This window comes from Anaerovirgula multivorans, from assembly GCF_900188145.1.
GTDB lineage: Bacteria > Bacillota > Clostridia > Peptostreptococcales > Natronincolaceae > Anaerovirgula > Anaerovirgula multivorans.
Genome location: NZ_FZOJ01000035.1, coordinates 1 through 46,250, shown reverse-complemented (window position 1 = coordinate 46,250; position 46,250 = coordinate 1). Strand labels below are relative to the sequence as shown.

Here is a 46,250-nt window from a genome sequence, read left to right as displayed (position 1 = left end):
TATTAGGATTCATTCAACATTAGGATATTTAAGTCCTAAACAATATAAAGAACATAACCTTAAAAAAACTGTCTAATTCAATGTTGACAATCCAATGTCCTCATAGACAATGCTGCTATGTACCCTTCGTAATGTTTCAGAACGGTATTAATAGCATCCACATCGCCACCAGAGGCTAATACGATAATAGGGTAGGAAAGCAGATGATTATTTCTTGTCTTGTTGCTCATAGGTATCTCCTTCCATAAAATTTTTTAGCTGTTGCAGCGTGCTTGTTCTTTGGTACTGAACAGTAGAACGCAGCATATTCAGCTTGTCCCCAATTTCTCGGCAGACAACTCAAGGAAATAGGAAAGCAAGATAATATCACGCTTGCGTTCCGGCAAACTTTGTAATGCCTCTGCGACAACATCATCTGTAACAATGACATCAAGACCTAAAACATTGAAAATCTGTTCGGTAACAAAGTATTTATCCTCTGTATAAAGCTGATCCAATTCATTTGCATACAAATTGGAATAGGGGGTCTGCTGTAAATAAAAATAGACATGGCGATACCTCCTTGATACCGCCGTGTCCTTAAAAAAGGGTAACTTTAATACACCCTCCGTTACTCTATTTTTTGAAAAGAAAAACGGCGACTTTGATCAATTTCAAAACCGCCGTCAGCTACTCTATTTTGTTTTGGATAAAGCTATCCAGCCGCCGCAACAACGTTTTTTTTTATTTCCCTTTGGGGAGGTTATCATTACTTTTGCATTTGTTATATAAAAAAACTATTTGTTATAACTGCTTTTTATTGAATACGACTATAGACATAATCAATAATGCAGCCGACGTAAAGATCGAAACAATAAATGGTATGGTAAAATAGGAAACTGTCACCGCGCCGGAAAGCAAATCAATATTTTTTGATACTAAAATGACCGGGCTAAACCCTGCGGTCTGCTCTATCTGCTCTAACAATCCCATAATCACCGTTATTACCAACAAAAATAGGATACTTGTAAACGCTTGCCGGAACAGCACACAACCAAGCATAAGGATACACAAATATAGTATTCCTGCAATCCACAGGGCAAAGGCTGCAAAAAAAACATGCGGCAGTGAAGCGCCCGGCCAGAGATAGGCTGTATAACCATAGGTAACACCAAAAGACAGCCAATAACTAACGGTTAAAATGACCGCAGCAGCCGAAAACTTTGACAGAACTACAGCGGGACGTGACAATCCTTTTGTCAACATGATGGTGAGTGTACCTTTGGCATATTCGCCCGACAAACAACTGCTGAAAAGAATGATTGTCAAGCTAAGGCCAAGTGACGAAACATTTTTGTAGAACTGCATCCACGAATCTAATGCGGTGGGGTTTTCAAATGCTTCTGCAAGATTCGGCATAAGGGCTTCCATAAGCTGCGGTGTGAATTTTGCCAGCAATGGGCTCATCAAACCAAAGATTAAGAAAATGGCGAGCATAATAAGCAGTCTGTAATTCCGAGTATTTTCTATAAGTTCCTTTTTTGAAAATGCAATAAATCCTCTCACCTTACCACCTCCAAGAACAAGTTTTCAAGGGAGGACTCCATAATTTCCATTTTTGATGGACACAAACCGGTTTCTGCAAGTACAGAAATAACCACACGTTGAATATGGACGATATCCTTACCCTGCAAAATGATTTCTGTACCACTTTCTTCCACTTGAGAAAGTAGCGGCTTTATTTTCTCACAAGCCTTGAACTGACTAACTTCTGACTTTTGGGAAAACTCTAGCAAAAGGCGCTCTTTACCGTGCATAGTCTTAATCTCGGAAAGCGTCCCGCTGATAGCGATGTTGCCATTGTGCAGCACTGCCACGCGGTCACAAATGCGCTCTACATCCGATAAAATATGCGTTGAAAAAATTACGGTTGTTGTGCCTTTGATTTTTTGAAGAATATCAAGTATTTCTTTACGTCCGACAGGATCAAGAGCGCTTGTGGGTTCATCACAAATCAGCAGCTTGGGGCGTGACAACAAGGCTTGCGCGATTCCAAGCCGTTGTTTCATGCCACGGGAAAAGCCGCCGATGCGTTTTTTTACACCATTAAGCCCCACAAGAGATAAAAGTTCATCGCTTCGGCCTTTGGTTTCCGATTTGGAAAGCCCTGCAATTTCGCCACAAAGGGCAAGGTATTCAAGCGGTTTCATATAATTATAAAATTCGGGAACATCGGGTAAATATCCAATATGACGATTGGTTTTTGTCTGTCCATAACTCACGGTTTCACCACAGACGGTAATCTCACCACTATCAGCTTTCAGCAGACCCAACACCATTTTCATGGTTGTTGTTTTACCCGCGCCATTTTGACCAATAAATCCGAAAACAGTACCTTCTGGCACAGAAAGGTCAAGATTATCTATGACTTTTTGAGTACCAAAACTTTTTGATAATCCTTTTATGGAAAGTACATCTTTCATTGATCTTCCCCCCTTCCAAAGACAAAATAGATAATCGGACCAAAAATATTAACGAGCATTACGACGAACGCCCACATTATTTTGTTTCCGAAGCGGTAATACGGGTGCCTCAACACATGAATGAGAGCAATCAAGCCAAAAGCGACTTGAACAACAATAAACGGAATTAAGATTGGCAAATTATCCAATAGAATATCCATCAAACAAACCTCCTTACGGTTTTATAGTGTTTTTTTGTTTTGGGCTTTGCTATCAACGTAGCATTGATTCATAGCTTATCTTTTGAAACGAGCCATTCATCAAAATCCATGCAATCACTGCCAAGAAGGCGCCTAAGCCCAATAGAATCCAAATGTTTATAAGGATAATCCCTATAAATTGCCCAGCCACTAGAAAGATTACCGGCAAAACCAGAAGTGCGCTGCTCTGCTGGGATTCTTCCATGGTTTGCGCCTTGGCAGAGCCACGCACAATCAACGTAATTGAGATTAGGGACACAGCAGGCGAAAGAAGTAATAAGACCACAAGCCAACTGATATTCGGTAACAGCAGGCTGCCTGTTGTCAGAAATATTTCAATCTGTGTCACAAGTGTCATAATGATGAAAGACAGGATGGAAACCAGTTCGCTCATGATAAACGAAGATAGTATTTTAGCCCTGAATATTTGCTTTAGAGAAAGCGGACAATATAAGAGCGTTTCCAGTGTCCGCTTTTCCTTCTCGCCGACGAAAGAACTCGCGGCCATAATCGATGCGGCCATAATGGGGATTATAATAAAGAAAACTGGCATGATGTTGTTTATAATCAGAGATATTACTGCGTGCTTTATATTATCGGTGTTTGTCAAGCTAGTTGGCGCATACCGGTAGAATAGGTGGCCAGCTTTTTATCTTTAGCGTCAGTAAGGTTTAATCGCTCTAGTAACGCAAGTGCTCGCTTACAGCTTTCTTCCTTTGAAATTCCAAATAACGTACCATAAAACACAAGGTTTTCTTGCCCCGTTAGATTGTCGTACATTTGCGCATGCTCCGTAACCACGCCGGAGATAGCATGAACTTTCTCTGGACTGGCTGAGGGATCTATGCCAAAAACATGGCAGGTACCTTCTGATGGAGAAATCATGCCATTTAAAAGTTTAACAGCTGTAGTTTTGCCAGCACCATTAGGTCCCAAAAATCCGAACACTTCACCTTGGTCGAGTTCAAAGCTGGCACTGTCCAATGCTTTTTTCCCTTCAGAGTATATTTTTGTTAACTTTTCAACGATGATTGCCTTCATGCGTTTTCCTCCCTGCTCATTAATAGAATTAGTCACATCCCACAATGCTTTAAGAATTATCATAATGATTATATTATCATTTTGATAATATGATGTCAAGAAGAAAGCTCCTTTGCCACACGAATAATAAAAGGAGCTCTGAAAGACTTATTTGTTGTGATTTTCGGGCGGTGAAATAATCAAGCCTATAGTTCGTGATTTTCTATCCGCCGTGGGCCTATTCTTATAAAGCGGCTGAATGATTTTTGCGTATTCATCTATCGCGGATGCCAATTCTTCATCGGTTGCATATATCGGCGCAAGAGAAAAACCCGACTGATCTTTTGGAATATCTATATCCGGATTTTTACAATACTCTTGAAACCGCTTAATAAAGCCAAAAACATACTGTATAAACATTTGCATATAAGCATCGCCTGCGTTTGCACCAATTAACTCCTGCCCACTTGAGTCTAAATCAATGGCAACCGCATAGGTTTTCTCTATCGTCCCTCTTACTTGATTTTCTTCGACTACTTTCAAAATACCGTCATTTGTCATACGTTTCAAGTAGCGGTATAGGGTTGCCTGTGGAATATCATTATATATTTCTGCAAGTTGTTTAGCGGTTGCCTTTCCGGCAGAATATAGCTCTAATAACAGTTTGCATTTTATTGGGTGTGTAAAGCAATCCATAACTTTTTGTTCCATAACATTCCCTCCTAACAGCTTATGACAATATTATCACTTTGATAATCAAAAATCAAATCATTATGTGCTTTGGTTGGGATTTGAAATAGCACATCATGTATCTTGTGAAATCGTTTAGCTTTCCGCATATGATTTGCCACTGGGTACGAACAGGTTTATTCATGGTGTTCACCTCCTTTCGCAACCGCGAAATCGGGTGATGATTCTCCCTTTTGTAAACCCTCAACTAATAAACATAATGGAAAGCCGACTTGCCTTGTCTGACTTTGGTTATGCTCATAATCTAATCTAAAAATTAGAAGTTATAGCTTATCTTTATATCACTAAAGGAATTTCACTGTATAATAGAATGGCTATGAATATAAAATTCTTCCTGACTTGGCTGGAATTTCTTCTCCATTTTTTCCAGACTCTCATCAAAGCGCTCGGCTTCTTGTTCGTCTATCTTCATCACAGGGCTGTCATAATAAACCCATTTCCTCCCGTCCAAAGCTTCCGGCTTCAGTTCTTTTACCATCATTGCTGCTGGGAATGTTTCATTCTCAAGACAGATATTGTACTTTTTACAACTCTTAAAGCCAAGGCTTACATAATTGCTTGGGTTTCCAAATATTACAATCACATCATAACCAAGTGAAACCGCCTGTTCAAAAGAATGCTCTATAAGCATTTTCCCGTAACCCATTCTTTGATATTCCGGAATAATGCAAACCGGACCGAAGGTAAGGATTTCTTTTTCTTCCCCTGACTCATCAACCAGTTTTGCTTTTGTGTACATTATGTTCCCGATGATCTGATTATCAACTTCAATCACCAGATCTAACTCCGGCACAAAGTCCTTGTGGGATCGCATAACATGAACTAAATAATGTTCATTGCACCCCGGAATATATAAATTCCAAAAAGATTTCCTCGTGATTTCTTCTACTCTCTCATAATCTGTTTCTTTTTCATTCCTAATCTCAACTATTTTGTTCATTTATAAACCTCCTATAATTTACCTAAGACCAGTTTTTGTGCTTTTAATTATGCCTGTCTGCTCAATAAATTCCTATTTGTCTAAATGTTATGTGAATATTTTACATTTCATATTCTCTTAAAACAATTTTTTAATAAACTCACCAACAAAGTCATCTCATAAAAGCTGGTTGTTAGACTTCTTATTATTACTATAATTCACACTTAGTTTTTATCTCCTTCCCCTAGCAGTTTCATTTCCATATCTTCTAATGCTTTAATGTAATCTCTCTCTGCCTTTGAAACATCACTTATATTTAAAGCTTTATATTTCTTATATTCTTCTTTAGCCTTAAGTTCAGCAGTCTTAGCACTAATCTTTCCCCCATAAGTAAGAATTTCATGCTTGGACAATTTTAGAAATCCATCTAATGTTTCAATCCAATCTGACATATACATCGGGATTCTTCTTCTCGCCTGCATTTCAGCAAATTCAAGATAAGCAGAAACTATGCTGTTTAATGCAGATAACTCCTCTTCTGTACAATAGTTTTTTGCTACCAGTGCATCTGTTTGTGTAGGATGGTCTCCCTTGAAACTGAGCATACCCATATGAGGTTTATCTGCATTTGCTGCGTAATAAATCTTTTCTGCAGCAGTTTGACCATGTGCAGCCCAATGCATTTTGTTTTGCACTGTTTTAAAAAACAACATTGATGATTCCATTCTTGGATCATAATCAACACTTGTCGCATAGATATCAAAAACTTTCCTCCAGAATACTTTTTCTGATGAACGAATATCACGAATTCGCTCCAACAGTTCATCAAAATAAATTCCTCCGCCATTATTTTTTAGAAGGTCATCATTCATGGCGAATCCTTTTTTCATATATTCTTTTAAAACATTGCTAGCCCAAATTCTGAACTGTGTACCTCGTAAGGATTTTACACGATAGCCCACAGAAATAATTACATCTAAATTATAATAATCAACTTGATAATCTTTTCCGTCAGAAGCAGTGTAGGCAAATTTTGCCCACACTGAACTTTTTACAAGTTCACCTTCTCTAAAAATATTTCTTATATGTTTACCAATCACACTTCTATCTCGCTGAAATAATTCAGCCATTTGGTCAATGGAGAGCCAAACGGTATCATTGTCAAAAGTAGTTTCTATTTTTGTCAATCCATCTTCGGTCTGGTACATTATAATTTCAGAGTTCATATTCATACTCCTTGCACACTTTTCTTTTATTATACACGTTTCATCAAAATATTCCCAGTATTATACAAAAAAGAGGCTAAGTTTACGTGCCATTTTATTGACTCAGACTTAGCCTCTAATAATATGATATTTTATTAAAACCCATTATTTATGTGATTTGATCCAATCAATTATATTATACCAAAATGCTTCAACGCATCTTTGATTGCTTCCATCTTTTCAGGCGTTGGATGGTTTTTGGAATTTTTCAATTCCTCTACTGCATTTGGAGCATCAAACATTGGTAACCCCAAATCCCTTTTTACTTCTGCGATATAAGCTGTATGCACTTTGAAACCATACTTGTTTTCTATATATTCTTGTATCATATTATAGGTAACTCTTTCGTTTGGTCTCTGATCCTCTGCTTTTTCAAGAATCTTACCCACAGGGATTTTCCCTTCACCCTCGCCAAACTCCACATTTACGTTGATATGACTATCTGCTTTTTTGTGGGAAAGAAGTACAACCGTCTCAACGTGGCACGAGAGGACAGCTTTGATGTCAGAGGATGATTTTTGCACCCGACGTATGTGGAAACATATCAATCGGTTTTTTGCTGATTTTTGAGGAAGCGAGGTATGAGAGAACATGTCAACAAAATATATAGTAAAAGAACGCCATTCATGATAATTCATGAATAGCGCAAATGCGTACTATATAGTTTTAAATTGATTTTTCATTTACTATCAATTCACAAAATCTCCCTTTAGAACCATTTAGCTGCAACATGAGTTATTTTCTTGCTTTGTTTCTTCACTATCGTTTGCATTATCGCTTTTTTCTTCTGCATCCTCTTCCAGTTCGATATTACAGCAACCACCTTTTTCTTTCTTAGCTCCAAACAAGCCTCCGAATAAACCTTTCTTCTTTTCTTCATTTTTCATTTTAACATTCTCCTTTCAAATTTTGATAATTTATTTACTGCCATTACATTAAATTAAAAACAAATCCACCAATGACAGCAGTAAAAAAAATAACCGATACAACTGCACCAACTAGCTTTTTCTTGAAGATTCCTGCAAGCATGCTCATTTCAGGTATTGCCATACCTGCTCCCCCAATGATAAGTGCGATTACTGCACCAGTACTCATTCCCTTTTGCATCAATGCCAAGCCTATTGGTATTACTGACTCAGCTCGAATATAAAGTGGAACGCCAATAATGGCCGCAATTGGAATGGCCAGTGGATTATCAGGACCTGCAATTCTAAGCACCAAATCTTCCGGAAGATATCCATATATTGCTGCACCAACACCCACTCCAATAAGAAGATACATTAAAACTCCTCTGAAATCTTCCCATGCTTTCATAAATGAGACTTTTACTTTTTTTCTGAAAGCATCAGGAATTTCTTCCTTCTCTTCTGAACCACCAGATTTCAATCTTACATTCTTGACAAGATTGGCTCCACCTGTTTTTTCGAGAATGATTCCAAATATGACCGCTCCGACAAAAGTAACTAAAAAATAAACGATCGTTATTTTTATTCCCATCAGGGCAGCCATCATTGCTATGATGATTGGATTTAACAGTGGAGATGCAATAACAAATGACATCACCACACCAAATGGTATTCCTATCTTCAAAAAACCAAGCGTCATAGGAATTGTAGAGCATGCGCAAAATGGAGTCAACGAACCAAAGATCGCACCTACAATATTGCCTAAAACACCTTTCCCTGCCATCCATTTTTTTATTTTCTCATCAGGTAAGTATATAAGTACCAGTGCCACAACTGTACTTATACCTAAAAATAGGACGGTTAACTCAGATGTAATAAACAAAAAATACTTGATTGTTTCGATTAATGTATTCAATACACTACCCCCTTCTTAATTTGATTTTATAAAGCCTTTATCTTGTATTGCTTTAAATAGTAATTCCAGCGTATCCTTAATGTTTTGTAGTGATTCTTCATCTACCGCTCCAAGTATCTCTTGTAAATATTCACTGTAACGATTGGATATCTTGAGTATCGCATTATTTCCTTTTTCTGTCGGCAATACACAGCATACTCTACCATCAGATGAAGATTGATGCCTGGATACATAGAGTTTTTTCTCAAGACGATCTATGATTTTACTAATCCCGCTTTTGGTAATATTTAGCGAGATCCCCAGCTCCTGAATTGTAATATTTTGTATATCATATGCCTTCTTTAATGTCATATACTCTACCAAAGATAAGTCTTCACAGCATTCGCCATCGAACCCTTGGTTACCAAAGTACCACGATAAATCTTGTAATAAATCATGTATATCTGGAATTTCTTTATTCATTATATTCCTCCTAACCTGTTTAGTTTCCATTGTCAACTATAATTCTAATGCATTTAGTTTCCATCGTCAACTACATTTTATGATTCTTAATAAATTCTGTGCATTCTAAAATTTATACATCATAAACAAAAAAACCGCCAGAAAAGAAGTTTCCTTCTCCTCTGACGATCATTTATGCTTTTATGATTCTATACTAATTTCAACACCCGACTTAAATTCAACGGTAAGCTTCTCTTCGAAAATCGTCACTTTCTCAATGAGCCTTCTTGCCAGCTGTTCGTCATATTCTTCCAATTCTCCTAATGAGCCGATTGTGGTTGACCTGCACATATCGGTACTGAATTCCTAGCTTCACGTTTTGGCTTAAGGATTGACTCTCCTGTTGCATCTCCTTGAGCATTGTCCTTGTTAGAAAACACATACAATATATAGATATTCGAAAATATATTATCACCACATATTGTGTTTAGCACAGGTGAATAGCACACTCTATGTGGTTTTTGATAGAAAGATGATAATATTTCGCAGAATAAATATGAAGTCCCCCTTTCTCCCCCCTTTTTTTCTTGAATTTAGGAAATCAACATTTTATCCGGTATATTATTAAAAGTCCTAAGTGCGTTGACTAGACAATAATGATGTCATCAGGACCTAGTGGTTTCTTGGCGGCAGGGAATCTTTCTTAAAACAGACCTAAATTCTTATTTTTAAAGAATTACGCTCCATAAATGAACAAACATATCCTCACTTATATTCTTATAGTATTGAATTCATTAACTCATAAAAATAATCAGATTCGTGAGTCTCATAGAGCTTATACCAAACATCTAATGTTTTTGGCGAAAACACATCCAAAGCTTTCAAGACATGTGCAGCAAATTCCAATGGAGCTATCCCCGAAGCAGTGATTAATTTTCCATCCGTAACAGTTCGATTACTTGAATAGCTTTTCCGTAAGAAAGAAGAAAATAAGGTACATATGCATGAATTGCTTTTTCATCAACTAAAAAGACTGCTTGGTTTGAAGTCCTCTCTTTTAGATGATGACCTAAAAACCAATGAATGCATAAGTCATCCAAAGCCTCTGCTCTGCCCTTAATAATTAATGAAATCATGCCATTTTTACTGGTCAGATCAGGCAAAAGATTTTGTAAAAAAAATGCCTTGGCAGAAAATGCTTCAGGTCGTTCAAACATCATTTTGGTTTGTTTTATCTGTACAATTCGTTCAACCCGAAAGCTGCGAATTTCATCTCGCAAATGACAAAATCCAATAGTATACCATTTATTGTTCCAATAAATTATTCCATATGGGTTAATCACTCTTTGACGAGACTGCTCTTCATTTTTTGAGCGGTATTCAATTTCTACAGAGTATTCGTTTGCTACAGATTGCTCTAATTCCTCCAACACCACCTTCACAGCAGGGGCAATATCTCGATTTATCACTTCAAACCCAATCAAATGGCGATTAAGAATATTTTCCTGTTCTTGATTTGAATACAATTTCAGTTTTTCAGTTGCTCTGTTTAAAGCCTCACTAAAGGGATATCCTGCTTCTTTTGCAAATACAGCAGCATGAAGAAGTGCCTTTTGTTCTTCTATATCAAAACACAAAGGGGCTTGGATAAAATTGTTCAGCAAACTATATCCGCCATTTTGACCTGAGCCCGATATAATCGGCACTCCACTGGCGCATAGAGAATCAATATAACGGTAAACGGTTCGTATATTTATCTCCAATTTTTCCGCTATTTGCTTTGCAGTTATTTTTGTTCCTGAATTAAGCATCCATAAAATTGCCAGCATATTATCATTTTTTGCCATTAATAGCCCTCCTCTCCTACCTCCTTTATCATCTAATCAGAGGAAAATCATACTATCTTTCCCCTATTTCTTATTTTTGATTCAATCTCACAACATCTTGTGATCAAAGTCTACTTTTTGCTCTCCGAGCCACATTTCGTCATCAGAACCACACACTCCACGTGTTTATCAATTTTTATACTTTTTTCACTTTTTTATCATTTTTAAAAGTCTCCAAATACTCCAGCTTATCATTCTTGTCATAGCGAGTCCAAGTACCATTTTTCTTCCCATTCTTAAAATTACCTACTTGCCACAATTGCCCTGTTTCCCGATAGAATTTCCACTCACCCTCCATTAGACTATTTTCATAAATTCCCTCGGCTTTCACTTTACCATTCTTGAAAAAATAAGTTAGCTTGTTTCCAACTAATTTATAGGTCTTTTGTCCATTTGTATATTCCTTATTCTTTAACATAATTACCTCCATACATACTTACTGATATACTCTTCCTTAGATTCACTCATCCTCTACAAACCTGGCTATGTTACCACCACATTTTTTGCATGATCCTTTTAAAACCAAGCCAAGCCGATCATCTTGAATATTATAATCAACTATTGTCGTAATGCCGCATTTTGAACAATAAACATTATCTATAAGCATCTGTTGCACATTCGAAGGTATTTTTGACCACTTTCTCAAACTCTTTAAATCTGTAATCGTTGAAGAACGTTTTGAGTTATGATAGTCAACAATTTCTTTACATACATCCATTAATGCATCAATAGCAAATCCGTTATTGTATTTTATTCTGGCACAGCCTTTTCCCATTGATGCTGATGGTATTAGCTCTTTTAACAAAGGTAACACTCTTGAGTCATCAGTGTAAAAGGAAAAATAGTTTTTTTGAGCTGCAAAAGCTATGAAGTACCCATCACCTTTATATGTAGGCATTTTATTATAAAATGTTTCTTCAAGTTCCGGGAACACTTCTCTTATAAATTGCACAAGCTGTTCAATCCACTCTTTTTTTACTCCGTCTAAATTGGATATGTAATCATCAACTAATCGCATTTAGTCTTACCTCCCATTAAATATTACTACCTAACAATGACAAGATGATATCTTCAATTTTGTATAGTTGTAGCAAGGGCATATTCTTCTTAGATAAATTCAAGCCATACTCTGCCTTACTTTTTAGACCTTCATAATCCTTATCACAAATCAGTGGATTTGGATTTTTCCATGCTGAAGCAGGAATAAGATAGGCTTCTGGTAAATTTCCATCTTTAAATAGTAATAGTGCTAAGTAAACATCTGAATTGTTTATGTTCCATTTTTCCTTTTGCATAAAGACATAATTTGTTTGGCGTATTGATTTAACCTGAATCTCCAGGAATCTTCCGTTTTTATTTTTTACAATAAAATCAATTCCATGATCATCAACTTCTGATGTGTAAACTTCAAACCCATAAGATGCAAATTCCATCTTTGCATAATACTCACCATATCTACCAAGCTGCAGATTATTCAGTTTAGACCAGTTTGTGTTAGGCATCTATATTCCCCGCAATCACAATAGTATTATTCAAAATACGCAACCATCGCAAAAAACAATCTGAAATACATAATCAACATCAATCTTAATTTTTTTTCATAAGACACAAGGATTTCTAATCTTACTTCTATAATTTATCATATTGAAATAAATGTAACAACTTTCAAATAACTCGTCAATATATTTATACGAACAAAAGCACCTTATAGGCATCGACTTACTTCTTACTTTATTCGTTCGTCTTGGTCTTACTAGAAGATATCTAACACGAAAAAGAGGCCGAGCATATTTACCCAAGCCTCTTCACGTTACTTTCGCTTCTTATTTCCTACTGATTTCTGTTGTACTGTTTCTTCTTCAGGGGTAATTACTGATATAGTCAAATGCCTGTACCCTTCTTCCACTAAAACCTTTTGTCCTATCCTAAAACCCAACTTCCCCAACCACTTGCCATGCAGTCTTATGGTGGGGGCTTCCTCATAAAGATAAGTGGATTGCCCTGTTATTGATAAAATCCTAGAGTCTTTTTCTGCTTTACGATTCATAATACAAAACTTCCTTCAAAGATATTTTTGAAAGGAAATAAATAAGGCGCACTGCAGAATTGATTATAACCCTACACTGCGCCTTTTGTATCATTATCATTGTTTGTAATAACATAATAAAGTATAATAAATACATGGTCGCTGTAACAGCATTATGCTGTCTGTGTTAGGTAGTATGGTACCTGCATTGGCTTTTAGGTGTTCGCAGCACCTGAAAGCCATGGCGGCCTTATTCAATTTCCTACTACACATATTAACTCTGGAAACCTTATTTTGCAAGTTATACATTCTTTTTATCAAAGCTTTTTTGAGTTTTATCATAGGTTGGAGTTGCTTCCCTTTGAATCAGGATAGGAGCATATTCATCAGCAAATATTTTCCTTCTTACACTTTCATGAATGATTTATTCAATATCACATTCAATTTCTATTCCATCAAGCAGGGTCACAATAATTTTTTCTTTTTCAAATATCGTCATTTTTTCAGTAAGCCTAAAAAACAAATCCATATCAAATTCTTCTACTGGTTCTGCATCTACTAAAATTCTTATAAACTGATTAGCCTTATATCTTACTAAAACATTATCACTTTCGAGCCTTTGCTTCCATTTATCCATAAAATAATCTTTGTTTTCAATCATGGCATTAAAGGTATTTACGAAGGCTAGATATAAAACTTTATTGTCTATGTGGTTGCTATTACAGCTTTTTTTGCCCTTCCTTTCATACTTTTTATTACATCTCCAAATGATTCTCTTTAACCTCTCATCCCTAGAGTTCCATACTTTTCTGCCAAAGGTACTTCCACAGTTGCCACAAATAATTCTACCTGCAAAGGGATTTTTAACTGTTGCATAATCTAACTTTGCTATTCCATGCTCTTTAACAAATGCTTTCCTTCTTTCCATCTCAAGCTGCACAGCTTCCCACATTTCTTTATCAATAATGGCAGGATGGCTTTCCTCTACATAGTACTGTGGAATTTCACCATTGTTCTCCGTCCTCTTCTTTGAAAGGAAATCTACTGTGTAGGTCTTTTGTAGTAGGGCATCCCCCTTGTATTTTTCATTAGTTAGCATGTTTCTTATGCTGCTTTCATACCACTTTGCTTTTCTATTCCAATTGATAATCCCTTCTTCCTCAAGTTCTCTAGCTATTCTATTTGCTCCTTTACCATCTAGAAAATCTTTATAGATTCTTCTTACAATTTTTGCTTGACTTTCATTTATGATAAGGTTACCTTCTTCGTCTTTTTCATAGCCTAAAAACTTAGTATGATTGATGTGTAGTTTCCCCTGTTCAAACCTTCGTCTTATTCCCCAAGTGGAGTTTTCAGATATCGACCTACTCTCATCTTGGGCCAATGAACTTAAAATGGTAAGTAGCACCTCTCCTTTAGCATCTAAGGTGTTGATATTTTCCTTTTCAAATATAATCCCTACTCCTATATCCTTAAGCTGCCTTACATAGTTTAGGCAATCTAAGGTGTTCCTTGCAAACCTTGAAATGGATTTGGTGATAATCATATCTATCTTACCTTCTTTACAGTCCTCAATCATCTTGTTGAATTGATCTCTCTTCTTAGTGTTGGTACCACTTATTCCTTCATCGGCATAGATTCCTGCTAGAGTATAATATGGGTGATTTTCTATAAAAGTAGTGTAGTAATTTACCTGAGCTTCATAGCTTGATAACTGTTCTAATTGGTCTGTCGAAACCCTGCAGTAGGCTGCCATTTTCTGATTCTGTGGTTTTAAACTCTCTGCGAGATTTGTTCTGTTTACCTTTGCTGGTATAACTGTAATATTTCTCGCCATTTTTCATCTCCTCCTTTACAATCACTTCTTCCTTTATATTAATCCTGCTAATAATCTCATCATCTATCTTTGTACCTTCGCAGGCATTCTTTCCATTTTTAATATAGTTACTGCACTGCCATACGATTTTTCTGCAGCTTAGCTTACTGTTCCAAGTTCTCCTTATTAAAGATGCTCCACACTTACTACAGTAGAGCATTCCTGAAAGGGGATATTGATTTATGTATTTATTCTTATCTCCAGTATTCCCTTTGGCCTTTCCTCTCTTTATAATCTCCTCCTGTACCTTTTCCCATATCTCTCTTCGAATAATGGCTGGATGGTTATCTTCTATATAGTAGCTGTCTACCTCACCAGTATTTTTAACTTTTTTCTTCGTTAAATGATCTAGGGTATATGTCTTTTGAAGTAGGACATCTCCTTTATACTTCTCATTTTTTAAGATGGTTAGGATGGTGCTGTCATACCACTTTCCACCTGTAACCGTTGGGACTTTTTCTTGATTCAGTTCCTTTGCAATAACAAAGGTACCTCTTCCACCAAGGTATTCATTAAAAATCCCTTTAACTATTTCTGCTTCTTCTTCATTGATGATTAGATTGCCCTCGCCATCTTTGTCATAGCCTAGAAACCTTGTTGTATTAACCATCACTTCACCAGCTTCAAATTTTTTTCTAACTCTCCATTTAATGTTGTCACTGACATTTTTACTTTCTTCCTGAGCAAAAGCAGAGAGGACAGCAAGCATCAACTCACCGTCCCCTGATAATGTATTAATATTCTCTTTTTCAAATCTTACCTCTACTCCTAATTCCTTTAATTCCCTTACTACCTCCAACATTACCGCAGTGTTTCTTGCAAACCTTGAGATGGATTTAGTGATGATTAAATCTATCTGACCATCCCTTGCGGCTTCGATCATTCGCCTAAATTCAGGTCTGTTTTCAGTAGTCCCTGTGATGCCTCTATCGGCAAATACACCAACAAACTCATATTCAGGATTTGATCCAATTAAGTTTTCATAGTAAGTTATTTGGTTTTCCAATGAGTCCCCTTGAGCTTCACTATCCGTGGAAACCCTAGCATAGGCACACACTCTTTTCTTTAGATTCTGTACCTTTCTAATAGGCTCTATAATCCTCACACGCACTGAAGTTCCTCCTTTCTATCAATTTGGTACTACTATATATCACTCTAAATTTGATAGAAGTCAAGCTATATACAGGGTAACTAGGCTACCTATTGAAAACCATAATGGTGGCATCAAAACCTGCTGTCTTTAACTTTTGCACCTGCTTTTCAGCATTTTTTCTAACTGCGTAAGAACCTGCCATTACCCTATAAAGGACCTGCCCATCTGTTTTTTCAGTAGCTAACTCTTCTTTATAGGAAATTCCAAGCTGAGCTAACATAGCCTTTGTAATTTCTATCACAATTTCTTTTCTTTTGCTATCAAATAGGTTATTATCCTTGGTATTATCAATAAACCCCATTTCCACTAACACTGCTGGAGCCTTGGTTTCCCTAAGTACATGAAAATTTGCTGTTTTAGCTCCCCTATTGATAAAACCGATACCCACTAAAGCATTTTGTATTTTCTCAGCCAGCTCCTTGGACTTTGTTGATGCTTTTGTATAGACAAAAGTTTCAGCCCTCGTAACTGTCTCGGGTTTAAAGGCATTTCTATGAAAAGATACAAAGTAGTCATAGTTTCCTTTGCTCTCAAATTCACTTCTTTGCCTTAAACTTACAGCTACATCAGCAGTTCTAGTTTCATCTACTGTAATACCGTGACGTCTAAGTTCCTTTGCAATTTCTCTTCCTATAGCAAGGTTATCCTCGGATTCCTTTCTTCCTTTATAAACTGCTCCTGGATCGCTTCCTCCATGACCATAATCAAAGCATATTTTTGCCATTCTACTCATCCTCCTTACTAAGCTGTGATAATACACTCTTTAACTTATCAGGTATCGGTAGTCCTATTTTTGCAGCATTCTCTAGAATACTGATTCCTTCATTTGAAAGGTAGAAAAAAATAACAGCGGTGCGAATGGCACTACCATTTTGAATAATATAAGTATCCACAGTGTGACCTACTGCCACCATAGTGAAAATCAGTACCTTCTTAAATATCCCATGAAAACCTATTTCACTAGAGAGTTTTTTCTGTAAAACTGCAAGCATTATTCCTGTTACATAATCAATGATTACAAAGGCTAAAAGGGCATATAAAAAGCCGTCAAAACCTCCTAAAAACCATCCTAGGAATGCTCCAACAGCTGTAAAAACAAACTGTATTGAATTTATAATATCCTTCAAATTACTTCCTCCTTCCAACATCCATTTGTTTTCAAATTTTTCTTGGTATTCTATATTTCCATCTTTTCAATTCTCAGCAGTGTCCTATTAATCATCCTTGGAATATATCTTACAGGGATTTCAGGCATCCAGCTATCTCTTCTAATCTGTGTTCCTGCCCATACAAAAACCTCCCTCATCCCTCTTGATAAAGCTACAACTGCTGCCCTTTCAATTAACTGCCACTGTTTTTCTATACTTTTACCAAACAGATTAGTGAACTCCTCCCAGGCAAAGCCTGCAAAGTAATGGGTTTTATGCTGCTGATATCTTAAGAAATCTAAAGCAAAATCAAAGATTTCAGGATGTCTTTCATTTTCATGGACCACCCAGTCATAATCCTCTATTTGAATAAAGTCCAGGCTGGGATTTTCCCAATCTCCGATGGGAACATTTACTATCCGTATTCCTTCTGGAACCCTTTCTGCATCCAATACTGATGGTGGGAAGAATAGAACTGTATATTGTCCTCCAGAATAACTTTTAACAATTCCCTTTACAAAATTAGAAAAGTCCCCTAATTGGTCTCTTAACCATTCAAGGACTTCTATATTTCCCTGTGTCAGTGGGATATCTGATGTTGTATAAAAAGGTAACTGCCTTCCCTTCTCACTTTGAAATTTCTGTTTTGTGGCTTCATCATAAAAACAAGGTGGTCTTCCAGGATAGGGCTCTTGAACATTTCCCGGCATAAATTCCTGCCACCACCACCAAGGTTCTCCCAGCTGCAGTATTGGGGGCATTCCCTCTTCCACCATAATATCTATTAACTCCCTGCAGATCTTCTCGTAATATATCCTCACCTGCTGATTGGTTGGGCTAAAAAAGGAGGTGGGGGGTTCCCATCCCGTTTGTCCATCCTTCCCGTCATGCATTTTCTGTCTCCATTCCTCTGGCAGCTGTAGATTTTCCATAGATACCGACATTACCAGAGTTTCAAAACCATACGCCTTCATGGCTCTGCATAAATATCTCACCCACTGTTTGGCTGCTGTACAGATACCTACTTGGTAGAAATTTTATGATAAATATAAGCATCAAAAATTTTGAAATACTTTCCGTATCTGTAGTAAAATCCTTTGTAGAAGGAACAACGTTTAAAATAGTTGTTGATTAACAAATCAATTTACTGATTTGTTCGAATGAAAATAAGGATTAATGAAAATTTAATTAGAGTAAATTTCTTTAAAAGTACTTTGTGTTGATTCAAATGTAAAGTACTTTTATTTGTTTGTAGATTATACATAGTTACTAAAAAGTACAAACACAATCTATAGAACCAAAATTTAAATTAGAGCATAATGTAATACGAGAGGATGTTTAAGTACTTTATTTTAAAAATAATCTTGGATTACAATACAAGTGGCAAAAAGTCTTTATGCAAATTTTGTCACAATTTTAAATAAAAAGAGTTTATAAGATACTGGAAATGGAACTAGTTGCAAAATAGAAGGAAGGAGGAATGGCTATTGAGGGAAAAATCATTCAGTAACAACTCAAATATAGAAGAACCTTCAACAACCAGTATATTAACAGTGCTATATCCATATATTCCCATATTATTGGTAATTCTCATATTCAGTAGAAGGGAAGGATTAAGTGGCTATGGAGGAGCAACAGGTACACAATCTAAGGGTATAACGATTGACATTGGGAAGGCAATAAAAAATCCTGATATAAAAAGAGCACTTCAGTCTGTTTGTGCATACTTAGATGAAAAAGAGCAAGTTCCAATCCATACACTTGCAGGAGCATTAGAGATAATAAATACAATGCAACAACTTCTGGATAGTTCCTATAAAATCCAAGGACTACCCTATGCAACTGTTTCTAACAAAATTGAAAAACAATTGGGAGTCATAAACATATTGAAAGACTATGCGCATGAAGAAGATAAGAATTTATTGGAGGCTGTTGAAAGTGCAATAACTACAGCAAAAAGAATCCAAAGAGTAATACAGGCAATGAAGGTATCTGAAGGTATTAACAAGGATAAAATAGACTTAGATAAAGGTACAGAAGATATAGATGTTTTAGAACCTTTACCGAAGGACAAGAATTATGATAGTGATAAAATAAAAGAAATAATAGAATTGGTAGAAATGACAGATTTATCTAATAATCAGGGGGAGGATTTACTACAGGTAGATGACGACAATCTTTGATTTGGTATTAGTTGCCTATATACCACGGGCCAAAGGGACGTTTTGATTGCCATGAACTAAAGAATTAGTGGCAATCAAAACGTCCGGGACCAGTGAAAAAGTCCCCGCAAACATCCAGTTTAACTTACACTATGTTTGTATATTAAGTACAAAATATTTTTTCGAATCATTGAAAACACTTGATTTCAGACAAAAAAACCCCGTTTATGGTATAATGTAAGTACGACCAAACAAAACCAAAAGGGGGTTTTTTCATGCTTCGACATAAGCTAAAGCAAATATCTTTTCACTCATCATTATATAATAAAATACCAGAAAATCATATACTAAAAAGAATTGATTCAGTAGTAGATTTTAGCTTTATCAATAGATTACTAGAGAATAGCTATTGCAAGGAATTTGGATGACCTGCTAAAGAACCGGAATTAATGTGCAAGTTACTTTTTTTGCAACATTTATATAATTTATCTGATGAAAAGGTTAAGGAAGAAGCGAGTTTAAACCTAGCATATATGTACTTTATTGGTATTAATCCAGAAGATTCGCTTCCGGATAAAAGTCTTTTATCTAAATTCAGAGCACAACGACTTGAAGAGTCAACGCTAGATGAAATCATCACAGAAATCGTAAGACAATGTGTAGAAAAAGGAATCGTCGAGGGAAAGAGTGTAAGTATTGATGCTACCCATATAGAGGCGAATACAATAAAGAAAACTCCAGAACGATTAATGAAGCATTTAGGAAGAAAAATTATCAAAACATATGCAGAAGAAACATCCCAAAATCTAGAAGATATACCCGTGGTGCCAGACTATAAAGAAATTGAAGATCATAAAGAGGCAAAGGCTATAATGAAAGAATACCTAGAAATAGTAATTGATCAAGCAGAAAGAAATATATCTACTAAAGAGCAAAAAACAGCAGAAGCAATTAAAAAGGCAAAAGAAATACTAAATGATCCTAAGTTTATAAATCAAAAGGGGATACGATCCTTGATAGATGAAGATGCAAGAGTTGGTCGCAAGAGTAAAACCCAAGATTTTTTTGGATATAAAACAGAATTTGTTATGACAACAAATGAGCGCATAATTACTTCAGTAAAAACAGCTGATGGAGCATATACAGATGGTAGCCATACAAAAGAAATGCTAGAAGGAACTAAAAAAACTGGCATAGCCGTTGAAGAAGTTTATGGAGATAAAGCATATTTTAGAAAATCAATATTAGATGATATAGAAGAAATGAAATCAAAAGCTTTCATACCAGTTAGCACATCTGCTTACAGGATTGATGAAAGTGAGTATACATATAATAAAGACTCAGATGAATGGCAGTGTAGTCAAGAAAATACAACCATAAATAAAAAGCATTATAAATATAAAAGCAAGACAAGAGAAAAAGAAGGATATAAATACTATTTTGAAATGAGTCAATGTAAGGCATGTCATAAACATGATGAATGTGCTAAAAAAAGCGCAAGAAAAATACTTATAGTAGGTTTAAATGCTGCGGAATTTTATGAAATATCTCAGTATCAGAAAACAGAAGAGTTCAAGGAAAAATATAAAAAGAGAGCTTCTATAGAAGGTAAAAATGCTGAACTCAAAAGATTTCATGGGCTATGTCGAGCAAGAGGATATGGCTTAATAAGTGTGTCGAAACAATCAAAGCTAGCTGCAATAGCAGTAAATATCAAGAGGATAGCAGCAATAGTCTCCTCTTTTTTATCTAGTTTTAAGGGAATTTTAGAAATGACAGACTATTTTTTACATTTGTCAAAATTTCTTGCGATTTATCGAGAAAAAGGACCAGTTTTTCACTGGTCCCAAAACGTCCCCATGGCCTTCATGGCTTCTTTGCTGAGGAAGTTATTCTTTACCTGGCCATTGCGGCTATAAGTACCTTTGTCACACCTAGTTATGAATTAAGTCTGGCTAATAGGATTTTTAGGCTTATATTTTTAATAGCAGGGGCAATATTAGGCATTTATGGGTTATTAGCTGCTGTCCTCTTATGGTTTATATTACTTGCAACCACAAAATCTCTAAATGTACCATACTTATGGCCATTAATACCACTTAATATAAAGGCCTTGATGGATATTCTATTTAGAATCCCTGTACCCCTTAAAGGTAAGAGACCAAGTATTTTAAATACGAAAGATGATACTAAAAAATAATAAGTTCTTTTAAATAAGTGTGACATATTAACTATTATTGTACAGAATAAGGAAATATGCTACTATAAGGGCATATATAAAATTTTGAATAGAAAGTAGAGAAAAAAATGAAAGATCCTGTTTTAGTGAAAATAAAAGAAACCGCTACGCAATATAAAATTCAGAATATTATTTTATTTGTGTCTAGTGTTAGGGGATAATTCAATAGTTAGCGATTTTGATATTGCAATATTTGCAGATGAGCTATCATCTATAGACAAAGTATTATTGTATGCTGATATTGAAGAAATTCATACTTTTTAAAAATTTATGTAGTATTTATAGATAAATATTTAGATGATGAACTTCTTGAGAGCATTAAGAAAGCAGGTGTAATTATATATGAGCAAATTAGAAACTAAATTGACGAATTTTTAAAATGCGCTAGATAGATTAAAAGAGGCTGTTAAGGAGTTTAAACAGGAGTATGAAAGTGATGTTATCAGAGATGGCCTTATTCAAAGGGTGTCCGAGTATCTATTCAATATGTGTACGGAGAAACCAATGATGGTCTCCTAGGCTGGAATATGGGATATCAAAGTTGGTCGCTATTTTATTAAACTTAATTATAGAGGAGGGATTACATGAGTTTAGATGAAAAAAAAGAATGGTTATTGCTTATGTACTCAATAATTCTGTACCTTAGTCTAACCTATATAAAAAAGCTATTGCTATTTTTAAATATAGACTTTGCACATATGTTCTCTTCATTTATTCTATATGGTGGAATAGTTATTTTTGTTATTACATTAGGCATACTCTACCATTTGAAAAAGAAATATGCAACTCCCAATGCAGTAATCTTAAATGATAAGCAGGTACTAATCCTATTTATCATAATTATTGTTTTAGGACTTGGAAATCTTATTATGTGATTTGTCAACTCATAAAAACTATAATGAAGACAGTAAAAAGAAAAAGTGGGCAGGACTGGTGGTCTGTTCACTTTTCCTTTGTCGAATTATTTATGCGTCTTTAAAAAATGTATAAAAATTATTCTTGACTTTACGCTTTGATTTTATGCCGTTTTTCTTCATTATGCTATAAGCTGTGTTTCGGATACAAGGGATTATTTCTTTTACCTCAGCCCAGTCATAATAACCGCTCCGTGACACTTCAAGTAGATTGTACAAATTCTTTACAGAGTGCCTAGAAGCATTAGTTTTAATAAAATCATATTTACTGGCAACTGTTACTTCCGTGGTTTTATGAAAATAGCTACTGACTTTTTTAGTACTTCCACTGTGTCCTTAGCATCATCTAGCTCTTTTTTGAGCCTTTTATTTTCAGCTTCCAGCTCAGCCAACTTCTTGTAAGTAATTCAGTACCTTCTACAGCAATACAGCCTCTATGTTTGATATCATTTGCAAGATTTCTCATTTCCAAAACATCGGATTTTTCATACTTGATAAATTTTGCTGAAAAATCCAATGTGCTCTCATTACTGCAGATCCACTTACTGATTTTTTCCAGCTTCTTGCCTCTTATTTTTTCCGAAATACGAATTATATCATCTTTTGTTTTTATTTCTTCTTTGTCGATGGTTTTATACAGTTCAAAATTAAAGTATAAAATTACATATACATAGTCAACTACTTTATTATAGGCCTCAATTGCATTTTCAAAATACATGCTTCTTTCCCAAAGAGAATCTTCTAGGTCATCTCCCCATAGGCTTTTATGATTTTTTCTATAAGCATTTATGAGTGCATAAGAACCGAAACTAATTTTTCTGTGTAAAGATAAATACCTAGAAAATGCAATAGGCAGTCCAAATCCACATAAAGGGAGCATTTCATAAAAAATCGAATTGATATTATTCATTTTCAGTAAAGGTAATCTTCCAGCAAACTCTCTTATGTCATCCTCTGTTTGATTGTTTAGCTCCAAGTTATCCCCTCCTAGGCCGATATAGATTAAGTATACCATTGGAGACATTTTTATAAAACCAATATTCCTCGTCCATCATATACACTTCCACCACTACCCTCATTTCTAATCGCTCTATCTAGTGCCATAATCATAGCTACAGCACCGTCAATTTTCTCCGTTGACCTTTCTTTATCCGGCTTTATATTCCCTGCTGGGTCTGTTCTTACATGAATATTATCCATCATCCAAGCTAGAACTGGATTACCTCCATGGGCTATTTTCTTCTCTAAGGTAAGTTCCATTAGCCTTTTGGTCGGTGGAGCCATAAACTTAAAACCTTGGCCAAATGGCACCACTGTAAATCCTAAATCCTCAAGATTCTGAGCCATCTGTGTAGCGTTCCATCTGTCAAAGGCAATTTCTTTAATGTTGTACTTATCACCCAAGTCCTCTATGAATTTCTCAATGAAGCCATAGTGGATGACATTTCCTTCAGTGGTTTTGATAAACCCTTGCTTTTCCCAAACATTATAAGGAACGTGGTCCCTTCTTACTCTTAAATGCATATTTTCTTCTGGTATCCAAAAGTAAGGTAGTACAATATATCGCTCTTCTTCTGTTCTTGGTGGAAAGATTAAAACAAAGGCTGTAATATCAATGCTGCTTGAAAGGTCAAGCCCTGCATAGCATTCTCTGCCGATAAGACTCTCCGCATTCACTTCAAAATTACATTTATTCCATACATCCGCGGGCATCCAGCGTACTGATTGCTTGACCCATTGATTGAGTCTTAGCTGTCTAAATAGGTTCTCTTCAGCTGGATTTTCTTTGGCACTAATAAAGGATGCTCTAACTTTATCTATGTCAATGGTATGGCCAAGGGATGGATTGGCTTTATACCAGCTATTTTCATCAGACCAATCATCACCTTCATCTATCCCGTAGATTACTGGATAAAATGTAGAATCATTCTTTTTGCCTTTTAAAATATCTTCTGCTTTTTTATGAACTTCATAGCAGATGGAGTTTCTGTCATTACCTGCTGTTGTGATTAAAAAGAAAAGAGGTTGCTTTCTTGCATCCCCTGAACCTTTGGTCATTACATCATAAAGTTGTCTATTTGGTTGGGCATGAAGCTCATCAAAGATTACGCCATGGACATTCAGTCCATGCTTTGTATAGGCTTCCGCAGAAAGTACTTGATAAAAGCTTGCTGTCGGAAGATACACTAGCCTTTTTCTAGACATCACTGGCTTAATTCTTTTCTTTAGAGCAGGACACTGCTCCACCATTTCAACAGCAACATCAAGTTGCTTATCAGCTGCACAGCCATACACTTCCGCCCCCCATTCTCCATCTCCACAGGTAAGGTATAAAGCAATCGCAGCTGCAATCTCACTCTTACCATTCTTCTTGGGTATTTCTACATATGCTGTATTATACTTTCTATAACCATCTTTTTTGACGGTACCAAATATATCGCTAATTATCTGCTCCTGCCAAGGTAGTAAATCAAAAGGAACTCCATGCCATACCCCTTTTGTGTGTTTAAGCTGATTGATAAACTGAATAACTCTCTTGGCCTTGTTCTCATCAAACATTTATACCAACCTCAGCAGTTCTTCCATTGGAAATTGCAGGCCGGGATGAGTTGCGAAAACGGATTGGAGATATGCGCGCATTCCTGCAGGAACAGCCCATCGCCATAACCGAATACGATGAGCAGCTTATCCGGCGGCTGATTGAAAAGGTCACCGTCTACGAGAATAAATTCACCGTGGCATTCAAGTCCGGCGTGACGGTGGATGTGGAAGCATAACAAAAAATGAACAAGGCATTCTACGAGCTTATTGAGCGTAGAGTGCCTTGTTTTCATAGTATCAAACATACTATAGCTTATCATGTCATTTCCGTATATGCGTTGAAACTAGCTTTAGTGACGCATTATTGCTGCTTTAACTCACCTGGACCATACTATTGGAATTAATTGTCTTTTTTTCTTACTGGAATCCAAATTTCGCTCCGGTAATTCGGATTTCCTGTGTCCGGACTCTCATTCCACAAAATTTCAGGACCTTCAACTGCCTCATGCCCTGAAGATGGGAACCACTCTGAGTATATCCTTCCCCACACGTTTTGAAGTGTTTCCGGGAATGGTCCAATCGATTCGAATACCGCCCAGGTACTAGCATCAATTATTAGTTCATCAAATTTTGCTGTCTCATTACTTGAGGTTGCTACACCGATGTAATGGTCTAATTCTCCTTTTTCTTCCATTCTCCCTTCAGAAAAATTAGTGGAAGCACTAATAATACCTGTTGGTTCAACGTTTGAAAGTGATTTTAATTCTTTAATAACCTCAGGGGTTAAAAGTTCATACATTTTAGCAATCTCTGGATTGACACCATTAAAAATAATTGGAACTCTCCTCTTAAATCCTACTAACTTAAATGACTCTTTTTCAACAATACGATAATTCATTTCACATCCTCCTTTAATTGATAATTGAAAGGTCATTTTAGGATAAGCTTTTAATTGTGTATTCTCACTTCTTGCTTCAGAAGGGAGAATGCCATGCATAGAATAAAAAGCACGTGAGAATGAATCAGCAGAACCATAACCGTACTTTACAGCAACATCGATTATTCTCAAATCCCTATCTTTCAACTCAAGCGCAGCAAGTGTTAGTCTTCTTCTCCGAATATATTCTGACAAACTTATGCCTGATAAAAAAGAAAACATCCGCTTAAAATGATACTCTGAACAGTAAGCAATTTTAGAAATTTTACTATAATCGATATCACCAGTTAAGTGCTCTTCAATGTATGCCAATGCATTATTCATACTTCTTAAAGTATCCATCAAACAACCTCCTTTCACCATCAATATTATCAAAGGATGCATTTATCCATCCGACAATCTGTGCACAATATAATCGACTATCTACTATTTTCTATCCACTTTTGCGTGTATATCCCTATTATCTACTATCACGCAGTTAGTCGTTTATCGCCTCGATACCAAGCCTTTTCAGCTTCTCAAGATTATCTATCATGTTCTGGAGTACCTCCGGAGGGTGTCCCTCCCATTCCAAGACTTCACCCACTACTCGCAGCTGCTGTTTGGTACGGTAAGACCTTGTAGGATTCCTTGGAAATTTCTTATCAGTCAAATTAGGATCATTCTCGAAGGTCCCGGTGGGTTCCACTTGATAGATCCGACCAGGCTTGTCGCCAACCGAAAGCTCTGCTCCCCATATAGCTGCATCCATGGTTGCGGTAAAATAAATGAAGTTTGCCTTCTTTCGCTCACCATAGTTAGAGCTATAGCCAGGTACCAACAAATCTCCCGGCTTCAAGTCAGCTTTTGTACCGTGGTAGAAAGGCCCTGGGTCCAAAGATCCGGAGGGTATCTGTTCTTTATTTGTACTCATATTTTATCCCTTCCCTTCGTGAAGAACAGGCTGTTGCAATTACCTATTCCTAGAACATTGATAAATAGCTTGCGCGTGTTGATATTAACTTCTCAGAACCTTCTCCATTGACTTACCTTTTGCCAATTCGTCCACCAGTTTGTCAAGCCACCTGATTTTCTGCATGAGAGGGTTTTCGATTTCCTCGACGCGAATGCCGCATATTACTCCCGTAATTTTATGGGCGTTTGGGTTGATTTGCGGTGCTTCTGCAAAGAACGTCTCAAAGTCAACTCCTTTATTAATTTGCTCCTGTAAGCCATACTCGTCATATCCAGTCAGCCAATAAGTGACCGTATCGACTTCTTCTTTTATTCTACCCTTTTTCTCCGATTTTTGAACGAGTAATGGGTAGACTTTTGAAAAAGCAGTCGTAAATATTCTAGGTTTCATAACGATTTCTCTCCATTTTCTTTTTGGGTTTGTTCTTTCTCAATCAGTGTCAACGCGACCTTCAAGGCGGCGATTCGCCGTACAAGAAGAGTCTGCTGTGACTTACCCAGTTTCGTGACATCCATCTTCTCACACTTGTGGAGCGTGGATAGCAAGGCGCGATGCGCTTGGCTCAACTCTTCAACTGTAAAATCCTGCATATTCAACCCTCCGCTTGCGTTTTTTATTCCTATATCCAACCCGACCACACAACCTTAATTTTTCAAAAAAACATCCAAATCGACCACTCACGAACACCCAACATCTAACCTGACCACTCGTCAAGCACCGACATCTAAATTGCTCTGTACACTTCAAAATCATCTTTTTTGACATATTCCAACGAAGCGATAAAATCGTTATTTTCAATGCTTGGGTTTCGACTCCAAAACCCCGCAAATGGCTTATTTACTGGGGTTTTGACACACCTACTTGTCCACCCTTGACATCAATACCACGCACTCAACATGCCTTGAAGCGACAAAAATGATGATGTTTGAACCTGATAGGGCCTTGTCGGTAGGGTAATCACCCGCATCTTTAAACATTGTGGCTAGACTCCTTGTTCTAGTTTTCGTATAAGGTAGCTATATCATGTATTCTACGCTTCATTTCTGTGCGGATATGTAACGGCTCTAAACACTCGCATTTATCCCCGAAACTGAAAAGAATATTGTAGTAGTATTCGTTCTCTATGAAAGGAAAACTAACAATGTAATGCTCATCACCGTCTGGCGAAAAGTGTTCATGAGTGCAATAACCAAGTACCCTGTCCATGACGGCTTTATGAATACGAATTTTGATTTTTGTTTGCATAGTTGCCAAAATATCAGCAAAATCTAACTCCGGTTTTTGATAATCTCGTGGCGTAAAAATTTCCTCTTGTATTTGTAGATTTGATATGCGAGATATTTTAAATAAGCGAAAATCATTTCTTTTAAGGCAATACCCTTGCCAATACCAATGGCTATTTTTCAATACAAGCTGATACGGCTCAGCTGTTCGTGCGGTTTTATTTCCGTAGCGGTCTGCATATTCAAATGAAAGTAGCTTGCTTTCCTGTAAAGCTGTTTTGATAATTTCTAAATATGGTTGTATGTTCCTGTTGCCCATCCACGGACTTAAATCTATATATATTTGATTTGATTTTAATTCAATGTCTTTCGCTCTGTCGGCGGGGATAAAACTCTTGACTTTCGCAAGGGCGTTTACCAGTTCATCACCTCGTATCATGTTGGAAAGACCAGAAAGCCCCATCAAGATAGCAGAAAGGTCGGCAGTCGAAAAAACCTTTCTATCAATCTTATATTTCTGCATGATTTCAAAGCCGCCGCCCACTCCCGATGCCCCGCGAACAGGAATACCCGCCATATTGATCGTGTCTATGTCGCGGTAGATTGTGCGGGGTGAAACTTCAAACATATCTGCTAACTCCTGTGCGCCTATACGCTCTTTATCAAGGAGTATCATAATAATGCTAACAAGCCTGTCAACTTTCATCTGATAGCCGCCTTCCAAAATTTCTTAATATCATAATAGATTATTGCCATACTGTTGTCAACAATTACAAGGTATAATAAAAAAGTAAACAAATCAATCTACCTATCAGGAGGAAACACTATGCAAAAAAAGCCTTATTAATAATCGATATTCAAAATGACATAACAAAGAATTACAAGGATGTTATTGGAAATATCAATAAAGCTATTGATTGGGCAGTCAAGTATAATATTCATGTTATATATATAAGGCATGAAAATTTATCAGCCGGCACGAGGACTCTTAAACCCAATACATATGGGTCTGAATTAGCTTCAGACTTGAAAATAGTATCAAAAGATGTTTTTACAAAATACAAAGGAAACGCATTAAGCTGTGAAGAATTTGCAGACTTTATTAGTAAAAATGAAATATGTGATTTCTACATAGCAGGAGCAGATGCTGTTGCTTGTGTTAAATCAACCTGTTACAACTTACGCAAAGCAAATTATGGCGTTAATGTCCTATCAGATTGCATTACCAGTTATGATAAAAGGAAAATTGACGAAATGCTGCGCTATTATGAAAGTAAAGGTAGTAAAATCATTAATTTAAATGACTTGTTACCTAATCCATCTTTGAAGTACAGAAATATTCCTGAACTCAGTCGATGAAGAAGGCCTACTAACCTTAGATTAGCTCTCAACGGCGAACTATAAGACTTCGGGCCACTAAAGCATAGCGGCCCTGGTTATCTTGTTCATTTTTGTTTTATTACTTTTTATTCAAAAAGGCTTGACTTTGCTTAACTGGTCTGTTTAGCAGAAACGCCATTTAATGCCTTATTTCGTGTTGAAAATGGGTTGACTAATGAGGAAAAAAGTAATATAATAATAATTGAATGAACGGTTCAGTAAGAGAGGCGAGCGCAATGGAAAATAGAATGAATTTGATATTTGATGCGGCTAGTCAATTATTTATCAACAAAGGGTATGCACGGACACAAATGAAAGACATTGCAAAAGAGATTGGCTTGTCAACGGGTATGCTCTATGTCTACTTTACAGGGAAAAGAGATATATTGAGCTTTCTTCTCAAAGGAACGATAGAACCAGCATTTGTTACACAGGAGTTTGAATTGCCAATTCGTTCCGAACTATTTGATTCTTTAGATAGCGAAATCATGGAAGCATTTGAACAGAATACAAAAACATTTTCTGCTCATCTTGATGACATTACAAATTATCCTTTGGAGCAAATGCTGTCCGATGCATTTGATGTCATTTCAAAGTACGGAATCGGCTACTTACTTATTGAAAAAAATCCGGATGATTTAGGAAAATTGACCGCCTATTACAAAGAATACCGACAGAAATTTTACAATCAGGTTCTATCGTACATCACACAGTACATGCAGAACGGAACTTTCCGTCAAGTTGAGTTACCGCAATATGTTACACGCTTAATCATTGAAACACTGTCATGGTGGGGAATGCACATTACAAATGACGCTTACGAGATTCAAAAGGACATTCCTGTTGAAACGGCCAAAAGCATTTGTATGGATAACCTGCTTCACGCATACAAGAGATAGATTTTTACGGGGCAGTCGCTCCGTAAAAAAATACAACTAAATTAAATGAATGGTTCAATTAATGAAAGGAGAATAATTTTTATGAAACGCAATTTAATTTCATTCGTCTGTGTAGGCTTTTTTCTCATGGGAATGTTATCAGGGTGTGGAGCACAAAAGGCAACTGCTCTCGTAAACACTCTTACATTCGATACGGGAGATTTTGAGAGCCTTCGGCTTGATTATGACGCAGATGATATTCATGTTTTAGAAAGTGATAGTGCTAAGGTGATATTGAAAGAATACATGAACGAGGATAAAAAGAGCTATTACGCCAGAACCTCCACGCAAAACGGTGAACTGCTGATTACAGAGGGTGACAGACCAAGACGTTCCAGCTTTGAATCCTATATAGAAATTTATATTCCGCAGGACTATACGGACAGCTTATCCCTGCACTCTACAAGCGGAACAATTAATTTGGGAATTGCGCTGAATTTATCGGGTGATTTCAGTGTTGATACGACCAGCGGCGTAATAGAAGTATCAAACACCAAGGCATCAACGGTAAAGGCTACCAGTACAAAAGGCAGTTTGAGTTTTAAAAATATTGATGCAGACGAAATAAACATAAAGACTACCAACGCCACAACTTCCATGAATCAGATAAACGGGGCAATCAACTATCAATCAAAAGGCGGGAAACTGACGGCTTCTGGTCTTAGCGGTTCCGGTTCCTTTAACGCTTCTGGAGAGGGTTCCATAGATATTTCTTTTGACGATGTGACAAGCGACATTTCCGCATACGCCAAAAACGGAACGCTTATGGTAACACTTCCAAGCGGACTTGATTTCAAATTTTCAGCAACAACCAAAGAAGGCTCTATTGATACCTCTTTTGCAGACCAGCTTGCTATTACAGATAACACTGCCGCCGGAACCATTGGTGCTTCTCCTGAAATAGCCGTAGAACTGGAAACTCGAAATGGGGATATTAAAGTAACAAGGTGACGATATGAAAAAAGACGATAAACCAACTAAAAGATTAATCGTTGTAATTGCTGTGTTTTTTTCTCTTATGATTGCTTTAAGCCTGATTTCTCTCCCTTATATCAATCTCCTATCAGAGCCGCAAACACAGCAAACATTTAAAGCATGGGTTACTTCTTTCGGCGTGGGAGGATGGCTTCTTGTCCTCTGCATTCAGATCATCCAGATAGTGATTGCATTTATACCCGGCGAACCCGTTGAAATTTTGGCGGGAGTACTGTATGGAGGGTTTGGCGGTATATTCCTTTGTTTGTTTGGGTGCGTCATTGCTTCATCAGCCATTTTTATGCTCTCCAAAAGGTTTGGTGCACCCCTTGTGGCAAAGCTGTTTGGGAAAAGTAAGCTTGATGAATTTGCTTTCCTGAAAGACGCTAAGAAATTAGAAACCATTGTTTTTATCCTGTTTTTAATTCCGGGAACTCCAAAGGATATGTTGACGTATGTTGTTGGAACCAGCCCCATGAAGATAACGCAGTTTTTGGCTATTTCAACCTTTGCACGCATTCCCTCTATCATATCCTCTACTTTTATCGGGTCTACCATACGGCAGGGGGAATGGGAAATCGCCGTCCTGATTTTTGCTTTAACTGCCGTCTTGGGTGTTGTTGGAATAAAGTATCAGGAAAGAATGATCGGCTTTTGTAAAAGAATAGGCCGAAAGATCAAAGGTGTAGAACATGAAGAAGAAAATCCATAGGGGAACGGCTCTTGACTTGATACAAACAGCATATATGGAAAGTCACGTTCCCCTTGTATATTGCTATATGGTACTTGATAAAGCGGTTGACGTTAGCCGATTGAAACAGGCTGTAAGAAGTACAGCGGAAATTGTTCCGCAAATTCTATGCCGATATAACGGTGTAAAAAACACATGGCTTCCGGCAAAATATGATAGTAATTCGATAGTCAAAATCGTTTCAGACAAGAACTGTTATGAGGATTTGATTTGGGATTTGCACACAGGCCCACAACTGAAAATCAATATCTATCGTCAAGGTGCTGGCGATAGTTTGTCAATAGCTATGAGCCATATTCTGACCGATGGAGCAGGGTTTCAGCAATACCTTGCCCTGCTGTGTGAATTTTATAATGAGCAAAATTCACAAGCTGTCAGTGAAGTAAATTCCCGAAGTGTGATTCCGTTGCTTTTTCATACTGCTATTCAAAGATTACCGTACATCATTAAACACGTTGATAAAGGGAATATCCCGGAAATCCTGCCAATAGAACAAGGCCAAACGCTTCTTAATTCCCTAAAGGTTACACTATCCGAAGAACAACTTAAAATGGTTCAGAAAAAGGCAAGGAATCTGCATGTTACATTAAATGATGTTTTTATGGCTTCCTTTGCCTATTCTTTGAAATCCTTTACTACACAGGACGAAATCATATTACCCTGTCCTGCCGATTTGAGAAAATTTGGTACGCAAAACAGAAAATTGACAATTGCCAATATGACAGGCAAATATTTGTGCCGCATTTCTCTTGGGAAAGATGAAAGATTAAAGGAAATGACATTAGCGGTACATCAGGAAATGGAACGGCAAAAATCACACTATGACTGTTTTCATTTCATTCTGTTTCTGCAAATATTACACGCAATATTGCCTGCTAATCTATTAAGTCGTATCACGAAATCATTGTACTCCGTGGAGCCAATCTCTTACACCAATATGGGTACGATTGATGAAAAGATATTTTTTCAAGAAATTACTATCAAAGAGTGCTATTTATGTGGTACATACAGGCAGGCCCCCTCTTTTCAGGTGTCTATCAGTACCTACCTACAAGAACGGTTGCACACTGGCTGTAAATATGTGCGGTACAGAAAAGCAAAGAATTATTGGAATGAAAATATTAAATAAAATGAAGTCTGCTTTGTTATGCGAATTATAATGCTGAACAAATCGGCAGAGAGGAGAATTACATGAAATCAAAACCACTGTCTTTCCTATTGATCCTATTGCTTCTTGCAATGCTAACCGGAATTTTTATCGGTGGAAATTTTGCAATGTTCATTTTGGCTTACATATTTGTGTTTGTTATTATGCTGTTTTGCAGTCTTTATACAGCGGCTACTTTACATGTACGGCTGTTACGAATTTTCATTTATGCATCCATCATGGTCTTGCAGATGTTGTATACGATTTTGATTACATATAACTACGAGGGGGGAATTGCAAAATTTACTCTACTTAAATTGACCAGCACAGTAATCATATTGTTGCCACCCATCATTGAAAAGTTCTTTTTTATCAAGGAAAAGAAAACCTTTTTTATGCCATCTGTGCAGGATTTTGCAGTAGTGACCTATGCACAACTCGTTTATGACAAAGATAAAATAATAACAGCGGTTCACACCGCAAGAAAAGCTGGGCAGGTATTTTCAAAAGATAATCTTTCAAAAGCACTGGAGCTTTTATCCGATGGACAAAGTTCCTTCCGTTATGTGAGCAACGAAACTTTGACAGACGAGTATTTTGAAGTCGCCTGTAATAGTCTGGATGATGAACACATTTATATAGTGCTAACGGATTCTGGCAGTCCGGCAAGTGAGCTAATTTCACCTTCTGTAGTTAAATGGTCTGATAAATGCCAACCTACTATTTTACGGGAAAATAGATCCATAACTGATGTTAGATACACAAATCCTGAAAGAGTATGAACATACGTTATATCAGTTACCCAAACTGCATTCGGGGCTGTTGGATTAAAATCTCTAGAAAGAACGTTTTTTAGCTTTGTATCAAAGTCTGGGTCAATTGTTGTGCGCGTATAGGGCCTTACCCATATAGCCTTAATGCCTTCTTCTCTCATATAATTACCGACTGTCTTTTCCGCAATAATATGACCTCTAGACTCAAGAACCGATGTGATTTTGGGAGCACCATATATCTGCTTAGACTCATTATATATTTCAGTAATTTCTTCTTTTATTTTTTGTTTCCTGATCTTTTGTTTTGAAGGTTTTCTTTTTAACCAGTCATAGTAACCTGAAGTTGAAACGCCTAGTAGCTTTAGCACACTGTTAACTGAAATCTTGCGTTTCTTAGATATTAATTTAGTTTCAGTAAATATAGAATCAGTTAATCGTTCAGTATGCCTATAGCCTTTTTTAAGATTTCTAATGCATCCTTTGAATCTCGCAATTCTTTTTTCAACCTAGCTATTTCCTTCTCTGCATCGGAGCTATAGTTGCCAGACCCACGATGCTCAACAATACCATCATTAGATTTTGCACTATTTATCCATTTGCTTAGAGTTGATCTAGCAATTTTAAGTTCCTTTGCTATTTCATCAATAGTTTTTCCAGATGAGTAGTAATAGTTAACTGCATCTTGTTTAAATTCTGCATTAAAATGTTTTGTTGATTTTCCCATTAAATAGGCCTCCTTCTTTGCTTTACATAATTATATACTATACAAAGAATTTGTTCTATTTATGTTGCCCTATTTTTATTCTAACACCAAACACGTTTACTGCGATTGGTATCATTTCAGAAATCGGTGTCAACATGGAGACTTTTCCTTCGGCGAAACACCTATGCTCATGGGCGGGTCTTACACCTACCAACAATGAGAGTGCAGGGAAGAAAAAATCTGTCCGGGTTTCCAAGGCTGGATGCTATATCAAGCCACTTTTAGTACAATGCGCTAACTCCGTAGTAAAAAGTGAAAAGCATCCGGAAATTCGTAACCGGTATCTTCGCTTAAGAAAACGTCGCGGTCACAAGAAGGCAATCATTGCAATAGCAAGAATGCTTCTAACAGCATTATACAACATGCTGAAAAATAAGGAACCCTATAATGCTGAACTTTATCGAAAATCTGATATTCTTCCTGTTAACCGTGAAATCACGATTGAACAGGCTATCTTAATGGCACAGTTTCAAGGTTATAAAATCAAGTCAGCTACTGAATAAGCCTTAACTTTGCTACATATTCAATTTTTAATTGCCACCGGAAGATGGCTTGTTTGTGATGCCTTTAAGTTAATGGATACCCTCTACTATTCTTTTTCAACCTTTACGCCTCCTTACTTATTTTTTAAATATTTACATATTGCGGCAATTGTAAGATCCTTTTCCTCAATATTGTTTGTGATATCATCGATCAAGTCCGTTGCCAGAATAAATTTTTGATTAAATTTTTTATTGTCTGCTAAGAATATTCTGGCTCTGGGGCGCGGAGTCATACCTTGAGGTCCGGCCCCTGTGATGTAATTAATTATGACAATTACATCTTTGATATTATCGTTATTCACGTCACAAAAATCTACAGCTGCCACACTATCAAAAAGGCCCACATAATTCTCCGTACTGTTATTTTCACAGTAGTAAGGGAAAGAATAGATAACCATATCCTCTTTCGTTAAGAAAAATGAAACATCTTCAAAATCAATACTGTTATCTGGTTCATATGAAATAAACCTTACATTTCCCCAATCACCCAGTTCTACATTAAATGATTGATCTTGTATAATTCGTTTTTCTTCAAGCGAAACATTCAAAGCACCCGCGCTAGGGTCAGCAACAGAAGCATAATCTGTCCTTTCTTTTATGACTTCATCATCGGTTGCCGAAGAGTCTTTCCCCTCATTACCATTCCCTTCCTTCACCTTTGCAGAACATGCAAATAGTCCTAAAACCGATAATAATATTATTAACGTCACAAATACTCTTTTTCTCATATCTATCCCCTTTCCTATTCTGCTTTTGTTATGAAATATCGGTTTTCTTTCTACATTATGGCGATCTATTCAATCTTCCTGATTTTATTGATAGGTGGATTTCAATCTATATTGAAATATATGGACAGGCTTGGATAATTCTCTGCGCATAATGCGAAGTTCATACCCGTTAATTATTAATGGCATATACTCGCAATCCATTATTATTCAAACTCTCAAACCAGATTTCACCGTTCCCCAGCATGACTCCCATATAATTACTGAACAAGTATTTTGTATAACAATTATTAATTTTTTCTTTAAATTTATCATTTATAATATCATCATATCTCTGCTCAAATTCTTTTTTATTATTTATTGAAACTTTCGAACCGTTTATGACTACTTTAATTGGATAAGCAATAAGGTTCGTGAGTCCTGTCTTATTGTTTTCTGTAATGTATAGTTTAATTTTATTTGCAAATTCTTCGATATCCTTTGTATTAGCACTAGTTAATGGATAGCGCGATTCATAGGTGTTACCAATCGTATGTGAAAGCGCTAATGCGAATTTAGTATCCTCTCCATTCGTTGTAGCTGTATAAGTTCCTTTTAACAATGTGCCTTCCTGGGTTTCAGGTTCTATGGTGCCCATAAAAGTTGCTCCATCTTTACTGTTTAAGACAAAAGAAGCAGTATTGGTTTGAATAGTGCCCTGCAAATTAATTTCACTATCTTGATCATTTCGTGTAATATAGGAAGCAGTTAACAAATCTCCATCTCTATAAATAGCGATACAAATATTTTGTGTGCCGATTTTACCTTCAAATACAGAATTACAATCGTCGGCTATAACAGCTTCAACTTTTTCAATATCTATGGTATTCTTATCTATTTCCGAACCGGACATGACGTCAGCTTCGCTCTGTGGAGAACTGCTATCGGAAGGTTGGGCAGGATTTGCCGTAACCGTTACATTTGGTGTAGATAATGCATCCGTGGGTGCCGGAGTGCTGATGCTGTTTTGTCCACAGGCGCTTAGAGCAAATAAAAATACAAATGCGAGCAAAAGGGAAAGAGTATTCTTGATAATAGAATTGTGTTTCATGATGGCCTCCTAAGTTTTTTACGACTGTTTCAGTACAAATGTTGAGATTGGGGTCAACCTATTTATTCACGCATTTCCCACAACAAACAGACGTATAAAAATTGAAAATAGTAATCGTCATAATCTTTTACATAATCAGACTTCAAGCTGATCAATCATACGGATATATCAACCGAACTCGGTATAGGGTCTGTACTTACCCCCTAACTTGCTTTAGCGGCATTATTCCACGCCTCATTATATATGCCCCAAAGCTCAGTTTCACGGGCGTTTTCTGCCTTTGTCCCATAGGAAATCCATCTGCCATTTGAGTAAGAAGCTACCATTTCACCATTACTGTCGTAAAATTCAGCATAAGATACATCTGTTGCTTCTTTACAATACTTAACGTTGCCAAACAGATAGTCTATCAAGTTAAGAGTTTTAGGTTGTGGATTTTTATTTTTGAATATTGCTGTTAATCCTTCTGTGATAATATTTTTTCTGTCCGGAGAAACAGCAGAAACATAACTTTTTACTAAGCTTCTAAATCCGGCAGATTCCGATTGAAATTTGCCTGCAGACTGGTCTTTTTTGGCCTGCTCTATTATAGCCTCCCTGTATTTTTCATCGCTCATGGCAGGGGATTTCTTGGAATTAAAATGAAAATCCGAATAATCAGGCAAGGGTACATTCCCGATTTTCCTAGAGCTGGATAATTGACGGCTTTGTGAAAAGGTGTTGTAGTTTTCTATGCGCATTTAATATCTCCTCCATCAGTTTAGTATGACTTTATTTAAGTTAATACCTGCACTTAATTTATTGCATATCTCTATTCTGTGACTCTTTTTAGCTCAAATACGGTTGCTTCTAATACCAGGAGAAGTCTATCATTATTTACATCCAAAAAACTCGCAGGTATCGCTAGTCCTGTGGAGGAATCAGAAACACTTAATACTTTTACTTCATCATTCATATTTAAACTTTTCAGATCAATTTTATCTACTCTATAAAATGAATCTGCATTATAGTGGATCTCTTCAATCTCATAGATTGGCTTATCTAACTCAAATTGATAAGGCTTATAACCTTCAAGACCTTTTGATGAAAAGAAATCTTTATCAATAATAATTTGATTGCCTATAATTTTCTGCCCTGTTGGATATTCAGACGCATCATTATAGGAATCTGCAAACCCTAGCAATTTTTCAACACTCCATGTTCCATAAAAAAACTTCTCAGTTTCACTATCCAAGTCTTTTCTGCCTATAAATGGTTCTGATGTATTACCTGGAATGCAACTTTCTTCTTTCTTTGCATCCTCAACTGTTGAAGCGCTAGTTTCAATTGATGATTCGATTGCAGGTTCGTTTTTTATTCCATAATTACTGCATCCCACCAAGCAGGTAGACAATATAAATATTACTGCAAATACAACCATTTTTTGTCTCATACTTTCCCTCCAAATTAGATAAATAGTCTCCGTCTCATATCTATCACCTTTCATATTCTTTATTGTCGTGTAGAGAATCACTTCATGCGCCATTTCCACAAAGAGAGCATCGCGCAATCTGTGAAATTTTATGGCTCTTTCGGCACGAAAATCGAAAACAGAATATAGGCCACAAGTCCGCTTCCGTATACTGCAAAAAATACCGCCCAGAGTATCCGTATCACTTTGGGATTTACATCAAAGTATTTTGCAATACCGCCACAAACACCGGCAACCATTTTTCCATCTCTAATCCTATATAATCTTTTTTTCATAAACAGTTACCTTTCTGTCATTGTTGAATTTCCATTCGGTATAACAGTGCAGCATTCCTTTACTGTTGTCTGTTATTACAATTTGGGCTTGCTGTTCATTCTCAAAAATACGCAGCGCCATATTGTCACCCGCACTGTGGGTAATAATATTTTGCAATAGATTATTAAGAATACGGGTATATGCCATGAGCGGCCAAAGCGGATAACACCATCAATTCTGTTTTCCTCACATAGCTTCTGAATCCTTCTATTGGAGACTCCACATTTTCAGAAGCCTGCTCTACGGATATATAATCAAGCATTTGTATTAAGGACATTCATATCTTCATTTCGCATCTTTCTTTTTGAATCTCTGATGCTTACATAACCTTTACCTTACTTTTATTTCGTTAATTGGATTTTTAATTCATTCCATATAATTAAGTCAGATGAATTCGAAAGATATTCATTGGTCAGTGAATTCCATTCATCTTCGGAAACTTCTTTATCTTCAAACATAAATACATCATAATCGGTACTTTCAGTCGTACCACTTTCATTGACGCTGTGATATTTTGAGAAATATACTTTTGAGCTCTCATTTCCATCGGAGTCCAAAACTAAATAATAATAATTTATGTGAGTTGGTGCTGCACCATCGCGTTCGTATAGGATCGCTCCGTTGTTTAGTGGAGATTCATAGTTAGTACCATCATGCCATAGAACAATTTGTCCATCAAGATATGTAAAAATAGCATAACTGCCACCCACGATAGGGCGCAGATGAAGTTCCGGTATTCCATCCCCGTTCATATCAAAGAAAGCATAATAAGTTTTTAAATCCGGCTCCATAGAAATATCTTTCATTGCGACGACTCCATCACTTATCTCATGTTTTAAGTCTTGTGCGTTTATACTTCCTGCTAAGAAATTATCATATGCTGCAAGTGCATCATTATTAGCAGAAGATACCTCATTATTTGCAAAAGATTCATCATCAGATGTCTGCGGAGAAGCACTCTCAGAAGGTTGAGCAGGATTCGCCGTAACTGTCGAACTTGGTGTAGGTGATGCATCCGTGGTTTCCGGAGTGCTGGTACTGTTTTGCCCGCAGGCATTCAGAGTAAATAGAAATACGGATGAGAGCAAAAGGTAAATTGTCTTCTTGAGAAATGGGTTGTGTTTCATGACGGCCTCCTAAGTTTTTTAGTATATCAGCTCAAGTATAAATGTTGAGATTAAGGCTACTAATCTGCCAATTAAAAGGTCTAGTTAATTATAAACGTTTTACTGGAATGTCTTTTTAACAGTATTAAATGACTCTGCTTCCAAGAGAGCTCCTGATGAGTTGTATACGTTTACTTATCTAGTTATCTTCATTATAATCCAATTATTTCAAAATTACAAAGGAATTGACCAAATTTCAACAGCAAAATGCATCCACTTATAAATGAGTATTTATAAATGAATGCATTCTAATATAATCTATTTTGTTCTATTAAGTAAACAAACTGTCTCTACATGGGTTTTGGTAGAAAGATGATAATATTTCGCATAATAAATAAGGAGTTCCCCCCTCTTCCCCCTTTTTGAATTTAGGGGGGGTTAAACTCTCGGGCACAGTTTGAAGAGTTTATCGAAAATACTATCTTCTTCAAATATAATTTGCTTATTAATTTCTCTTAAAATTATATGATAGATGCCACTTTCGCTTTTTCTCTTGCTTTTCTTGGCATAAAAATCATCTCCGAATATATATTACCATATATTTGGAGGTAATTCAACCACGAGAACCGTCCCCTTGCTTCCTTATTTAAATATAATACTTACAATACGGGTGAACTATATCACAGAAAGTGCGCACATATATAATGATGTGACAGAACCATAAGACGAATACCTTTTTCTATACCTATCAAACTTTTCCTTTGGAATTTCTTTAAGTCCATGTAAATTCATCATTCCTACAGATGGCTAAAGTTCCATAACTTACCACATCAGGACGACAAGTTTTATCGCTACTCCATTTCTAGCAATCTTTTTTTCAGTTCTATCCCTCCACGGTAACCTATAAGTGAACCATTTGTACCGATGACACGGTGGCAGGGAATAAATATAGGAATTGGATTACGATTATTTGCAAGTCCTATAGCTCGTGCAGCATTAGGGTTACCTATTTTTGCAGCTATGTCCTTATAGCTTACTGTTTCTCCATACGGTATTTCACAAAGACTTGTCCAAACCTGTTCCATAAAGACTGTGCCAGTAGGTGTAATGGGCACAGAAAACTTCTTAAGCTTACCTACAAGATAGCTTTTAAGCTGCTGTGCCGCTTCTTTCAGTATAGGTGTCTCACATATTTGTATATCTTGAGGTAATTTGTCATTTTCAAAATACAGGTTGGTGATTCTTCCATCCTTTTCGGCTATGCCGATTTTACCAATGTCAGATTCATAAAAATATATATTCACTATCAACCACCTCTACTTTTTCTGTATTCATTTGGCGTATGTCCAGTCTCCTCTTTAAAGCATTTATAAAAGTTAGATAGACTTTTAAATCCCGTTGTATAGGATATTTCAAGAATATTTATATCTGTTTGATTCAACAATTCTGCTGCTTTTTCTACTCTTCTTTTAGCAATGTACCGTGTAGGAGTCAGGCCGCTATGCTGCTTAAAAAGTCTTATCAGATGGTTTATACTAAGTCCAAGTTGTTTTGAAATCTGGCTTAAGTCAATTTGCTTATTATAATCTGTATCAAATATATCTTTGGCTTTTTTTATAAGCTCTAAATCAGGCTCGAAGACTAATTGATCTGGACGGCACCTTTTGCATGGGCGAAACCCAAGCTCTATTGCTTCTGCTGCCTTATCAAAAAAAGTCACATTATCCCGGACAGGAGTTTTTGACTTGCATGACGATCTGCAAAAAATTCCTGTTGTCTTTACTCCATAGAAAAACATACTGTCATAACTCTCATCACAGCTTACAACAGCTTGTCATTTCTCGAATTCTGTAATCGTTACAGGCTTTTTCATAGAATTTCTCCTTTTCAATGTTCCTCTATGAATCTTTGTAATTCATTGTGCCATGCATCAGGCTCAAATGTCCCGATTTCAGTTTCTTCTCTGAGCAAAAGATCAACGATATAACGTGGCTTTTTACCTCCAATATGCATTGCTTTAATACATGAAACACAGTAAACCACTACATTATCACAAGGCATTTCGTCTGAGCGTTTTTTCATCTGCTCCTTCACAAGGTCCACAGGCAAAATGCCATAAAAGCTATCACCACAGCAGGTTGCTTTAGTACGGGTATTTTGGGATTCAATAATTTTTATATTCATTCTTTCAAGAAGCTTTCTGATTGCAGAATGTATTCTTGTCTTGGTACGTGTAGGACAGGCATCGTGTATGGTCATTTCCAAACCATCATAATCAGGAAATGGGAATGCTTTACTTTCAGCTAATATCTCCCAAAGCGATATTGTAGATATTTCATCATAAAGTTCGCCATATCGCCTATCACAACCTGCACAGGTGTTAATTACCTGCGCGCCACTTTCAAGATTAGGTTCATGTCTACAACAAATTAGGTGTTCATGAATATCGCCTAAATTTTCATTTAAAAATACTAGTACTTTTTTAGCAAGCTCTGGCTTATAGATCATGAGTGCGCAGCCTGGTGCATAAACTTGTTTCATTATAACCCCTCCAATTATTCTGTTACATACATATTTTACAGGAAATGAAACAGTATATCTTCCTATATTTCATCAAGTAATTTTGTATTGAAGAACTACAAAATCCTAATTATTCGTCTTATTATCCTTCAATTCCATATTAGGTATGGTATTCAGTGATGGATAAAATTTCTTTTCAATATATTTCACTTTCTTTACTATAACATTTTCATCAAATTATTTATCCCACTTATTCATGAATTTTAATTAAACTTTCCACAACTTTTTTTTGCAAAACACCTTTATTCTGCGAAATTGCTTACCCCTCTAAAAGCACCCCCCCTAAACTTATATAGTCTAGGGGAACATATTTCATGCTTCAGTTTTCATCTAAAACCTTACAAACCACTGATTACAATCTATTTCCGTTCTATCAACACAACACACTCAACATGCCTTGTTGCTGTAATTCTGATGACCACAGAATCTGGTATACCCCTGGCGTCAGGTTATGCTTCAAATTTAATCTTTAATCTCATTATAGATCGTTCTTGTTTTTTCAGAATTTTTATAGTTAATAAAGATAATTTCTTCATCAGTGGTGATTTGTATATAGGGACCATTTGCCGAATGTAAAAACAGCCGTGCTCGTTCAAATTCATCCATTCTAAAAGTCCCCTTCTTAAGGCTAAACATCGACAGGGCATTAATCTTATTTCTTACAGTGGGTATCTCTTCCCTTAATGTCACCTCTTCTATCGAATCAGTTTGAATGGTAATGCCATACAAGCCACCTATTTCTAAGGAATTATTCTCAAGCGTAATTTCACTTTCCCTGGTACCTAAAAAGAAAGCCACTGCCAATCCCAGCACAACTAAAACAGAAACAATTATCTTAACTCTGGATAAATTGTTTTTATCGTTAAAGCTTTTTCCCATTGATCATCTCTCCTTTTTCTCATTTTTTACAACAAAAATTTTATTGTGCTTTTGTAGCAATCCACTCTACTATTAAGGGGAATACTGGAAAAACTATTCACTAATTAAATGAATAATCTTCTTCCATTTGCTCGATGTTAGAATATAAAAGTTCAAGTAAACTGTTTAGTTCTGATATATTTTTATCTGTAAAGTTTGAAAATAATTTATTTAGAAAAGAGATTTCTCGTTCATTTCTATTTATAAAATATTTTTGGAACTGTGAAGTTAATACGATTCTTTTAATACGTCTATCAGTATTATCTTTTAATATTCTAACAAACCCTCTTTTTTCTAAGTTTTGTGCCATCTGCATTACATTTTGATGCGATACACCAGCAATACTAGCAATCTCTTTAACTGACAATTGATCTGATTCAAACTTATGAATTATTGCAATCATCAACCATTGCTTGACCGTTAAATTTTCATCAAGCTTATCCCCTAATGTTTGTAATCGATTCGCTATAATAAATAAAGAAGCAAATACCTTTCCCTTATGTTCAATCACTATCACCATTCCCATCATTCTCAAAATAAAGTTCTATATTTATATTCTTAGCATGGGAAGTTGCAATTTTAAATGTATATTCTCCTTCTTCAAAAATATAATTTAAATGTTCCTTTAGTTCTTCCTCAGCTTTAATATCGTAAACAAAAATTTCATTTTTTTCCCTGTCATAAAGTATAAGTTTTGCAGTTCCAGACTCGATCGAGGCTTTAATAAATAATTCATCAGTGTCAATTACATTAATTTCTCTTTCAATTGTTCCCTTTAAAGATTGTATAGAAATCATATAGTTATTTTCACTATTGCTAATAGGTGACATGAAAAATCTTTTAACTTGATAACCTTGTCTGTTACAACCAGTTAAAATCAAAAGAAAAAATAATAAAAAAACGATTTTTTTCATCTTATCCCTCCAAGAAAAAATAGTCATATAGAGAAACTTCTCCAGCTAAGATAAAGGTAATATATTACCTTTATCTTAGCTGGAGATTTCCTAGATGTCAATATATTCTTTTTTATTACAAATGGTTTACTTTAATAACTAATAGTTGTGATTCTATGTCAATCTCCACACCTGATTTGAACTCAACAGTCAATTTTTCATCATACTCATCTGCTTCACAGAACTGTTCGTTCAGAAAGTCTGCCATCTCAGCAATTCTATGTCTTTTACCCTCACGCTCTACGTTTTCTACCTCTTAATCGGTATATTTCTTCAACCACTTCATCATAATCTGCTTTTGAATTTGCTAGTCTTAGATGCGAGTGCTGCAACTCTTCTAATTTCTTATCAATTTTTGATGCTACCTCATCAGAACTCTTGCTTATCACAGATTCAATATTGTTCATTAACATTGTTCATTAACATAGGGATAAATTCATCTTTGTCACTGATTATTAGAACTGGAAACCCTTTGTTTATGGGCATTTATAACCCTGCTATTTCTCCGTCTTGACATCAAGACTACCGTCTCGTCGGTTATACTATTCGAAATCATATCCCCACAAACTATCATATTAAATCTTATTAAAGTAGATGATAGTTTTATGGAAGAATTAAAAACCTTTCTACTAATAAAATATAATTGAAAGTTAATATATACTTATGTGTAAGTTTGATCAATTTAACAATATCTGTAGTAACTGATTCTTCTACACTACATTCACAGATTTCAATTTCCTTACCATGTAATAAGGTTTCTTATATACATCGTATTTTCTCTTCTGAGACTTCACAATTTGACTCAATTATGTTATTAATTAATACTTTAAGCCACTCTCCCTTTAAACAATTCCATACTTTTTAAGAATATATTCTATCATTCCTTCATCTTGAATGATAACGGTCATTTCCTCTCTATCACCTTTTTTCTGTCCTTGTTTCGAAAGCCAGTTATGAGAACCGATAAGCAAATATTCGTTGTCAACAATAAGCGCTTTCGTATGGAGTGGTGGCCTATATATTAGATTTTCGCCCATGACTTCTTTTAGATGCACTAATTGTTTCATTTCCAATTCAAGATTTTTACCATATGCAAATTGATTATCCCTTTTAATGATTGAGCTTATTTCTTCATCAGAGTTCAATGTATCTTTTGAATTCTTATATCCAAACACGATATTATAATCCTTCTTTGCCGCTTTAAAATTCTTGATATTCTCAATAAATTCGTCTTTGATAACCGATTTTGTCACCCAAGGACAAACCACAGACACACTTGAATCTGCATTCTCAAATAAACTCATCAGTAGTAGATAGTGGTACTTATCTTCAAGAATGTTTACATCATTCAGATATGGCCTAAAGATCTTTTCAAATTTCGTATTCGCTCTCGAACTCAACTGATTCATTAGTTCAATAAATGAATTATATTGTACATCGGTCAACTTATCAAGTGAGTCTGATTCATAAATTGAAAACAAAGTTCCGTGATCTTTCACAAACTCTCCTGCCTTATATAAATAGTTCGTACTCTCACAATTTTCTAAAACAGAGTAATTGCCTACAATAAAAAGTTGTTGTTTTGATCTTGTAAAAGCCACATTCAACATATTAGGTTTACTCCCGATAAATCGCTTGGCAAACGTATCAGATTCAGACGATATATTCATAGACATAATGACAACTTCTTTGTCCTTCCCCTGGAAAGAGTGCACCGTTCCAACCTTCACAGAATTATTGTCAAGGGCTTCTGGATAGGTTACAATAAACTAGACAAGTAAATTAAGGTCATGTAAACTAGAAACAATATACTAAAAGGAGAATCGTTTATATGGCTAAAAGAGAT

Annotated in this window: 58 protein-coding genes and 3 pseudogenes; 11 read left to right on the top strand and 50 right to left on the bottom strand. The window is 36.1% G+C overall.

Annotated elements, in window-relative coordinates:
* Window positions 1-77 precede the first annotated feature (77 nt).
* The 25 genes from CHB72_RS21875 to CHB72_RS21750 form a co-directional block, all read right to left on the bottom strand.
* Window positions 78-230, bottom strand: coding sequence for a helix-turn-helix domain-containing protein (locus CHB72_RS21875; RefSeq protein WP_089284997.1), 153 nt, complete (start codon window positions 228-230; stop codon window positions 78-80).
* Window positions 231-308: 78 nt separating this feature from the next.
* Complete coding sequence (locus CHB72_RS21870; protein WP_089284996.1) at window positions 309-512, bottom strand: hypothetical protein; 204 nt, start codon at window positions 510-512, stop codon at window positions 309-311.
* A 271-nt stretch (window positions 513-783) separates the two neighbouring features.
* A complete protein-coding gene (locus CHB72_RS21865; protein WP_089284995.1) occupies window positions 784-1,545 on the bottom strand; it encodes an ABC transporter permease in 762 nt (253 codons plus the stop codon).
* Complete coding sequence (locus tag CHB72_RS21860; protein ID WP_089284994.1) at window positions 1,542-2,462, bottom strand: ABC transporter ATP-binding protein; 921 nt, start codon at window positions 2,460-2,462, stop codon at window positions 1,542-1,544. The genes CHB72_RS21865 and CHB72_RS21860 overlap by 4 nt, the downstream gene beginning before the upstream one ends.
* Entirely contained in the window at window positions 2,459-2,662 is a 204-nt protein-coding gene (locus CHB72_RS21855; protein WP_089284993.1) for a PLDc N-terminal domain-containing protein, read from the bottom strand. The genes CHB72_RS21860 and CHB72_RS21855 overlap by 4 nt, the downstream gene beginning before the upstream one ends.
* A 52-nt stretch (window positions 2,663-2,714) precedes the next feature.
* On the bottom strand, window positions 2,715-3,311 hold the full coding sequence (locus tag CHB72_RS21850) for an ABC transporter permease (protein ID WP_278277886.1): 597 nt from the start codon (window positions 3,309-3,311) through the stop codon (window positions 2,715-2,717).
* On the bottom strand, window positions 3,308-3,742 hold the full coding sequence (locus tag CHB72_RS21845; protein WP_089285005.1) for an ATP-binding cassette domain-containing protein: 435 nt from the start codon (window positions 3,740-3,742) through the stop codon (window positions 3,308-3,310). Before CHB72_RS21845 ends, CHB72_RS21850 begins: the two co-directional genes overlap by 4 nt.
* A gap of 147 nt (window positions 3,743-3,889) precedes the next feature.
* The gene (locus CHB72_RS21840; protein ID WP_089284992.1) at window positions 3,890-4,432 is read right to left on the bottom strand and encodes a helix-turn-helix domain-containing protein; all 543 of its coding nucleotides are present in this window, start codon (window positions 4,430-4,432) and stop codon (window positions 3,890-3,892) included.
* Between the two features lie 334 nt (window positions 4,433-4,766).
* On the bottom strand, window positions 4,767-5,411 hold the full coding sequence (locus CHB72_RS21835; RefSeq protein WP_089284991.1) for a GNAT family N-acetyltransferase: 645 nt from the start codon (window positions 5,409-5,411) through the stop codon (window positions 4,767-4,769).
* Window positions 5,412-5,614: 203 nt separating this feature from the next.
* Window positions 5,615-6,616: a virulence RhuM family protein gene (locus tag CHB72_RS21830; protein ID WP_330397104.1), complete on the bottom strand. Its 1,002-nt coding sequence runs from the start codon at window positions 6,614-6,616 to the stop codon at window positions 5,615-5,617.
* A 170-nt stretch (window positions 6,617-6,786) separates the two neighbouring features.
* Window positions 6,787-7,044, bottom strand: a complete 258-nt coding sequence (locus CHB72_RS21825) for a hypothetical protein (protein ID WP_330397103.1) — start codon at window positions 7,042-7,044, stop codon at window positions 6,787-6,789.
* A 330-nt stretch (window positions 7,045-7,374) separates the two neighbouring features.
* A complete protein-coding gene (locus CHB72_RS26825; protein WP_176431534.1) occupies window positions 7,375-7,542 on the bottom strand; it encodes a hypothetical protein in 168 nt (55 codons plus the stop codon).
* A 43-nt stretch (window positions 7,543-7,585) separates the two neighbouring features.
* Complete coding sequence (locus CHB72_RS21820) at window positions 7,586-8,476, bottom strand: permease (RefSeq protein ID WP_089284989.1); 891 nt, start codon at window positions 8,474-8,476, stop codon at window positions 7,586-7,588.
* A gap of 15 nt (window positions 8,477-8,491) precedes the next feature.
* Entirely contained in the window at window positions 8,492-8,938 is a 447-nt protein-coding gene (locus CHB72_RS21815) for a MarR family winged helix-turn-helix transcriptional regulator (protein WP_176431533.1), read from the bottom strand.
* A gap of 180 nt (window positions 8,939-9,118) precedes the next feature.
* Window positions 9,119-9,268 carry an integrase gene (locus CHB72_RS21810; RefSeq protein WP_176431532.1) on the bottom strand — a complete coding sequence of 50 codons (150 nt, stop codon included), beginning with the start codon at window positions 9,266-9,268 and terminating at the stop codon, window positions 9,119-9,121.
* A 578-nt stretch (window positions 9,269-9,846) separates the two neighbouring features.
* Window positions 9,847-10,764, bottom strand: coding sequence for a helix-turn-helix transcriptional regulator (locus CHB72_RS21800; RefSeq protein WP_089284988.1), 918 nt, complete (start codon window positions 10,762-10,764; stop codon window positions 9,847-9,849).
* A gap of 175 nt (window positions 10,765-10,939) precedes the next feature.
* Entirely contained in the window at window positions 10,940-11,221 is a 282-nt protein-coding gene (locus tag CHB72_RS21795) for a toxin-antitoxin system YwqK family antitoxin (protein WP_176431531.1), read from the bottom strand.
* A gap of 42 nt (window positions 11,222-11,263) precedes the next feature.
* Window positions 11,264-11,821, bottom strand: coding sequence for an iron chaperone (locus tag CHB72_RS26070; protein WP_141131540.1), 558 nt, complete (start codon window positions 11,819-11,821; stop codon window positions 11,264-11,266).
* A 16-nt stretch (window positions 11,822-11,837) separates the two neighbouring features.
* A complete protein-coding gene (locus CHB72_RS21780; protein WP_141131538.1) occupies window positions 11,838-12,305 on the bottom strand; it encodes a DUF4365 domain-containing protein in 468 nt (155 codons plus the stop codon).
* 308 nt (window positions 12,306-12,613) lie between these two features.
* Window positions 12,614-12,850 (bottom strand): SymE family type I addiction module toxin, encoded by a 237-nt coding sequence (locus CHB72_RS21775; protein ID WP_089284986.1) that lies wholly within the window; start codon window positions 12,848-12,850, stop codon window positions 12,614-12,616.
* A gap of 403 nt (window positions 12,851-13,253) precedes the next feature.
* Complete coding sequence (locus tag CHB72_RS21770; RefSeq protein ID WP_330397106.1) at window positions 13,254-14,645, bottom strand: recombinase family protein; 1,392 nt, start codon at window positions 14,643-14,645, stop codon at window positions 13,254-13,256.
* Window positions 14,530-15,816, bottom strand: coding sequence for a recombinase family protein (locus CHB72_RS21765; RefSeq protein ID WP_089284985.1), 1,287 nt, complete (start codon window positions 15,814-15,816; stop codon window positions 14,530-14,532). The genes CHB72_RS21770 and CHB72_RS21765 overlap by 116 nt, the downstream gene beginning before the upstream one ends.
* 85 nt (window positions 15,817-15,901) lie before the next feature.
* Complete coding sequence (locus CHB72_RS21760; RefSeq protein WP_089284984.1) at window positions 15,902-16,582, bottom strand: N-acetylmuramoyl-L-alanine amidase; 681 nt, start codon at window positions 16,580-16,582, stop codon at window positions 15,902-15,904.
* A 1-nt stretch (window position 16,583) separates the two neighbouring features.
* The gene (locus CHB72_RS21755; RefSeq protein WP_089284983.1) at window positions 16,584-16,985 is read right to left on the bottom strand and encodes a phage holin family protein; all 402 of its coding nucleotides are present in this window, start codon (window positions 16,983-16,985) and stop codon (window positions 16,584-16,586) included.
* A gap of 50 nt (window positions 16,986-17,035) precedes the next feature.
* The gene (locus CHB72_RS21750; protein WP_456297870.1) at window positions 17,036-18,025 is read right to left on the bottom strand and encodes a non-contractile tail sheath protein; all 990 of its coding nucleotides are present in this window, start codon (window positions 18,023-18,025) and stop codon (window positions 17,036-17,038) included.
* Between the two features lie 468 nt (window positions 18,026-18,493).
* On the opposite strand from CHB72_RS21750, the gene CHB72_RS21745 reads away from it, so the two are divergent.
* The 4 genes and pseudogenes from CHB72_RS21745 (at window position 18,494) to CHB72_RS21730 (ending at window position 22,282) form a co-directional block, all read left to right on the top strand.
* A complete protein-coding gene (locus CHB72_RS21745) occupies window positions 18,494-19,189 on the top strand; it encodes a hypothetical protein (RefSeq protein ID WP_089284981.1) in 696 nt (231 codons plus the stop codon).
* 254 nt (window positions 19,190-19,443) lie between these two features.
* A pseudogene (locus CHB72_RS21740) lies at window positions 19,444-20,982 on the top strand (IS1182 family transposase); the annotation flags it as partial.
* Complete coding sequence (locus CHB72_RS28135; RefSeq protein WP_089284980.1) at window positions 20,970-21,368, top strand: spore germination protein; 399 nt, start codon at window positions 20,970-20,972, stop codon at window positions 21,366-21,368. The pseudogene CHB72_RS21740 and the gene CHB72_RS28135, both read left to right, overlap by 13 nt.
* A 623-nt stretch (window positions 21,369-21,991) precedes the next feature.
* On the top strand, window positions 21,992-22,282 hold the full coding sequence (locus tag CHB72_RS21730; protein WP_089284979.1) for a hypothetical protein: 291 nt from the start codon (window positions 21,992-21,994) through the stop codon (window positions 22,280-22,282).
* Between the two features lie 385 nt (window positions 22,283-22,667).
* Here CHB72_RS21730 and CHB72_RS21725 read toward each other — a convergent pair whose 3' ends face one another.
* On the bottom strand, window positions 22,668-23,297 hold the full coding sequence (locus tag CHB72_RS21725; RefSeq protein WP_089284978.1) for a hypothetical protein: 630 nt from the start codon (window positions 23,295-23,297) through the stop codon (window positions 22,668-22,670).
* 50 nt (window positions 23,298-23,347) lie between these two features.
* On the bottom strand, window positions 23,348-24,880 hold the full coding sequence (locus CHB72_RS21720; RefSeq protein ID WP_089284977.1) for a terminase large subunit: 1,533 nt from the start codon (window positions 24,878-24,880) through the stop codon (window positions 23,348-23,350).
* Between the two features lie 26 nt (window positions 24,881-24,906).
* Here CHB72_RS21720 and CHB72_RS21715 point away from each other — a divergent pair, with 26 nt between their 5' ends.
* Complete coding sequence (locus tag CHB72_RS21715; protein ID WP_089284976.1) at window positions 24,907-25,098, top strand: hypothetical protein; 192 nt, start codon at window positions 24,907-24,909, stop codon at window positions 25,096-25,098.
* A 164-nt stretch (window positions 25,099-25,262) separates the two neighbouring features.
* Here CHB72_RS21715 and CHB72_RS21710 read toward each other — a convergent pair whose 3' ends face one another.
* The 5 genes from CHB72_RS21710 to CHB72_RS21690 form a co-directional block, all read right to left on the bottom strand.
* On the bottom strand, window positions 25,263-26,141 hold the full coding sequence (locus CHB72_RS21710; protein ID WP_089284975.1) for an AraC family transcriptional regulator: 879 nt from the start codon (window positions 26,139-26,141) through the stop codon (window positions 25,263-25,265).
* Window positions 26,142-26,277: 136 nt separating this feature from the next.
* Entirely contained in the window at window positions 26,278-26,712 is a 435-nt protein-coding gene (arr, locus tag CHB72_RS21705; protein ID WP_089284974.1) for an NAD(+)--rifampin ADP-ribosyltransferase, read from the bottom strand.
* A gap of 84 nt (window positions 26,713-26,796) precedes the next feature.
* Window positions 26,797-27,144 (bottom strand): DUF2200 domain-containing protein, encoded by a 348-nt coding sequence (locus CHB72_RS21700; RefSeq protein ID WP_089284973.1) that lies wholly within the window; start codon window positions 27,142-27,144, stop codon window positions 26,797-26,799.
* Complete coding sequence (locus tag CHB72_RS21695) at window positions 27,141-27,344, bottom strand: hypothetical protein (protein ID WP_089284972.1); 204 nt, start codon at window positions 27,342-27,344, stop codon at window positions 27,141-27,143. The genes CHB72_RS21700 and CHB72_RS21695 overlap by 4 nt, the downstream gene beginning before the upstream one ends.
* Before the next feature lie 406 nt (window positions 27,345-27,750).
* The gene (locus tag CHB72_RS21690; protein ID WP_089284971.1) at window positions 27,751-28,683 is read right to left on the bottom strand and encodes a helix-turn-helix transcriptional regulator; all 933 of its coding nucleotides are present in this window, start codon (window positions 28,681-28,683) and stop codon (window positions 27,751-27,753) included.
* A gap of 92 nt (window positions 28,684-28,775) precedes the next feature.
* Here CHB72_RS21690 and CHB72_RS21685 point away from each other — a divergent pair, with 92 nt between their 5' ends.
* From CHB72_RS21685 to CHB72_RS21665, 5 genes are all read left to right on the top strand, one after another.
* Entirely contained in the window at window positions 28,776-29,336 is a 561-nt protein-coding gene (locus CHB72_RS21685) for a cysteine hydrolase family protein (RefSeq protein WP_330397105.1), read from the top strand.
* A gap of 257 nt (window positions 29,337-29,593) precedes the next feature.
* Window positions 29,594-30,256 (top strand): TetR/AcrR family transcriptional regulator, encoded by a 663-nt coding sequence (locus tag CHB72_RS21680; protein WP_089284969.1) that lies wholly within the window; start codon window positions 29,594-29,596, stop codon window positions 30,254-30,256.
* A gap of 81 nt (window positions 30,257-30,337) precedes the next feature.
* Complete coding sequence (locus CHB72_RS21675; RefSeq protein ID WP_207652626.1) at window positions 30,338-31,246, top strand: DUF4097 family beta strand repeat-containing protein; 909 nt, start codon at window positions 30,338-30,340, stop codon at window positions 31,244-31,246.
* 4 nt (window positions 31,247-31,250) lie between these two features.
* The gene (locus CHB72_RS21670) at window positions 31,251-31,982 is read left to right on the top strand and encodes a TVP38/TMEM64 family protein (RefSeq protein ID WP_089284967.1); all 732 of its coding nucleotides are present in this window, start codon (window positions 31,251-31,253) and stop codon (window positions 31,980-31,982) included.
* Window positions 31,963-33,150: a hypothetical protein gene (locus CHB72_RS21665; protein ID WP_089284966.1), complete on the top strand. Its 1,188-nt coding sequence runs from the start codon at window positions 31,963-31,965 to the stop codon at window positions 33,148-33,150. The genes CHB72_RS21670 and CHB72_RS21665 overlap by 20 nt, the downstream gene beginning before the upstream one ends.
* 652 nt (window positions 33,151-33,802) lie before the next feature.
* On the opposite strand, the gene CHB72_RS28375 is transcribed toward CHB72_RS21665, so the two are convergent.
* Window positions 33,803-34,414, bottom strand: a complete 612-nt coding sequence (locus CHB72_RS28375; protein ID WP_408606585.1) for an IS3 family transposase — start codon at window positions 34,412-34,414, stop codon at window positions 33,803-33,805.
* The gene (locus CHB72_RS21655) at window positions 34,372-34,665 is read right to left on the bottom strand and encodes a transposase (protein ID WP_089284964.1); all 294 of its coding nucleotides are present in this window, start codon (window positions 34,663-34,665) and stop codon (window positions 34,372-34,374) included. The genes CHB72_RS28375 and CHB72_RS21655 overlap by 43 nt, the downstream gene beginning before the upstream one ends.
* A 101-nt stretch (window positions 34,666-34,766) precedes the next feature.
* Between CHB72_RS21655 and CHB72_RS28370 the strand changes: the two are divergent.
* Window positions 34,767-34,929, top strand: a pseudogene (locus tag CHB72_RS28370) (IS110 family transposase); the annotation flags it as partial.
* 391 nt (window positions 34,930-35,320) lie between these two features.
* On the opposite strand, the gene CHB72_RS21645 reads toward CHB72_RS28370, so the two are convergent.
* From CHB72_RS21645 to CHB72_RS21570, 16 genes and pseudogenes are all read right to left on the bottom strand, one after another.
* Window positions 35,321-35,974 carry a hypothetical protein gene (locus CHB72_RS21645; protein WP_089284963.1) on the bottom strand — a complete coding sequence of 218 codons (654 nt, stop codon included), beginning with the start codon at window positions 35,972-35,974 and terminating at the stop codon, window positions 35,321-35,323.
* 169 nt (window positions 35,975-36,143) lie between these two features.
* Window positions 36,144-37,061 carry a hypothetical protein gene (locus tag CHB72_RS21640; RefSeq protein ID WP_089284962.1) on the bottom strand — a complete coding sequence of 306 codons (918 nt, stop codon included), beginning with the start codon at window positions 37,059-37,061 and terminating at the stop codon, window positions 36,144-36,146.
* 203 nt (window positions 37,062-37,264) lie between these two features.
* Window positions 37,265-37,801: a hypothetical protein gene (locus tag CHB72_RS21635; RefSeq protein WP_089284961.1), complete on the bottom strand. Its 537-nt coding sequence runs from the start codon at window positions 37,799-37,801 to the stop codon at window positions 37,265-37,267.
* Window positions 37,802-37,872: 71 nt separating this feature from the next.
* The gene (locus CHB72_RS21630; protein ID WP_207652625.1) at window positions 37,873-38,493 is read right to left on the bottom strand and encodes a hypothetical protein; all 621 of its coding nucleotides are present in this window, start codon (window positions 38,491-38,493) and stop codon (window positions 37,873-37,875) included.
* Window positions 38,494-38,621: 128 nt separating this feature from the next.
* Window positions 38,622-38,807 (bottom strand): PspC domain-containing protein, encoded by a 186-nt coding sequence (locus CHB72_RS21625; protein ID WP_089284960.1) that lies wholly within the window; start codon window positions 38,805-38,807, stop codon window positions 38,622-38,624.
* Window positions 38,788-38,928, bottom strand: a complete 141-nt coding sequence (locus tag CHB72_RS27550; RefSeq protein WP_242975233.1) for a hypothetical protein — start codon at window positions 38,926-38,928, stop codon at window positions 38,788-38,790. Before CHB72_RS27550 ends, CHB72_RS21625 begins: the two co-directional genes overlap by 20 nt.
* A gap of 260 nt (window positions 38,929-39,188) precedes the next feature.
* The gene (locus CHB72_RS21610) at window positions 39,189-39,974 is read right to left on the bottom strand and encodes a hypothetical protein (protein WP_089284958.1); all 786 of its coding nucleotides are present in this window, start codon (window positions 39,972-39,974) and stop codon (window positions 39,189-39,191) included.
* Between the two features lie 830 nt (window positions 39,975-40,804).
* The gene (locus CHB72_RS21600; RefSeq protein WP_089284957.1) at window positions 40,805-41,257 is read right to left on the bottom strand and encodes a methylated-DNA--[protein]-cysteine S-methyltransferase; all 453 of its coding nucleotides are present in this window, start codon (window positions 41,255-41,257) and stop codon (window positions 40,805-40,807) included.
* Window positions 41,258-41,259: 2 nt separating this feature from the next.
* Window positions 41,260-41,775, bottom strand: a pseudogene (locus tag CHB72_RS28365) (bifunctional transcriptional activator/DNA repair enzyme AdaA); the annotation flags it as partial.
* Window positions 41,776-41,840: 65 nt separating this feature from the next.
* Window positions 41,841-42,494, bottom strand: coding sequence for a (Fe-S)-binding protein (locus tag CHB72_RS21590; protein WP_089284956.1), 654 nt, complete (start codon window positions 42,492-42,494; stop codon window positions 41,841-41,843).
* Between the two features lie 501 nt (window positions 42,495-42,995).
* On the bottom strand, window positions 42,996-43,412 hold the full coding sequence (locus tag CHB72_RS21585) for a hypothetical protein (RefSeq protein ID WP_089284955.1): 417 nt from the start codon (window positions 43,410-43,412) through the stop codon (window positions 42,996-42,998).
* Between the two features lie 100 nt (window positions 43,413-43,512).
* The gene (locus tag CHB72_RS21580; RefSeq protein ID WP_207652624.1) at window positions 43,513-43,971 is read right to left on the bottom strand and encodes a MarR family transcriptional regulator; all 459 of its coding nucleotides are present in this window, start codon (window positions 43,969-43,971) and stop codon (window positions 43,513-43,515) included.
* Window positions 43,955-44,365 carry a lipoprotein gene (locus CHB72_RS21575; RefSeq protein ID WP_089284954.1) on the bottom strand — a complete coding sequence of 137 codons (411 nt, stop codon included), beginning with the start codon at window positions 44,363-44,365 and terminating at the stop codon, window positions 43,955-43,957. The genes CHB72_RS21580 and CHB72_RS21575 overlap by 17 nt, the downstream gene beginning before the upstream one ends.
* 115 nt (window positions 44,366-44,480) lie before the next feature.
* Window positions 44,481-44,612 (bottom strand): hypothetical protein, encoded by a 132-nt coding sequence (locus CHB72_RS27890; RefSeq protein ID WP_278277884.1) that lies wholly within the window; start codon window positions 44,610-44,612, stop codon window positions 44,481-44,483.
* A 25-nt stretch (window positions 44,613-44,637) separates the two neighbouring features.
* Window positions 44,638-44,811: a hypothetical protein gene (locus CHB72_RS26060; RefSeq protein WP_207652623.1), complete on the bottom strand. Its 174-nt coding sequence runs from the start codon at window positions 44,809-44,811 to the stop codon at window positions 44,638-44,640.
* A gap of 435 nt (window positions 44,812-45,246) precedes the next feature.
* A complete protein-coding gene (locus tag CHB72_RS21570) occupies window positions 45,247-46,134 on the bottom strand; it encodes an AAA domain-containing protein (RefSeq protein ID WP_089284953.1) in 888 nt (295 codons plus the stop codon).
* Window positions 46,135-46,250: the final 116 nt, after the last annotated feature.

What these genes read in the sequence shown, in the direction of transcription:
- CHB72_RS26070 (WP_141131540.1), bottom strand. Translation starts at nt 11,821, where the DNA reads ATGCGATTAGTTGATGATTACATATCCAATTTAGACGGAGTAAAAAAA.
- CHB72_RS21690 (WP_089284971.1), bottom strand. Translation starts at nt 28,683, where the DNA reads ATGAAAGTTGACAGGCTTGTTAGCATTATTATGATACTCCTTGATAAA.
- CHB72_RS21800 (WP_089284988.1), bottom strand. Translation starts at nt 10,764, where the DNA reads ATGGCAAAAAATGATAATATGCTGGCAATTTTATGGATGCTTAATTCA.
- arr (WP_089284974.1), bottom strand. Translation starts at nt 26,712, where the DNA reads ATGAGTACAAATAAAGAACAGATACCCTCCGGATCTTTGGACCCAGGG.
- CHB72_RS21775 (WP_089284986.1), bottom strand. Translation starts at nt 12,850, where the DNA reads ATGAATCGTAAAGCAGAAAAAGACTCTAGGATTTTATCAATAACAGGG.
- CHB72_RS21855 (WP_089284993.1), bottom strand. Translation starts at nt 2,662, where the DNA reads ATGGATATTCTATTGGATAATTTGCCAATCTTAATTCCGTTTATTGTT.
- CHB72_RS21645 (WP_089284963.1), bottom strand. Translation starts at nt 35,974, where the DNA reads ATGAGAAAAAGAGTATTTGTGACGTTAATAATATTATTATCGGTTTTA.
- CHB72_RS21760 (WP_089284984.1), bottom strand. Translation starts at nt 16,582, where the DNA reads ATGGCAAAAATATGCTTTGATTATGGTCATGGAGGAAGCGATCCAGGA.
- CHB72_RS21585 (WP_089284955.1), bottom strand. Translation starts at nt 43,412, where the DNA reads ATGGGAAAAAGCTTTAACGATAAAAACAATTTATCCAGAGTTAAGATA.
- CHB72_RS21780 (WP_141131538.1), bottom strand. Translation starts at nt 12,305, where the DNA reads ATGCCTAACACAAACTGGTCTAAACTGAATAATCTGCAGCTTGGTAGA.
- CHB72_RS21860 (WP_089284994.1), bottom strand. Translation starts at nt 2,462, where the DNA reads ATGAAAGATGTACTTTCCATAAAAGGATTATCAAAAAGTTTTGGTACT.
- CHB72_RS21630 (WP_207652625.1), bottom strand. Translation starts at nt 38,493, where the DNA reads ATGAGACAAAAAATGGTTGTATTTGCAGTAATATTTATATTGTCTACC.
- CHB72_RS21590 (WP_089284956.1), bottom strand. Translation starts at nt 42,494, where the DNA reads ATGAAACAAGTTTATGCACCAGGCTGCGCACTCATGATCTATAAGCCA.
- CHB72_RS21635 (WP_089284961.1), bottom strand. Translation starts at nt 37,801, where the DNA reads ATGCGCATAGAAAACTACAACACCTTTTCACAAAGCCGTCAATTATCC.
- CHB72_RS21670 (WP_089284967.1), top strand. Translation starts at nt 31,251, where the DNA reads ATGAAAAAAGACGATAAACCAACTAAAAGATTAATCGTTGTAATTGCT.
- CHB72_RS21575 (WP_089284954.1), bottom strand. Translation starts at nt 44,365, where the DNA reads ATGAAAAAAATCGTTTTTTTATTATTTTTTCTTTTGATTTTAACTGGT.
- CHB72_RS26825 (WP_176431534.1), bottom strand. Translation starts at nt 7,542, where the DNA reads ATGAAAAATGAAGAAAAGAAGAAAGGTTTATTCGGAGGCTTGTTTGGA.
- CHB72_RS21700 (WP_089284973.1), bottom strand. Translation starts at nt 27,144, where the DNA reads ATGAAACCTAGAATATTTACGACTGCTTTTTCAAAAGTCTACCCATTA.
- CHB72_RS27550 (WP_242975233.1), bottom strand. Translation starts at nt 38,928, where the DNA reads ATGGCGCTGCGTATTTTTGAGAATGAACAGCAAGCCCAAATTGTAATA.
- CHB72_RS21810 (WP_176431532.1), bottom strand. Translation starts at nt 9,268, where the DNA reads ATGTGCAGGTCAACCACAATCGGCTCATTAGGAGAATTGGAAGAATAT.
- CHB72_RS21835 (WP_089284991.1), bottom strand. Translation starts at nt 5,411, where the DNA reads ATGAACAAAATAGTTGAGATTAGGAATGAAAAAGAAACAGATTATGAG.
- CHB72_RS21795 (WP_176431531.1), bottom strand. Translation starts at nt 11,221, where the DNA reads ATGTTAAAGAATAAGGAATATACAAATGGACAAAAGACCTATAAATTA.
- CHB72_RS21675 (WP_207652626.1), top strand. Translation starts at nt 30,338, where the DNA reads ATGAAACGCAATTTAATTTCATTCGTCTGTGTAGGCTTTTTTCTCATG.
- CHB72_RS21610 (WP_089284958.1), bottom strand. Translation starts at nt 39,974, where the DNA reads ATGAAACACAACCCATTTCTCAAGAAGACAATTTACCTTTTGCTCTCA.
- CHB72_RS21815 (WP_176431533.1), bottom strand. Translation starts at nt 8,938, where the DNA reads ATGAATAAAGAAATTCCAGATATACATGATTTATTACAAGATTTATCG.
- CHB72_RS21665 (WP_089284966.1), top strand. Translation starts at nt 31,963, where the DNA reads ATGAAGAAGAAAATCCATAGGGGAACGGCTCTTGACTTGATACAAACA.
- CHB72_RS27890 (WP_278277884.1), bottom strand. Translation starts at nt 44,612, where the DNA reads ATGGCAGACTTTCTGAACGAACAGTTCTGTGAAGCAGATGAGTATGAT.
- CHB72_RS21875 (WP_089284997.1), bottom strand. Translation starts at nt 230, where the DNA reads ATGAGCAACAAGACAAGAAATAATCATCTGCTTTCCTACCCTATTATC.
- CHB72_RS21730 (WP_089284979.1), top strand. Translation starts at nt 21,992, where the DNA reads ATGAGTTTAGATGAAAAAAAAGAATGGTTATTGCTTATGTACTCAATA.
- CHB72_RS21680 (WP_089284969.1), top strand. Translation starts at nt 29,594, where the DNA reads ATGGAAAATAGAATGAATTTGATATTTGATGCGGCTAGTCAATTATTT.
- CHB72_RS21695 (WP_089284972.1), bottom strand. Translation starts at nt 27,344, where the DNA reads ATGCAGGATTTTACAGTTGAAGAGTTGAGCCAAGCGCATCGCGCCTTG.
- CHB72_RS21580 (WP_207652624.1), bottom strand. Translation starts at nt 43,971, where the DNA reads ATGGTGATAGTGATTGAACATAAGGGAAAGGTATTTGCTTCTTTATTT.
- CHB72_RS21720 (WP_089284977.1), bottom strand. Translation starts at nt 24,880, where the DNA reads ATGTTTGATGAGAACAAGGCCAAGAGAGTTATTCAGTTTATCAATCAG.
- CHB72_RS21840 (WP_089284992.1), bottom strand. Translation starts at nt 4,432, where the DNA reads ATGGAACAAAAAGTTATGGATTGCTTTACACACCCAATAAAATGCAAA.
- CHB72_RS26060 (WP_207652623.1), bottom strand. Translation starts at nt 44,811, where the DNA reads ATGAACAATATTGAATCTGTGATAAGCAAGAGTTCTGATGAGGTAGCA.
- CHB72_RS21710 (WP_089284975.1), bottom strand. Translation starts at nt 26,141, where the DNA reads ATGGATACTTTAAGAAGTATGAATAATGCATTGGCATACATTGAAGAG.
- CHB72_RS21640 (WP_089284962.1), bottom strand. Translation starts at nt 37,061, where the DNA reads ATGAAACACAATTCTATTATCAAGAATACTCTTTCCCTTTTGCTCGCA.
- CHB72_RS21830 (WP_330397104.1), bottom strand. Translation starts at nt 6,616, where the DNA reads ATGAACTCTGAAATTATAATGTACCAGACCGAAGATGGATTGACAAAA.
- CHB72_RS21625 (WP_089284960.1), bottom strand. Translation starts at nt 38,807, where the DNA reads ATGAAAAAAAGATTATATAGGATTAGAGATGGAAAAATGGTTGCCGGT.
- CHB72_RS21655 (WP_089284964.1), bottom strand. Translation starts at nt 34,665, where the DNA reads ATGGGAAAATCAACAAAACATTTTAATGCAGAATTTAAACAAGATGCA.
- CHB72_RS21845 (WP_089285005.1), bottom strand. Translation starts at nt 3,742, where the DNA reads ATGAAGGCAATCATCGTTGAAAAGTTAACAAAAATATACTCTGAAGGG.